The organism is Methylomonas stagni (assembly GCF_050154735.1).
Lineage (GTDB): Bacteria > Pseudomonadota > Gammaproteobacteria > Methylococcales > Methylomonadaceae > Methylomonas > Methylomonas koyamae_A.
The window spans coordinates 1,261,516-1,317,713 of sequence record NZ_CP189557.1 but is presented as its reverse complement, the minus strand read 5'-3'; the positions used below and the strand labels follow the sequence as shown (position 1 = coordinate 1,317,713).

55 protein-coding genes and 2 pseudogenes (2 of these 57 only partly in view) are annotated in these 56,198 nt (G+C 57.7%); 28 read left to right on the top strand and 29 right to left on the bottom strand.

Annotated elements, in window-relative coordinates; all coding sequences use genetic code 11:
* The 4 genes from ACP4CD_RS06195 to ACP4CD_RS06180 form a co-directional block, all read right to left on the bottom strand.
* Positions 1-414, bottom strand: the 5' portion of a protein-coding gene (locus ACP4CD_RS06195) for a peroxiredoxin (protein ID WP_313728064.1). It extends 66 nt beyond the left edge of the window; only the first 414 of its 480 coding nucleotides appear in the window; the start codon lies at positions 412-414; the stop codon falls past the left edge of the window.
* Between the two features lie 224 nt (positions 415-638).
* Entirely contained in the window at positions 639-1,316 is a 678-nt protein-coding gene (gene rpiA, locus ACP4CD_RS06190) for a ribose-5-phosphate isomerase RpiA (RefSeq protein WP_064029840.1), read from the bottom strand.
* A 68-nt stretch (positions 1,317-1,384) separates the two neighbouring features.
* Positions 1,385-2,413 carry a UDP-3-O-(3-hydroxymyristoyl)glucosamine N-acyltransferase gene (gene lpxD / locus ACP4CD_RS06185; RefSeq protein WP_064029837.1) on the bottom strand — a complete coding sequence of 343 codons (1,029 nt, stop codon included), beginning with the start codon at positions 2,411-2,413 and terminating at the stop codon, positions 1,385-1,387.
* Between the two features lie 8 nt (positions 2,414-2,421).
* Positions 2,422-4,650: a spermidine synthase gene (locus ACP4CD_RS06180; protein ID WP_426993943.1), complete on the bottom strand. Its 2,229-nt coding sequence runs from the start codon at positions 4,648-4,650 to the stop codon at positions 2,422-2,424.
* 237 nt (positions 4,651-4,887) lie between these two features.
* Between ACP4CD_RS06180 and ACP4CD_RS06175 the strand changes: the two genes are divergently transcribed.
* The gene (locus ACP4CD_RS06175) at positions 4,888-6,357 is read left to right on the top strand and encodes a hypothetical protein (protein ID WP_426993942.1); all 1,470 of its coding nucleotides are present in this window, start codon (positions 4,888-4,890) and stop codon (positions 6,355-6,357) included.
* Here ACP4CD_RS06175 and ACP4CD_RS06170 read toward each other — a convergent pair.
* Together ACP4CD_RS06170 and ACP4CD_RS06165 are read right to left on the bottom strand one after the other, a co-directional pair.
* Positions 6,354-6,989 (bottom strand): NUDIX domain-containing protein, encoded by a 636-nt coding sequence (locus ACP4CD_RS06170; protein WP_281023136.1) that lies wholly within the window; start codon positions 6,987-6,989, stop codon positions 6,354-6,356. The two genes, ACP4CD_RS06175 and ACP4CD_RS06170, sit on opposite strands and share 4 nt — an antisense overlap.
* Positions 6,986-8,095 carry a PQQ-dependent sugar dehydrogenase gene (locus ACP4CD_RS06165; protein ID WP_071160621.1) on the bottom strand — a complete coding sequence of 370 codons (1,110 nt, stop codon included), beginning with the start codon at positions 8,093-8,095 and terminating at the stop codon, positions 6,986-6,988. Before ACP4CD_RS06165 ends, ACP4CD_RS06170 begins: the two co-directional genes overlap by 4 nt.
* 113 nt (positions 8,096-8,208) lie before the next feature.
* On the opposite strand from ACP4CD_RS06165, the gene htpX reads away from it, so the two are divergent.
* Complete coding sequence (gene htpX, locus ACP4CD_RS06160) at positions 8,209-9,084, top strand: protease HtpX (protein ID WP_064027048.1); 876 nt, start codon at positions 8,209-8,211, stop codon at positions 9,082-9,084.
* Between the two features lie 40 nt (positions 9,085-9,124).
* Positions 9,125-9,355, top strand: a complete 231-nt coding sequence (locus ACP4CD_RS06155) for a DUF2835 domain-containing protein (RefSeq protein ID WP_064027046.1) — start codon at positions 9,125-9,127, stop codon at positions 9,353-9,355.
* Between the two features lie 154 nt (positions 9,356-9,509).
* Here ACP4CD_RS06155 and ACP4CD_RS06150 read toward each other — a convergent pair whose 3' ends face one another.
* From ACP4CD_RS06150 to ACP4CD_RS06135, 4 genes are all read right to left on the bottom strand, one after another.
* The gene (locus tag ACP4CD_RS06150) at positions 9,510-10,355 is read right to left on the bottom strand and encodes a hypothetical protein (protein WP_426993941.1); all 846 of its coding nucleotides are present in this window, start codon (positions 10,353-10,355) and stop codon (positions 9,510-9,512) included.
* Positions 10,356-10,686: 331 nt separating this feature from the next.
* On the bottom strand, positions 10,687-11,907 hold the full coding sequence (gene glcF / locus ACP4CD_RS06145) for a glycolate oxidase subunit GlcF (protein ID WP_426993940.1): 1,221 nt from the start codon (positions 11,905-11,907) through the stop codon (positions 10,687-10,689).
* A 3-nt stretch (positions 11,908-11,910) separates the two neighbouring features.
* Complete coding sequence (glcE, locus tag ACP4CD_RS06140) at positions 11,911-12,966, bottom strand: glycolate oxidase subunit GlcE (RefSeq protein WP_426993939.1); 1,056 nt, start codon at positions 12,964-12,966, stop codon at positions 11,911-11,913.
* Entirely contained in the window at positions 12,966-14,423 is a 1,458-nt protein-coding gene (locus tag ACP4CD_RS06135) for an FAD-linked oxidase C-terminal domain-containing protein (protein ID WP_426993938.1), read from the bottom strand. The genes glcE and ACP4CD_RS06135 overlap by 1 nt, the downstream gene beginning before the upstream one ends.
* Before the next feature lie 440 nt (positions 14,424-14,863).
* Between ACP4CD_RS06135 and ACP4CD_RS06130 the strand changes: the two genes are divergently transcribed.
* Positions 14,864-16,123 (top strand): FkbM family methyltransferase, encoded by a 1,260-nt coding sequence (locus ACP4CD_RS06130; protein ID WP_426993937.1) that lies wholly within the window; start codon positions 14,864-14,866, stop codon positions 16,121-16,123.
* Positions 16,124-16,617: 494 nt separating this feature from the next.
* Here the strand turns inward: ACP4CD_RS06130 and ACP4CD_RS06125 are convergent, their stop codons facing one another.
* Complete coding sequence (locus ACP4CD_RS06125) at positions 16,618-16,800, bottom strand: hypothetical protein (protein ID WP_426993936.1); 183 nt, start codon at positions 16,798-16,800, stop codon at positions 16,618-16,620.
* A gap of 172 nt (positions 16,801-16,972) precedes the next feature.
* On the opposite strand from ACP4CD_RS06125, the gene hflK reads away from it, so the two are divergent.
* Both hflK and hflC read left to right on the top strand, forming a co-directional pair.
* Positions 16,973-17,971, top strand: a complete 999-nt coding sequence (hflK, locus tag ACP4CD_RS06120; RefSeq protein ID WP_426993935.1) for an FtsH protease activity modulator HflK — start codon at positions 16,973-16,975, stop codon at positions 17,969-17,971.
* Positions 17,968-18,921: a protease modulator HflC gene (gene hflC / locus ACP4CD_RS06115; RefSeq protein ID WP_426993934.1), complete on the top strand. Its 954-nt coding sequence runs from the start codon at positions 17,968-17,970 to the stop codon at positions 18,919-18,921. Before hflK ends, hflC begins: the two co-directional genes overlap by 4 nt.
* 206 nt (positions 18,922-19,127) lie before the next feature.
* Here the strand turns inward: hflC and ACP4CD_RS06110 are convergent, their stop codons facing one another.
* Positions 19,128-19,622 carry a YchJ family protein gene (locus ACP4CD_RS06110; protein ID WP_426993933.1) on the bottom strand — a complete coding sequence of 165 codons (495 nt, stop codon included), beginning with the start codon at positions 19,620-19,622 and terminating at the stop codon, positions 19,128-19,130.
* Between the two features lie 174 nt (positions 19,623-19,796).
* Positions 19,797-20,177, bottom strand: coding sequence for a metallophosphoesterase family protein (locus ACP4CD_RS06105; RefSeq protein WP_426993932.1), 381 nt, complete (start codon positions 20,175-20,177; stop codon positions 19,797-19,799).
* A gap of 160 nt (positions 20,178-20,337) precedes the next feature.
* On the opposite strand from ACP4CD_RS06105, the pseudogene tnpA reads away from it, so the two are divergent.
* A pseudogene (tnpA, locus tag ACP4CD_RS06100) lies at positions 20,338-20,776 on the top strand (IS200/IS605 family transposase).
* A 50-nt stretch (positions 20,777-20,826) separates the two neighbouring features.
* Here tnpA and ACP4CD_RS06095 read toward each other — a convergent pair.
* Positions 20,827-21,090 carry a hypothetical protein gene (locus ACP4CD_RS06095; protein ID WP_426993931.1) on the bottom strand — a complete coding sequence of 88 codons (264 nt, stop codon included), beginning with the start codon at positions 21,088-21,090 and terminating at the stop codon, positions 20,827-20,829.
* A 143-nt stretch (positions 21,091-21,233) separates the two neighbouring features.
* On the opposite strand from ACP4CD_RS06095, the gene ACP4CD_RS06090 reads away from it, so the two are divergent.
* Positions 21,234-22,457 (top strand): M20 aminoacylase family protein, encoded by a 1,224-nt coding sequence (locus ACP4CD_RS06090; protein ID WP_426993930.1) that lies wholly within the window; start codon positions 21,234-21,236, stop codon positions 22,455-22,457.
* Between the two features lie 29 nt (positions 22,458-22,486).
* The gene (locus tag ACP4CD_RS06085; RefSeq protein WP_426993929.1) at positions 22,487-23,185 is read left to right on the top strand and encodes an SDR family oxidoreductase; all 699 of its coding nucleotides are present in this window, start codon (positions 22,487-22,489) and stop codon (positions 23,183-23,185) included.
* A 75-nt stretch (positions 23,186-23,260) separates the two neighbouring features.
* Here ACP4CD_RS06085 and ACP4CD_RS06080 read toward each other — a convergent pair whose 3' ends face one another.
* Entirely contained in the window at positions 23,261-23,824 is a 564-nt protein-coding gene (locus tag ACP4CD_RS06080) for a hypothetical protein (protein WP_426993928.1), read from the bottom strand.
* Positions 23,825-24,275: 451 nt separating this feature from the next.
* Here ACP4CD_RS06080 and ACP4CD_RS06075 point away from each other — a divergent pair, with 451 nt between their 5' ends.
* The 4 genes from ACP4CD_RS06075 (at position 24,276) to ACP4CD_RS06060 (ending at position 30,934) form a co-directional block, all read left to right on the top strand.
* Positions 24,276-26,177 carry an SEFIR domain-containing protein gene (locus ACP4CD_RS06075; protein WP_426993927.1) on the top strand — a complete coding sequence of 634 codons (1,902 nt, stop codon included), beginning with the start codon at positions 24,276-24,278 and terminating at the stop codon, positions 26,175-26,177.
* A gap of 6 nt (positions 26,178-26,183) precedes the next feature.
* Positions 26,184-27,188 carry an AAA family ATPase gene (locus ACP4CD_RS06070; protein WP_426993926.1) on the top strand — a complete coding sequence of 335 codons (1,005 nt, stop codon included), beginning with the start codon at positions 26,184-26,186 and terminating at the stop codon, positions 27,186-27,188.
* A 193-nt stretch (positions 27,189-27,381) separates the two neighbouring features.
* Positions 27,382-30,063, top strand: coding sequence for an SUMF1/EgtB/PvdO family nonheme iron enzyme (locus ACP4CD_RS06065; RefSeq protein ID WP_426993925.1), 2,682 nt, complete (start codon positions 27,382-27,384; stop codon positions 30,061-30,063).
* A gap of 49 nt (positions 30,064-30,112) precedes the next feature.
* Positions 30,113-30,934 carry a formylglycine-generating enzyme family protein gene (locus ACP4CD_RS06060; RefSeq protein WP_426993924.1) on the top strand — a complete coding sequence of 274 codons (822 nt, stop codon included), beginning with the start codon at positions 30,113-30,115 and terminating at the stop codon, positions 30,932-30,934.
* Between the two features lie 47 nt (positions 30,935-30,981).
* On the opposite strand, the gene dtd is transcribed toward ACP4CD_RS06060, so the two are convergent.
* From dtd to greB, 4 genes are read right to left on the bottom strand one after another with little or no spacing between them, the layout of a single operon-like run.
* The gene (dtd, locus tag ACP4CD_RS06055; RefSeq protein ID WP_426993923.1) at positions 30,982-31,437 is read right to left on the bottom strand and encodes a D-aminoacyl-tRNA deacylase; all 456 of its coding nucleotides are present in this window, start codon (positions 31,435-31,437) and stop codon (positions 30,982-30,984) included.
* Positions 31,434-31,847 carry a gamma-glutamylcyclotransferase family protein gene (locus ACP4CD_RS06050; RefSeq protein ID WP_426993922.1) on the bottom strand — a complete coding sequence of 138 codons (414 nt, stop codon included), beginning with the start codon at positions 31,845-31,847 and terminating at the stop codon, positions 31,434-31,436. The genes dtd and ACP4CD_RS06050 overlap by 4 nt, the downstream gene beginning before the upstream one ends.
* A 3-nt stretch (positions 31,848-31,850) precedes the next feature.
* A complete protein-coding gene (locus tag ACP4CD_RS06045) occupies positions 31,851-32,018 on the bottom strand; it encodes a hypothetical protein (RefSeq protein WP_426993921.1) in 168 nt (55 codons plus the stop codon).
* A gap of 5 nt (positions 32,019-32,023) precedes the next feature.
* A complete protein-coding gene (gene greB / locus ACP4CD_RS06040) occupies positions 32,024-32,515 on the bottom strand; it encodes a transcription elongation factor GreB (RefSeq protein WP_168030642.1) in 492 nt (163 codons plus the stop codon).
* Positions 32,516-32,576: 61 nt separating this feature from the next.
* Here greB and ACP4CD_RS06035 point away from each other — a divergent pair, with 61 nt between their 5' ends.
* The 5 genes from ACP4CD_RS06035 to ACP4CD_RS06015 all read left to right on the top strand — a co-directional run bounded on the left by ACP4CD_RS06035 (position 32,577) and on the right by ACP4CD_RS06015 (position 37,821).
* Positions 32,577-33,053: an FKBP-type peptidyl-prolyl cis-trans isomerase gene (locus ACP4CD_RS06035; RefSeq protein WP_313728028.1), complete on the top strand. Its 477-nt coding sequence runs from the start codon at positions 32,577-32,579 to the stop codon at positions 33,051-33,053.
* 247 nt (positions 33,054-33,300) lie between these two features.
* Entirely contained in the window at positions 33,301-34,932 is a 1,632-nt protein-coding gene (locus tag ACP4CD_RS06030) for a methyl-accepting chemotaxis protein (RefSeq protein ID WP_064031793.1), read from the top strand.
* Positions 34,933-35,048: 116 nt separating this feature from the next.
* Entirely contained in the window at positions 35,049-35,852 is an 804-nt protein-coding gene (locus ACP4CD_RS06025) for a ferritin-like domain-containing protein (RefSeq protein ID WP_426993920.1), read from the top strand.
* Positions 35,845-37,020: an NnrS family protein gene (locus ACP4CD_RS06020; RefSeq protein WP_426993919.1), complete on the top strand. Its 1,176-nt coding sequence runs from the start codon at positions 35,845-35,847 to the stop codon at positions 37,018-37,020. Before ACP4CD_RS06025 ends, ACP4CD_RS06020 begins: the two co-directional genes overlap by 8 nt.
* Before the next feature lie 75 nt (positions 37,021-37,095).
* Positions 37,096-37,821 carry a pseudouridine synthase gene (locus ACP4CD_RS06015; RefSeq protein ID WP_426993918.1) on the top strand — a complete coding sequence of 242 codons (726 nt, stop codon included), beginning with the start codon at positions 37,096-37,098 and terminating at the stop codon, positions 37,819-37,821.
* A gap of 239 nt (positions 37,822-38,060) precedes the next feature.
* Here ACP4CD_RS06015 and ACP4CD_RS06010 read toward each other — a convergent pair whose 3' ends face one another.
* The 4 genes and pseudogenes from ACP4CD_RS06010 to ACP4CD_RS05995 form a co-directional block, all read right to left on the bottom strand.
* Positions 38,061-38,447: a RidA family protein gene (locus ACP4CD_RS06010; protein ID WP_064031790.1), complete on the bottom strand. Its 387-nt coding sequence runs from the start codon at positions 38,445-38,447 to the stop codon at positions 38,061-38,063.
* 1 nt (position 38,448) lies between these two features.
* Positions 38,449-40,631 (bottom strand): annotated as a pseudogene (locus ACP4CD_RS06005) (RelA/SpoT family protein).
* A 5-nt stretch (positions 40,632-40,636) separates the two neighbouring features.
* Positions 40,637-40,876 carry a DNA-directed RNA polymerase subunit omega gene (gene rpoZ, locus ACP4CD_RS06000; protein WP_064031788.1) on the bottom strand — a complete coding sequence of 80 codons (240 nt, stop codon included), beginning with the start codon at positions 40,874-40,876 and terminating at the stop codon, positions 40,637-40,639.
* Between the two features lie 473 nt (positions 40,877-41,349).
* On the bottom strand, positions 41,350-42,801 hold the full coding sequence (locus ACP4CD_RS05995; protein WP_426993917.1) for a M48 family metalloprotease: 1,452 nt from the start codon (positions 42,799-42,801) through the stop codon (positions 41,350-41,352).
* Positions 42,802-42,922: 121 nt separating this feature from the next.
* On the opposite strand from ACP4CD_RS05995, the gene tusD reads away from it, so the two are divergent.
* From tusD to ACP4CD_RS05960, 7 genes are all read left to right on the top strand, one after another.
* Positions 42,923-43,309, top strand: coding sequence for a sulfurtransferase complex subunit TusD (tusD, locus tag ACP4CD_RS05990; RefSeq protein ID WP_071160706.1), 387 nt, complete (start codon positions 42,923-42,925; stop codon positions 43,307-43,309).
* A 5-nt stretch (positions 43,310-43,314) separates the two neighbouring features.
* Positions 43,315-43,680 carry a sulfurtransferase complex subunit TusC gene (tusC, locus tag ACP4CD_RS05985; RefSeq protein ID WP_426993916.1) on the top strand — a complete coding sequence of 122 codons (366 nt, stop codon included), beginning with the start codon at positions 43,315-43,317 and terminating at the stop codon, positions 43,678-43,680.
* Positions 43,681-43,763: 83 nt separating this feature from the next.
* A complete protein-coding gene (locus ACP4CD_RS05980; RefSeq protein ID WP_064031785.1) occupies positions 43,764-44,348 on the top strand; it encodes a PilZ domain-containing protein in 585 nt (194 codons plus the stop codon).
* A gap of 18 nt (positions 44,349-44,366) precedes the next feature.
* Positions 44,367-45,371: a bifunctional biotin--[acetyl-CoA-carboxylase] ligase/biotin operon repressor BirA gene (birA, locus tag ACP4CD_RS05975; protein WP_368086618.1), complete on the top strand. Its 1,005-nt coding sequence runs from the start codon at positions 44,367-44,369 to the stop codon at positions 45,369-45,371.
* On the top strand, positions 45,368-46,102 hold the full coding sequence (locus ACP4CD_RS05970) for a type III pantothenate kinase (RefSeq protein WP_426993915.1): 735 nt from the start codon (positions 45,368-45,370) through the stop codon (positions 46,100-46,102). Before birA ends, ACP4CD_RS05970 begins: the two co-directional genes overlap by 4 nt.
* Positions 46,103-46,136: 34 nt before the next feature.
* The gene (locus tag ACP4CD_RS05965) at positions 46,137-46,850 is read left to right on the top strand and encodes a hypothetical protein (RefSeq protein ID WP_157198017.1); all 714 of its coding nucleotides are present in this window, start codon (positions 46,137-46,139) and stop codon (positions 46,848-46,850) included.
* 255 nt (positions 46,851-47,105) lie between these two features.
* Positions 47,106-47,678 (top strand): hypothetical protein, encoded by a 573-nt coding sequence (locus ACP4CD_RS05960; protein WP_064031782.1) that lies wholly within the window; start codon positions 47,106-47,108, stop codon positions 47,676-47,678.
* A gap of 11 nt (positions 47,679-47,689) precedes the next feature.
* On the opposite strand, the gene ACP4CD_RS05955 is transcribed toward ACP4CD_RS05960, so the two are convergent.
* From ACP4CD_RS05955 to dksA, 4 genes are read right to left on the bottom strand one after another with little or no spacing between them, the layout of a single operon-like run.
* Complete coding sequence (locus ACP4CD_RS05955) at positions 47,690-48,649, bottom strand: DMT family transporter (protein ID WP_426993914.1); 960 nt, start codon at positions 48,647-48,649, stop codon at positions 47,690-47,692.
* Positions 48,646-50,586 carry an acetate--CoA ligase gene (gene acs / locus ACP4CD_RS05950; RefSeq protein WP_426993913.1) on the bottom strand — a complete coding sequence of 647 codons (1,941 nt, stop codon included), beginning with the start codon at positions 50,584-50,586 and terminating at the stop codon, positions 48,646-48,648. Before acs ends, ACP4CD_RS05955 begins: the two co-directional genes overlap by 4 nt.
* A 14-nt stretch (positions 50,587-50,600) precedes the next feature.
* Entirely contained in the window at positions 50,601-51,509 is a 909-nt protein-coding gene (gluQRS, locus tag ACP4CD_RS05945; protein WP_426993912.1) for a tRNA glutamyl-Q(34) synthetase GluQRS, read from the bottom strand.
* The gene (gene dksA, locus ACP4CD_RS05940; protein ID WP_064031780.1) at positions 51,506-51,937 is read right to left on the bottom strand and encodes an RNA polymerase-binding protein DksA; all 432 of its coding nucleotides are present in this window, start codon (positions 51,935-51,937) and stop codon (positions 51,506-51,508) included. The genes gluQRS and dksA overlap by 4 nt, the downstream gene beginning before the upstream one ends.
* Before the next feature lie 108 nt (positions 51,938-52,045).
* Here dksA and ACP4CD_RS05935 point away from each other — a divergent pair, with 108 nt between their 5' ends.
* The 3 genes from ACP4CD_RS05935 (at position 52,046) to ACP4CD_RS05925 (ending at position 54,402) form a co-directional block, all read left to right on the top strand.
* The gene (locus ACP4CD_RS05935) at positions 52,046-53,230 is read left to right on the top strand and encodes an aminotransferase class I/II-fold pyridoxal phosphate-dependent enzyme (protein ID WP_426993911.1); all 1,185 of its coding nucleotides are present in this window, start codon (positions 52,046-52,048) and stop codon (positions 53,228-53,230) included.
* Positions 53,196-53,519, top strand: coding sequence for a rhodanese-like domain-containing protein (locus ACP4CD_RS05930; RefSeq protein ID WP_071160583.1), 324 nt, complete (start codon positions 53,196-53,198; stop codon positions 53,517-53,519). Before ACP4CD_RS05935 ends, ACP4CD_RS05930 begins: the two co-directional genes overlap by 35 nt.
* Before the next feature lie 148 nt (positions 53,520-53,667).
* Positions 53,668-54,402 carry a DUF3581 domain-containing protein gene (locus ACP4CD_RS05925; RefSeq protein ID WP_426993910.1) on the top strand — a complete coding sequence of 245 codons (735 nt, stop codon included), beginning with the start codon at positions 53,668-53,670 and terminating at the stop codon, positions 54,400-54,402.
* A 56-nt stretch (positions 54,403-54,458) separates the two neighbouring features.
* Here ACP4CD_RS05925 and ACP4CD_RS05920 read toward each other — a convergent pair whose 3' ends face one another.
* A complete protein-coding gene (locus tag ACP4CD_RS05920; RefSeq protein ID WP_231883781.1) occupies positions 54,459-55,733 on the bottom strand; it encodes a sensor histidine kinase in 1,275 nt (424 codons plus the stop codon).
* Between the two features lie 47 nt (positions 55,734-55,780).
* Positions 55,781-56,198: the 3' portion of a response regulator transcription factor gene (locus ACP4CD_RS05915; RefSeq protein ID WP_064031775.1), read on the bottom strand. It continues 248 nt past the right edge of the window; 418 of the gene's 666 nt are visible here — the last part of the coding sequence; its start codon lies beyond the right edge, outside the window; it ends in the stop codon at positions 55,781-55,783.

Sequence of the window (56,198 nt, the reverse complement as noted above, 5' to 3'; positions counted from 1 at the left end):
CATGGCTTCGAGCAACTTGCCGTCCTTGCCGATAATGAAGGTCGAGCGGACGATCTTCCACTTCTTGACGCCGTCTTTTTCGACTTCCTGCCAGGTACCGTAACTGTCGCACAGCGCACCGTCGGTATCGGCCAATAATTGCACGTTCAGCCCGTATTTGGCGATGAAGGCCCGGTGGCTCTCGCAGTCGTCCTTGCTGACGCCGACGATGACGGTATTAGCCGCCGCAAACTCGGCGGCAAGCGCGGTGAAGTCGTTGGCTTCTATCGTGCAGCCTGGCGTATCGTCCTTGGGGTAAAAATACAGCACCACAGTCTTTTCGCCCTGGTAATCCGACAGATAGATCATTTTATTGTCTTGATTCACGGCACGGAAAAACGGCGCTTCCTGGTTTTTTTCTAATAATTGCGACATGGGTTTTCTCCTGTTGTACGGGGCGAATTCGAACTGGCGGATTGGATTGGTCTGGCTATCGGGACCAACGCCGGCCGCGCCGGCCGGAAAGCCAATCCCGGCGACCCGCGGCTGGCGGCGATTATGGACCAAGCGCCGGACGAGCTTCTACCACAAAATTGCTGGGACTAAGTGCCGCGGCTGCTTGCCGGCCAAAGGCTAAGCCGCGCCGAGCACGCCGGCCGCTAAGCCCAAAGTTCGTCCACTTGTCCGTCGTGGCCGCAAAATACCGCACCAGTCAAGCCGTTGAATATGCCGTGTTCGACGATACCGGGAATGCCGTTCAGCCGTTCGTTCAGGGTTTTGGCGTCCAGCGTGGAATCGAACACCACATCCAACACCAGGCTGCCGTATGAGGTGACGACCAAGCCGTCGCCGTTGGCGGTTTGCCGCAAGCTACCGTGCCCGCCGATCGCCGCCACGCTGCGTTGTACCAGCTTCCAGGCGAACGGCATCACTTCGATGGGAATCGGAAAGTTCTCGCCGATGCGTTTGACGCGCTTGCTGGCGTCGATCAATACCAGAAACGAATCGCAGGCCTTGGCCAGTAACTTTTCGCGTACCAAATCGTAGCCGCGGCCTTTCAGCAGCGTCAGATCGGGCGCGACTTCGTCGGCGCCATCCACGTACAAGTCCAGGTGTTCCAGATGGTCGATCGCGATCAGCGGCAAATCGAGTTGACGGGCCTTGATCGTGCTGACCGTCGAACTGGCCACGGCGCTGAATTTCAGGCCTTCCTGGGTGCGGCGCCGCGCGAGTTCCTCGATGAACAGATTGGCGGTGGAGCCGGTGCCCAGGCCGACGATCATGCCGTTTTGCACGTGTTGAGCAGCATGTTGGGCGACGCGTTGTTTGTCGTTCATGGTTCTGCCTTTGCGATGGTCGAAAAACGGGGTGACGCGAAAACCGGCCGTCAAGTTCCGGGGCCGAATTATTCTTCCAGCTTATGGACTCGGGCTTCCAGCGCTTTGAATTTTTGCAGCAATTCCGGCAGTTTGGCCAGGGCCGCCAATTCCTTCCAGGCGACCTTGCGATCCTTGGCCGGACTGCCGAATACTTGGGCGCCCGGCTCGATGTCGCCGGAGATGCCGCTACGGGCCATCACGACGGCGCGGGCGCCGATTTTGACGTGATCGGCGACGCCGGTGCTGCCGGCCAGGATCGCGCCGTCTTCTATCGTGCAGGAACCGGAAATGCCGGATTGTCCGCAGATGATGACGTTGCGGCCGACGATGTTGTTATGGCCGAGCTGGACCAAGTTGTCGATTTTGCTGCCGGCGCCGATTCGGGTCGGCCCCAAGGCGCCCCGGTCGATACAGGTGTTGGCGCCGATTTCGACGTGGTCCTCGATTTCGACGTGACCTACATGAGGCACCTTGACGTGTTGGTTGTCGCGGAATTTATAGCCGAATCCGTCGGCGCCGATCACCGCGCCGGCGTGAATAATCACGTGATTGCCGATGACGCTGTTGTCGTAAATCACCGCGTTGGGGTGGATATGGCAGTGTTTGCCGATCGCCACGTGATTGCCGATGCGGGCGCCGGCTTCGACGGTACTGCTGTCGCCGACGCTGCTGTTTTGGCCTATCGTCGCAAACGGACCGACGTGGACGTTGTAACCCAGGGTCGCGGTGTCGGCCAGCACGGCGTGTTCGGACACCTGGCGTTTGAATACCGGCTCGGGATGCAGCAGCTTGACGGCGTTCAGAAAGCTGATTTCCGGGTCCTGGCAAACCAGCAGGGTCAAGCCGGCCGGCATTTCGGCGTCGATCAGGGCTTCGGCGATGAAGCAGGCCGAGGCCTGGGTGTCCTTTAAATGTTTCTTGTATTTGCCGTCGCTGAGGACGGTGACTTGGTGAGCTTGAGCCGACATGATGTCGGCGGCGGAATGGATGGATTGAGTGGCATCGCCGCCTTGCGCTCGAGCGTCGCAACGACTGGCCAGTTCCGTGATAAGCATGCGTTTTCCTATTTCCAAATGCCAATGATATGAGTGAAGTCGTCGGTCCAGGGTTGCAAGCCGAACGACAGCGGCAATTTCTGCCAATGCCCGAGCCGGCTTTGTTGCAGTTTTGCCAAGCGCTCGGGATGTTTCGCGATCACCACCCAGTCGGTGGCAATCACCAGAGGGACATCGGTTTCCGGCTGAAATTCCTGGAGCAGGCCGGCCAGATGCAGTTGGTTAACGTGATCGGCCAGGACTTTCTTCAGGGCCAAATGACGGTTGGTGATGTGAAATGCCAGCAAACCGTCGTCCTTCAGCTTGCTGAAGTATAGCTGTAAAGCCTCGCGGGTCAGCAAGTGGGTAGGTACCGCGTCGGAACTGAAGGCGTCCATGATCAGCAGGTCGAAGCTGGCGTCGGCTTCCTTGGCCAGCGACAAACGGGCGTCGCCGACAACCATCGCCGCCTGCTTGGCGCAACGTTCCAAGTAATGAAACCAGGTCGAGTCTTGTGCGACCGAAACCACCAGCGGGTCGATTTCGTAGAACGACCAACTTTGGCCTTCCTTGGCGTAGCAGGCCAGCGCGCCGGCGCCCAGGCCGACCGCGCCGATCCGCCAGCGCGGATTTTCGGCGTCGAATTCGGCGAATACCTGGCCGATCGGGCCGGGCCGGCTGTAGTAGGTCAGCGGCGTGGTAATTTGCGCCGGAATCAAGCGTTCGGCGCCGTGTTTGGTGGTGCCGTGGTAAAGTTCGCGGACTTTTTCCGGCTTTTGGTTTTCGTCGGGGATCACGGTATCGCGCACCGACAGCACGCCGAAAAACGTCCGTTCCTGATACAACACGTTCGATGCCATGCCGTGCAGGCCCAGCGTGAACAGCAGCAGTACCGCCGTCAGCGTGCCCAGCGCCAACGGGCTGTGGCGCAACGCGTAACTGATGCCGGCCAGCAGAATCAGCGCGCCGCCGATCAGGTCCAGATAGTCGAACAATTGTTCGGTCGAAAAATAGACGGCCAGCCCGGCAACCAGAATCAGTACCGGGAACAGCAGTTGCAAGGGCCAGCGGCCGTTCAACAAGCCGGGCCGCAATAGTAGCGCCGCGACGATCATGATCGGGTATTCGTAAACCGCATCGAACAAAAACGGCGCGACGAAGGTGTTGAACAAGCCGCCCAGCATGCCGGCGAAGGACATCACCAGATAAAATCGGGTCAGGAATTGGGGGTGGGGCCGGCTGCGCGCCAATTCGCCGTGGCAGACCATCACCGCCAGGAAGAATGCGATCAGGTGCAGAATCAAATCCAGCCAATAAGGCAGCGTGGCCGGATTGATAAACGAATAGGCGATGAACACCGTCAACACCGCCGGTTGCGCGGCCAGCATCCACGGCCGGATGCGCTCCGCCCAGCTACCGAATACCAGGATGAAGGACAGCAAATACAGGGTTAGCGGGACGATCCACAGCAACGGCACCGCGGCGATGTCGGTACTGATGAACTGAGTCAGACCCAGCAATAGGCTGGAAGGCACCAAGGCCAGGGCGGCCCAATGCAGTTGTTGCCAGCGGCTAGGCGGCGTCAGGGTTTCGTCGATGCTGGGCGCTTCCAGTTGGTCTTCGGATTGGTTGCGCCAATAGCCGGCCGCGCAGAACAGGATGCAGGCGCACAGCAGCAGATAGCCGCCGCTCCAAACCAGGCGTTGGTTGGCCAGGCCGATGTTGGGTTCGATTAAAAACGGATAGCTCAGCAAGGCCAACAAACTGCCGGCGTTGCTGGCGGCGTAAAGATAATACGGATCGCCGCTGCTGCGATGACCGCAGCGGGAAAACCAACTTTGCAGCAACGGCGCGGTCGCCGAGATCACGAAAAACGGCAGGCCGATCGCCAGAAACAAGGTCCAGACCAACCACCAGGCCGGATTGCCGGCGGTGGGCGGGCTGGGGTTGTCCGGCAGCGCCACCGGCAGCGCGAACGCGCTGAAGATCATCAAGGCGGTATGGATCTGAATCTGGCGCTGCGCGCCTTGCCGGGCCGTCAGCCAATGCGCGTAGAGGTAGCCGCAGAACAGCAGGGTTTGGTAAAACACCATGCAGGTGTTCCACACCGCAGGCGTGCCGCCGAGCAAGGGCAACAACAGTTTGCCGAACATCGGCTGCAGCACGAACATCAGCAATGCGCTGATAAATAGCGTCGCGGCGAAGGCGATAACCGGCGAAATGAGGGTGGGGCGGGTGGTTTGAGGCGCTGAGTTCATCGTTATTATTGTCGGGGTTGGCCGAACCGGGCGGGGCAATGATAAAGCATTTGCGCCGGCTTGTGGCTCGCGCTTGGACTCCGCTCGACAGGAGACGCCGAGCCTGCGCGCGGCTTTTTACCCGAATTTACATTATATTGACTGGGATTTACCGATGCCGTCGGCATACTGTTGTTTACCCGTATTTAAATTTTGGCTGTTGTATGTTGCTATCAAATGAATAGGAAATTCGCTGCGATGAAACCAAATTCACGGCGGTCGATAGGCTGGTTCGAACCCTCCGCGACCGGTTTACGAATCGCGGTTTGCCTGCTGTTGTGTGTGTTACTGGTCGCCTGCGGTTCGCGGCCGTTGCCGCCCAGCCAGATCGAGCAAGCCGAAAAACTGGAAAAAGTTTTGCTGGACGGCGGCTACCGGCCGGCGCGACGGTTCGAGATCGAAACCGGCCGCGAAGTCTGGCATCACGATGGCCGCGATTTGGACGTATCGATTACGGTACCCACCGCGCCGGGCCGTTACCCGCTGATCGTGTACCTGCCGGCCTTGGGCGAGTATGCCGGCGGCGGCCGCTTATGGCGCGAATTCTGGGCCAAAGCTGGTTACGCGGTATTTTGCATGCAGCCGGTGGCGATAGGGCAAGCCTTGCGCGAATTGAACCGGCCGCGCGGCGGACCGCGTCCCGGCACCGCCAACGATATGGGCCCGCCGGATGACGAGGACGGCGAGGCAGCGGGGATGTTCGGCGGCTGGTTTGGCGGCGGACCCGATCCGGAAGATGGTACCCAGCCCGACGACGAGGACGACAGCGATCGGCCGGAGGACAAACGCCGTCCGTCCAAGGCGGCTCGCAGCAGCGAATTACGTTATCTCGGCCACGAGTATTTCGCCGCCGAACATTTGCCCGGTCGAGTCGCCGACTTGGCCTGGGCTTACCAGCAGCTACGGACCCGGGCCGGTTTGGGGCAGCGTCTGTACGCGGCCGCCGACGTCGATAAACTGGTGTTGGCCGGATACGATTTGGGCGCGCAAACCGTCAGCGCGGTACTCGGCGAAAATTTCGGCGTCGAGTTGCCGGGTAGGCAAGAGTTACGGCCCGTGGCCGGGATACTCTTGAGTCCTTCGGTGGATTTGGCGACCGGCAATGTCCGTAGCCGTTTTCAACCAATTTCCTCGCCGTTGCTGGCAGTCACCGGCAGCGAGGATGACGACTCCTATGCCATCGGCGCGGCCGGTGCTCGGCTATCGGTGTGGGAGCACGCGCCGCCGGGCGGCAAGTACTTGTTAGTGTTGACCGAGGCTAGCCATCAATTGCTGGCCGGCGCCGGCATAGGCACCGGCCGGGGCCAGCGCGGCGGTTCGGGCGGCGGACCCGAAATGGGGATGGGTGGCGGCGGGCCGGGCGGTCGGTTGTTGCTGAATCCGGTCAATCGCGTCGGCGGCGGTGGGGGCGGCATGGGCGGAGGCGGCGGACCGCCGATGGGCGGCGGCCCCGGCTACGGCTTGCGCGGCGAAGACCTGGAAAAAATGCGGATAGAACGCGCGTACAAACAAGTTGCGGCGGTGCAAAGCGCGAGCACCGCTTTTTGGATTTGCTCGTCAAAAACGACGAATTCGCCAAAGCCTGGTTGTTGGAGAAATTCAATCCCTGGTTGGGCAAGGCCGGTGTGTTCAAAGGACGTTAGCGCCAGCCAGGGTGGGCGGGCCTAGGCTGGTTCTGGCTGCTCCCGCTCGGCCGGACTCGCCGCCCAGCGCGCCCGCAAGCGGTCGCGGTGCATATACAGCCACTGCAAGGCCAGAATTGGAATTCCGGATTCTATAGAGCCGTCTTCCAGCATATCGAAAGCTTGTTCGGTCTTGACCGCGAAGACGCGGATGTCTTCGTCCTCGTGGTCCAGGCCGTGAACGCCGCCGATGCCGCGGCTATCGACTCGGCCGCAGAACAGGGTGATCAATTCCGACGAGCCGCCCGGCGTCGTGTAGAAACGTTTGACTTCGATCAGATCCAGAATTTCGCAGCCGGCTTCTTCGAGCGCTTCGCGGTAGGCGACGTCCTCGGCGGTCTCGCCGTCCTCGATCGCGCCGGCGACGATTTCGATTTGCCAAGCATGGTTCGGCCTCAGGATGGCGCCGACCCGAAATTGCTCGATCAACACCACTTCATCCCGGTCCGGGTCGTAAAGCAAAACCGCCACGCAGTTGCCGCGCCGAAACAACTCGCGTTGCAAGGGCCGGCTCCAGCCGCCCTGATACAGCGTGTGCCTTACGCGGTATTGTTCCAGCCGAAAAAATCCCTCGTAGACGGTTTTGACGTCCAGCACTTCGAATTGATGTTTGCTCATCGGCCGTAGCTCACCCGGTAGATGACGCCCAGCTTGTCGTCGCTAATCAGCAAGCTGCCGTCGCGGCCGACGATAACGTCGTTCGGCCGGCCCAGCACTTCGCCCGACGCGGTCAGCCAACCACTAATAAAGGCTTGTTCGTTATAAGGATGACCGCCGCTGAATTTGACGACGTCGATCTGGTAGCCTTGCGGTTGAGTTCGGTTCCATGAACCGTGTTGGGCGACGAACAATTGCCGGAAATACTGGTCGGGGAACTGTTTGCCGGTGTAAAAGCGCATGCCCAGCGGCGCGATATGGGCTTTGTATTTCCAGGCCGGCGCGATAAAACTGTTGCATTTTTTGTCGCCGGCCAGTTGCGGATCCGGGATGGTGCCGGCGTGGCAGTAAGGGTAGCCGAAGTGTTCGCCGGGCCGGCTCCATTCGTTGAGTTCGTCGGGCGGCAGGTCGTCGCCCAAATAGTCGCGGCCGTTATCGTTAAAGAACAAATGATTGGTGCGGGTTTCCCAGTCGAAGCCGACCGTGTTGCGAATGCCGCGCGCCAGGATTTCGAAGTCGCTGCCGTCCGGGTTCAAGCGAACCAGCGAGCCGTAGATCGGCTTGCCGGGATCGCAGATATTGCACGGCGCGCCGACGGCGGTGTACAACTTGCCGTCCGGGCCGAAGCGCAAATACTTCCAGCCGTGGTGGCGGTCTTCCGGGAAATCGTTGTAGACCACTTCGGGTTTGGGCGGGTTGCTCAAGCGCTGTTCGATATTGTCGAAGCGGATGATGCGTTGTATCTCCGCGACGTATAACGAGCCGTTTTTAAACGCCACGCCGTTCGGCAGGTTTAATTGTTGGGCAATTTGGAATTTTTGCTCGGCCACTCCGTCGCCGTCTCGGTCTTGCACCGCGAATACATTGCCGTCGCGGCTGCCGACGAACACCGTGCCGTTGTCGCCGAGCGCCAATTGCCGGGCATTGGGTACGCCGTCGGCAAAAATGCTAATCTTGAAGCCGGCCGGCAACTTGAGCTGGCTGAGTACCGACTCGTAGCCGCGATCGGCGGCGTGGGCGGCGCCGATCGTCGCCAAAACCAGCCATAGCGCTTGGATTATTTTCATTTTTATACCCCAAAATAAACTTTTCGCAGATGGTAACACTCTATAAGCTTGAATTTAATTTTTAGGCGCCCCACATTAATCACCACTCAACAACGATAAAGGAAAGTCACACCATGACGAGAATACTGCTGTTTTTGGCCACCAACGTGGCCATCATGATCGCGATCAGTATCATTTTTAGCGTCCTCGGCCTGAAGGGCGCGTTGGATGCCCAAGGCGTCGACCTGAATCTGGAAGGCTTGCTGGCGATGTCGGCGGTGTTTGGCATGACCGGTTCCGTTATTTCGTTGTTCATGTCCAAATGGTCGGCTAAAAACGCGATGGGCGTGCATGTGATCGATCGTCCGCAAAACCAGACCGAACAATGGCTGCTGGAGGTCGTTTCCCGCCAAGCGCAAAAGGCCGGTATCGGCATGCCCGAAGTGGGTATTTTCGACGCGCCTGAACCCAACGCCTTCGCGACCGGCGCCAACCGCAACGACGCGTTGGTGGCGGTCAGCACCGGCTTGCTGAGAGCGATGAGCGCGGACGAGGTGGAAGCCGTGGTCGGCCACGAGATCAGTCACGTCGCCAACGGCGATATGGTGACGATGGCCTTGATGCAAGGCGTGGTCAACACCTTCGTGTACTTTTTCGCGACCATCATCGGCTACGTCGTCGACCGGGCCGTGTTCAAGACCGAACGCGGCTACGGTCCGGCCTATTACATCACCCAGATGATCGCGCAGATTGCGTTGTCTATCCTGGCGTCGATGCTGGTGATGTGGTTCTCGCGTTACCGCGAATTCCGGGCCGATGCCGGCGGCGCCAATTTGGCCGGACGGCAGAAGATGATAGGCGCGTTGCGAGCCTTGCAACGTTCGCACGAGCCGGCGCAGTTGCCGGGCGAACTGGCCGCGTTCGGCATTAACGGCGGCGGGGTGCAGCGCTTGTTCATGAGCCATCCGCCGCTCGAAGAGCGCATCGAAGCCTTGCAAAACATGCGTTAACCGAAGGGAGGCCGCGCCGGCTAGCCGGCGCGGCTTTTTAATGTCCAATCGCCGCTATATCCGCTTCCGTTTAAACCTGAGTTACGATCAATACTTGGCGGTTTACCAGGGCCACGCCAAAACCGTCACCACCTTGAGCGACGACGGCCGCCGGGTGGTATTTCCGGCCGGCAATGTGCAACGCTATCTAACCAAATCCGGCATTCAGGGCCATTTCGAAATGGAACTGACCGAGGCCAATAAGTTCGTTTCAATCAAAAAACTCGCTTAATTCTACTTTGTCAAAATTTAAGCAACGCCGTCATGCCCGCCGGGAAGCGGGCATCCAGTGTCATGGATGGCAAGCTTCGATCCGTCCGTGGGGGCTGGATTTCGGCAATCCCTGCCGAAATGACGAGCACTACCGAGAATCTGACAAGGTCGAATTAAGCCGAGCGGGCGTAAACCGGTGCCGGCACGTCCGTTGCCTCGAAATGTTCGCCCTGCACCAGACCGAAGCCGGTTTGACGGGCCAGTGCGGCGTTCTGTTTGTCGGCGATGTCGAGCAAAATGCCGCGACCGCCTATCGACTCGACCAAGCCGTTCAATTGGCGCAGTTTTTCCAATAGGCGGTTGTCGCGAATCCGTTCCAGTTCGCCGGCCGACAAGCACACGAAGTCGGCGGCGGCCCGGGCCAGTAAATCCAGCGCCGCCTGATCCAGGGTTGGATAATCGAATTTCAACGCCACCCGATAACCGCGCGTTTGATAGTTTTGCAAGCCTTTCAGCAGGGTTTGGTAATAGCGGGCGTATATCCGGTTCACGGTCATCACGATAGCGACATTGCGGGTTTGCAGGCCGCATTTGGCGATGACTTCCTCGAAATACGCGCCGTGGTCGGTTTTGACGCCGAGGATGTGGCGGGGATCGACATCCAGAAACAGAATCTCGTCCAAATGCGCTTCGGGCAAATAATTCAGCATGTGTACCGCGCGCGACAGCCGGTCGAAATTGACGATGCTTTGCGGCGGCGGCTCCGGATTCAGTAGCGCGTCGACCGCGGCCGGCGGCGGGCTTGAAGCCGGATTGGCGCTGATTTGCAGTTGGGCCATGTGGCCGACGCGTCGCGCGCTACGCAAGGTTTCCCGAATTGGTTTTAATCGGCTTGCCAGTCGAATCGGTCCGAACGAGGCTTCCACCCGGCCGTCCCGCAGCACAAACGGCCGAAACCCGCTGTTGTGTTCCTGTTCCAGCCGGTCGTTGAAATATTCCACCAGTTGCTGTAATGGCATGGTTGTCTCCTGACTATGGGGGCAAAATGGCGTACTCGATGGGTTTTGTTCGGTGAGAACGGTTAGCGCGACCGGCGATGCCGATCCGCATTAACGGCGTCCGAATCTCCGACGCATCGGTTGAAATGGCGTTTAGCGACACGCCACGGAACCGACAGCGGCCAAGCGTCCATCGAATAGGTGGCTTAGCGTAGCGGCGGTTTTGAATTAAATAAAACGATATGTTTTGATGAGTTCATCTGTATATTCGATAAACTTGGGCGGGCTACCGGGGCCGGTGCGGGAGGCGACCGTGCAATATCCAATATCGATGCCGAGACCGGCCGTGGCGTCAGCGGCGCTGGCCCGGCGCGCCGGGGTCCAGCAATTCGATCCAGTGGCGAACCGGAAGCGTCGCCCGCTCGCGCAAGTGCAGCCAGCAGCCGATGTTGGCGGTGACGATGACGTCCGCCGCGCCGGCTTGCAAGGTCGTTAGCTTGGCGTCGCGCAAGCGTTCGGCGATGGCCGGTTGTAGCAGACTGTAGCTGCCGGCCGAGCCGCAGCACAGATCGGCGTCGGCGACCGTCGCCAATTCGAAGCCCAGGCCGTTCAGCAAGGACTCGACGATACCGGGCAGGCCTTGGCCGTGTTGCAGCGTGCAGGGTGAATGCACCGCTACCCGGCAAGTCCGGATCGCCAAGCGGCTCAGGTCTTCTCCGCTGAGCAGCTCGGCGATGTCGCGGGTCTTGGCCGCGACCGCCGCCGCCTTCGCGGCGTAATCCGGGTCGTCGCCCAACAGGCGGCCGTAATCCTTGAGCGTGACACCGCAACCGCTGGCCGTGGAGACCACGGCTTCGGCACCGGCTTGCAATTCGCACCAACAGCGTTCCACGGTTTCAAGCATCATGGTCAGACCCTCGGCCTGGCGGTCCAGATGATAGGGTAGGGCACCGCAGCAACCGGCCGGCAACGAAACGGCGCTGATGCCGAGACTATCCAGCACCCGAGCCGTCGCGGCGTCGATGCGCGGCGCCAAGGCCGGTTGCAGGCAACCTTGCGGGATCAACACCCGCCGTTGATGGCGCGGTGCCGGCCACGTTTCGGCGGCTTGCCGGTCCGGCAGTTTCGCGCGCAGAAATCCGGGTAACCACGGCTTGAGCCGCCGCGCCGCGCCGATTAACCAAGCCGCCCGGCGCGGATAGGCCAGCGCCGCGACCAGCCAGCGTCTTAGCCAGCGCTGGCGCCGTGAACGTATGCCTGGTTTAGCCATCAGCTCGCGGCCAATGTCCAACAATTGGCCGTATTCCACACCGGAGGGACAGGCGGTTTCGCAAGACCGGCAAGTCAGGCAACGGTCAAGATGGGTCAGACCGGCGGCGTCCGCGTCGCCGGTTTCCAGCGTTTGCTTGATCAGATAAATCCGGCCGCGCGGCCCGTCCAATTCGTCGCCCAGCAGGCGGTAAGTCGGACAAACCGCGTTGCAAAATCCGCAATGCACGCAAGCGCGCAGCAGTTGTTCGGCGACGGCGCCTTGCGGCGTGTATTTCAGCGGTTCGGCGATAACGGTTTGCATGGGCTAAAACGGCATTCGGCCGGGGTTGAACAGGCTAAGGGGATCGAATGCGGCGCGCAAGCGGGATTGCAAGCCGGCCAATGCCGGTTCGGCGTTCAGCCAGGCGGTTTTGTCGGCACCGCGCCAAAGGATGGCGTGCCCGCCGACCGCTCGGGCGGCCGCATGTACCGCGTCGGCGGACGCATCGGTTTTTAGCCAGCGCAACGCGCCGCCCCATTCCAGCAATTGCCGGCCGGGCGCGGCGGACAACGGTGCCGCCGGCGTGACGCTTAGCCGCCACAGGTCGCCGGTTTCGGCGAAGAATGCCAGTGTCTGTTCACGCAACGCGTGCCAATAGTCGCGACCGTCGCCAACGATTTCGCCGCCGATTCGGGCGGCCGCCGCCGCGACGGCTGCTTCTGCGCCGCTCAAGCGCACGCGCAACAGTCCGTCGTGATGACTGAGCGCCGATAGCGGCAGGGACTGGCCTTGCAGTCGGTTCATCGCGGCCAAGGCTTGGTCCTCGGCGAGGCTTTGCGCTAACGTGAGTTCGGCTTCCGGCATCGGCAAGACTCTCAACGACGCCTCCAGTAACACCCCCAGCGTGCCCAAGGCGCCGACCATCAGCCGGGAGACGTCGAAGCCGGCCACGTTTTTGATGACCTGGCCGCCGAAGTTTAGGGTTTCGGCGCGGCCGTTGACGATGCGACAGCCCAGCATAAAGTCGCGGGCGCTGCCGGTGAACGGGCGACGCGGCCCGGAAAAACCGCAAGCCATCGTACCGCCCACCGTCGCGCGCGTGCCGAATGCCGGCGGCTCGAAGCCGAGTATTTGCCGGCGTTCGGCCAGAAGGTGATTGATTTCGGCCAACGGCGTGCCGGCGCGGGCGGTGATGACCAACTCGCTGGGTTCGTAGGCGATGATGCCGCGATGTTCGGCGAGCGATAACACGGTGTCGGCCGTATCGGCGCCGCCGTAGAAGGCTTTGCTATTCCCACCGACAATGCGTAACGGCCGCCGCTCGGCACCGGCTTGCCGGATGTGCCCGACGACGACATCGCTCATATCCGCGTTCGTCATCAAAACCGCTCCAGTTCCGGATGCGGTAAGCGGCCGCCGTGGACGTGCATCTTGCCCAGCTCCGCGCAACGGTGCAGGGTCGGCACCGCCTTGCCAGGATTCAACAAGCCGTTCGGATCGAAAGCCTGTTTCAGCGCGTGAAATTGCTCAAGCTCGGCGGCCTGAAACTGCACGCACATCTGCGGCAATTTTTCGCGGCCGACGCCGTGTTCGCCGGTGATGGTGCCGCCGACCCGCACGCACAATTCCAGAATGTCACCGCCCAGCGCCTCGGCTTTGTCGAAGTCGCCGGGCCGGCCGGCGTCGTACAAAATCAACGGATGCAGATTGCCGTCGCCGGCGTGGAATACATTGACCACGCTCAAGCCGTAACGCTCGGCCACCGCGGCGATTTCGGCGAGTACGGCCGCTAGATGCCGGCGCGGAATGGTGCCGTCCATGCAGTAATAATCGCTGGCGATGCGGCCGACCGCCGGAAACGCGGCCTTGCGGCCGGCCCAGAAGCGCTGGCGCTGGGCGGCGTCGGCGGCCACCCGAATTTCGCTGGCGCCGGCTGCCCTTAGAAGCGCCTCGGCGCGGGCCAAATCGGCATCGACCTGCTCCGGCTGGCCGTCCAGTTCGCATAGCAAGATCGCCGCCGCCTCCACCGGATAGCCGGCGTGGACGAAGGCCTCGGTGGCGCGGATCGCGGCGTTGTCCATCAATTCCAGGCCGGCGGGAATCAGGCCGGCGCCGATAATATCGGCCACCGCCGCGCCGGCCTGTTCGATGGTCGCGAACCCGGCCAACAATACTTGCACCCGCGGCGGCGTCGGCAACAGCCGCAGCGTGGCCTCGACAACCACGCCCAACAAGCCTTCCGAGCCGATCGCCAAGGCCAGCAGATCGTAACCGGCGCCATCCAAGCCGCTGCCGCCCAGGGTCAGCAATTCGCCGGTGATCGTCGCCAATTTGATTTGCAGTACGTTATGCACGGTCAGGCCGTATTTCAGGCAATGCACGCCGCCGGCGTTTTCGGCGATATTGCCGCCGATGCTGCAAGCGATTTGCGAGGAGGGGTCCGGCGGGTAATACAAACCGTGCGGACGGGCCGCTTCGGAAATAGCCAGATTACGCACGCCGGGTTGCACGGTCGCGGTGCGGTTGATGGGATCGACGCCTAAGATGCGATTGAGTTTGGCCAGCCCCAGCACGATACCTCCGGGCACCGGCAGCGCGCCGCCCGACAGACCGGTGCCGGCGCCGCGCGCGACGACCGGAATTCGGTGGGTGTGGCACAATCGCAGCAGTGCCGGTATCTGTTCGACGCTGTCCGGCAGCACCACCAAGTCGGGCAATTGCGTGTAGGCCGCCAGGGCGTCGCACTCGTATACCCTCAGCAAGGCCGGATCGGCGATGACGTTGGCGTCGCCGACGATTTGTCGGCAAAGCCGGATAAACGACGATGCGATAGTCACGAGGCGGCCTCGGGGATAAAGCGGCTATCGTACAACAATTGCCCGATCGGCCGTTTCGTTTCTCTCGCGCTTTCGAGTGCCGGCGCAGGCGGCTCGTTGAAATTTCCGCCTTGCTCCGCGCTGTTGCCCGCCAAACTGCCAAGTGCCTGGAGCGACATCACGGCGAATAAACCGTCCCGTTGGTATGGGCTAGAATAAACCGCCAACGAAGTACTCTCTAAAAACCGCGTAAGAGGCGCGAACGATTTTCTGATTTTTCAGCGAACGGATGCGCTTTTACCAATATACTCACGGCGATATGAAAAATACCTAGGGCCAATGCGAGTCACGATTTTACGGGTCGCGGCTCTGTGACAGTAGCTGAATGCTTGTGGGCGTTTTAGTTTTTATACCTGGTTTAGAACAGAGTTTTCGACAACGCTAATAGGAATTAAATTAATATGAAAGAATCGCCTTATATTATACAAATCCATCATGTTGGGGGGCGGGATGGAGAACTCGGCGAGTTTCCTAGAAACCCGAATTTCAACGAAGACATTGTCTATCATATTTACGATCCGGATGAATCTTGCCTACCGCAGATTTCCGTAATCAGTCAAAAGCGCGGTCTGAACTTTAAGTTACATCCTTATGTGGTGGATAAGGAAGAGGGAAATATTGAATTTCAATTAAATCATTGTCCCTGCACGAGTTCGCTATTACCACCCGCCGATTATCGACCGGAGCAATATTCGCCATCGGCATTAATGGGCGATTATGTTTATAAAGAGGCATTTCGACCGGTGGCGTCGATTTCGGCACCAAGCGTGACATTGGATCAGTTGGCGAAACGGGAGCAATTTACCGTCGATTTTCTGTCAGTCGATACGCAGGGCGGAGAGGAGCGTGTATTTTTAGGTGCCGAGGAACAATTATCGAATAATACAATAGGTGTGTTATGCGAGGTTGAGTTTCATGAGTTATATAAAGACCAACCATTGTTCGGCGATATTCATGCCAGAATGCGTGCAATGGGATTTCACTTTATTCGGTTTTTCGGGCGAGAAGCGCAGGTTAACTTTTTCCGAGCAGGTATCGGTTTTCGAGGCGAAGGCATGCAGATGGCTGCGGACGCTTTGTTTCTCAAGGACCCGGAAAGCTTGGAAAAAACAGCACGGAATCCCAAGATAAGCTTGATTAAGTTGGCGTTTATTGCTTTATCGTTCGGCTATTTGGAATATGCGCTCGATTGTTTGCGGCGGGTTGTAGACAGTTCTGGAAGTTTCGGTATCGATTCTGAAAAGTCGCCAGTTTATGTTGGATTTTTAGAAAACCTATGGAAAATATATCAGTCAACGCCGTATATTCCGCAACCTTCGTTTGCCGAGCTATACAACGTTGAAGAAGCGCAACGTCGATTCCATCCGTCAAATCCGCATGCCTGGACTACATTCGACCGGGACCGCGTTATTAAAAATTATTTAGCTAAGTTGGATGTGGCGGCGTTCGAACTTTATATTTCAAATATGTTGAAACCCGATGACACGGAAATCGAAGCGTTATTTCGCGTTTATGGCATAGTGAGTGTGTTAAATACTGTCAAGGAGAAAAGAATCAAGCATGCGACCATGGTAGTTGAAAGTCTAAAACTCGGAAGCAAAGTGGATGGTGAATTTCAGCTAAGAATTAATGAAGAACTGAAAAGACTGAAGATTGTTTAGTTTCATAGGTATTTGTTTCTCGGCGCTGAAAGCGCTTTTGCAACCCTCTTTCATCAGCTAAATACAGGTAATAAAGCCCATCCTTTCAGCGCATTCCAGCTTACCGTCGCTAGTTTTTGGCATTGATATAGTTGCTCTGGCTGATGACCTATGCCTGCTGCTTGCGGATTCCGAGGGGTACAGCAAGTTCTCGCGGCATTACCAAATCGTGGTTCGCGGGGCGGCCGAATTTACGCTGGTGGTCTTGTTCAACTAAGGTGTTCGAAGCCTGGCCTTCGAATCGCCGGCATGGGCCTGCGGGGAATGGCGAGCGGCGGCGTTGCTAATCCGACGGGGTTTCGATTGCCCCGTTCGACCGGGATTTGCGCAAACCAGGCATGGGTAGGTTCTAACACTGATCAGTGTCATGGCACCGGTGGGTGGCGCATCGGTGTAGCGTACGCCGAAGTCCGCGCCACGGTAGAGGAACGTTGGTATCGCCGGCCGCTGACTCGCTAGCGATCCGATGCCAGCCAATAAAGGTAGGTTAGCTCCGCTATCAAGGTGGTGTCAGCGGGGTCTGATTGATCGGGTTGGTCGTGGAAGGCGTCGGCCAATCGGTATTCGGCGCCGGGCCGGCGGTTCGATGCGCTCGGTAAGTAAGGCGGTTTGGAGCGGGTTTCAGTTTCGCGGAACATGGGCGACCTCTGGAGTGGGTGAGCGTGCCGACATTATGCGGCGCTATCCGGTAAAGGAATGCCAAGCAAGGTAAATCCGGGTAAAGCGTAGTCAGCATTTTAGTTATTGCATAAGGGTCGGCTATCGGCCAAACTCCTTTGAGAATCGTAGCCGAGACTATGGAGGTCCGCCGTGAACGATGCCAAAGTGATATTCGAGCGTTTTCCCAGCGAATGGCCGGTGCCGCCGTTGGTGTTGGCTGTAGCGGCCGTGCTGCTGATCGGGGCAATGATGTCGTTCTATACGATACCGGCCGAATCCGAAGGCATCGTGCTGCGCTTTGGGCAGTATATCGATAAAGTCCCGTCCGGTTTGCACGCCAAACTGCCGTTCGGCGTCGATCAAGTGATTACGGTACCGACCCAGCGCCAACAAAAACTGGAGTTCGGTTTCGCGACGCCGGGCTATTCCAACCCCGATCAGGCTGGCGATCAGCCGGCGCTGGAAAAATCGATGGTGACCGGCGATCTGAATTCGGCGTTGGTCGAGTGGATTGTCCAATATCGGATTACCGATCCGGTGAAATATTTGTTCGACGTGCGCGATCCCGGTCAAACCTTGCGCGATTTGTCCGAAGCGGTGATGCGCGAGGTGGTGGGCGACCGTACCGTCGACGAAATCATCACAATCGGTCGCCAGGAAATCGAGGAAACGGTGCTGAACCGCACTCGGGAATTGGCCGACCGCTATCAACTCGGCGTGTCGATCAATCAGGTGCAACTGAAAAACGTCAACCCGCCGGTGCCGGTGCAACCGTCGTTCAACGAGGTCAATCGCGCTCAACAGGACCGGGAAAACGCGATCAATCTGGCCAACGGCGAGTACAACAAGGCCGTGCCGAGGGCGCGCGGCGAGGCGGACCAAGCGATACGCGCCGCCGAGGGTTACCGCTTCAAGCGGATCAACGAGGCGGAAGGCGACGTTGCCGCGTTTAACCAAGTGCTGGAACAGTATCTTAAGGCGCCGGAGGTGACGCGCACCCGGATTTACCTGGAAACCTTGGGCGACGTACTGCCCCAGTCGCGCCAGCAGATCATCGTCGATGACAGCGTCCAGCAAATCCTGCCGATGCTGCCGTTCGCCGAGGCCAAGGCGGCGCCGGCCGCCGCCACGGGCGAGGTGGCGCCATGATGTCGCGCGTGCTGGCGATACTGTTGGCGGTGCTGGGTTTTGTGTCGACCTTTCGGGTCGATCAGACCGAGCAAGTCATACTGACCCAATTCGGCAGCCCGGTCGGCGAGCCCATCGCCAAGCCCGGACTGCACTTCAAATTGCCGTTCGTGCAGCAAGTCAACAGCTTCGATAAACGCTATCTGGGTTGGGACGGGCCGATGGTGGAAATGTCCACCAAGGACAAGACCTATGTGCAGGTGCATACTTTCGCACGTTGGCGTATCGCCGACCCGTTGCGCTACTACTTGCGGCTACGCGACGAACGTAGCGCGCAGTCGCGGCTGGAGGACATTCTTGGCGGCGAAACCCGCACCGCGATCGCCCGTCACGAGTTGATCGAAGTGGTGCGTTCGGACAAGGACCGCAAGCCCTTGCAGGACGAGTCCTTCACCGGGCCGTTGACCGGCGAGGGCACGTTGGGCGTGCTGCGTCCGATTCGGGTCGGCCGGGCGGCGATCGAGAAGGATGTGTTCGAGGCCGCCGCGCCGAAACTGGCCGAATTCGGCATCGAGTTACTGGACGTGCGCTTCAAGCGCATTAACTACAACCAGCAAGTGCTGGAACGGATTCATCAACGCATGATCAGCGAGCGTTTACAAATTGCTCAGCGTTTCCGTTCGGAAGGCGAGGGTGAGGCGGCGCGGATCAAGGGTAACAAGGAACGCGACATCAACGAAATTCAGTCCGCCGCCTATAAGCTGGTGCAGCAAATTCAAGGCGAGGCGGACGCCAAGGCCACCGAAATCTATGCGAAAGCTTACGGCCAACGCCCGGAAGCGGCCGAGTTTTACAAGTTCTCGAAAACGATGGAAACCTACCGCAAGGTCATCGACGGCGATGCCAGCCTAGTGCTATCGACCGGCGGCGATTTGTACGGGCTACTGAAACGGCCGGATAAGGGGCGTTAGATTACTCGGGCAGTCCATTGTCGATATGCCCTCTATACCATCTGCTGGGTTTGCCGCTCGACCCGGCCTTTAAAAAAGCCGTTCGTCTGTCGAAGGGCGCGCCAGCCTGAGCTTGGCCGAACTCGGCCGAACGAAATACCCGTGGTCGATTGGGCTGGGCTGATAGACAAAATCCCTCGGCTGAACCCTGCGTGCGGACCGCGGATTTAGCGGCCGCAGCAACGCTTGAATTTTTTGCCGCTGCCGCAAGCGCAGGGCGCGTTACGGCCGGTGTCGGTCGTGATGCCGACTCGGCCGGCCGCCTTGATTTTGCCGTCCAGGTAATACCAGCGGCCGCCGGTTTTCACGAAGCGGCTGATTTCGTGCATGAAATGGTCGTTATCGTCCTGGCGGTAAAACGCCTTGAATTCGACGATGCCCTTGGCGTCGAGTTCGCCGCCTTTCTTGGTGTCCACTATCGTCAGACTTTGCCAATGGGCGCTTTCCTTGGAGAAGTCGATGTCGGGCGGCCGAGTTTCGGCGGCCCAGGTGTCCAGCAAATAGGCGGCGTTTTGGCCGGCGTAGGCGGTAAAGCGGGAGCGCATCAGCGCGGCGGCGGTTTTGGGCATTTGCCGGCCGTCGTGGAAGGGCTGGCAACAGTCGGCATAGCTCAAGCCGGAGCCGCACAGGCAAGTGGAATTCTCGGTGTTCAATGTGATCATGGCCTGATTTTACCCGAGTTTACCGGCGCCGGCCGATGCTCGATGCGCGACGCGCGGTGGATCAGCCGTTGGCGCGCAGCGCGTTGCGCAATGCGTAATAGGCCTCCTGCCCCCTGCGTCAGAATAGTTGTCGCCTCAAATTTTTAGATCCCTTTAAATTTGAGATAAAACATGCTAGGGCACGATTAACGCATCCAGATCAATTTCGCCTGCGCCATTACGTCCCGTTTGGCCCACCACCGTGGTGTCGAATAAATCCAATAACGGAGAAGACGCTTCCAAGCGACCGGGCGAATCATGATTGCCGGCAATCATTACCACCCGCAAGTGAGGCGCCGCTTCGCGTGCCACCTGCAGAAACCGGTATAACTGCTTCTGTGCCGCCGCCGACGGGTTGGCGTTATCGAAAATGTCGCCAGTCACCAGCAACGCATCGACGTCTTGCTCGCGCAGTTGCACGAGTAGCCAATCGAGAAAGCATTGGTGTTCAAAATGTCGGTCAAAGCCTTTGAGCGAATGGCCTAAATGCCAATCGGAGGTGTGGAGAATTTTCATAGAGGGCCTAGCAATCAAGCAAAACCAGGCTTGATATATTTAACCAAAAATGAGAAATCCCCCGGCTTAGCCGAGGAGACAGCAGGAGTTTGACATTTAGAGGAGTCCATCAGGAAACTCGAGAGCGTGAGCCGCCAAGCAAACGCAAGAGGAGAACCTGATGGACGAGAACGAAAGCTTAAGCCACTCGAAATGGGAGTGCAAATATCACGTTGTGTTTATTCCGAAATGCCGTCGCCGAACGCTGTATAGGGCGTTGCGCAAGCATTTGGGCGAGGTGTTTCGAAGGTTAGCGAGCCAGAAAGAAAGCCGAATATTGGAAGGGCATTTGATGCCGGATCATGTGCATATGTCCGATGTTGATATCGATTCCACCGAAATATGCGGTGTCGCAGGTGATTGGCTACGTCAAAGGGAAGAGTGCGATTCACTTGGCCCGTGTTTATGGTGAAAAGAAGCGGAACTTTGTCGGTCAACATTTCTGGGCGCGAGGGTATTTTGTTTCGACGGTGGGCCGGGACGAAAGGATGATACGGGAGTATATCCGTCATCAAGAACAGGAAGACCAACGAATCGAACAAATGAACCTTTGGCAATGAGTCGCCGCCTATTGGCGGCTAAAGTTAAAGGGCCGCGTTAGCGACCCTATTTACCGCTTTGAGCGGTTCACAACATAAAGCCCCCGGCTTTGCCGGGGGATATTTACTGTTTTGCCGAAGATTGCCTGGTGCAGCACCGTTTCGTTCAGCCAATAATTTCGGATCTTTACACCGACTGGCGCCGCCAATTCCACCAAGTCACGTTTCGCGGCTTGCTCCGGGTTGGGATTGCCGTAAACTACTTCGAGCTTGACGCTTTCCCGCGCCAGGTTTTCCGCCAACAGTTCGAATAACCTGAGCCGGTAGTGCGGCATCGTCGGGACGGCGATAACCACGTGGTAGCGGTGCGAGTCGGGCATGATCGGTAATCCGTGGCGGAGAAGCATGGGGTTCGTCGAACTGATCGGTCGAACCAATTCGACCGCAATAATAGTGCTGTTCAATAGAGTCGTAAAATATGAGCGAAAATCTTCCGCCGTTAGCCAGCACCGTTCCGGAAGGGGCGATTCCCGAGATCGTCGCTGCGTTGGACCGGATTCAGAGTTGGCGCCGCGACATTCACGCCCACCCGGAATTGTGTTTCGAGGAGAGGCGTACCGCCGAGCTGGTGGCGGCCAAGTTGAGTGAATGGGGCATTCCGGTGTATCGGGGTTTGGGTAAGACCGGTGTGGTCGGCGTTATCCAATCGGGCAGCGGCGATAGTGCGATCGGCCTGCGGGCCGACATGGATGCTCTGCCGATGCAAGAGCTCAATGGCTTTGCCCACGCCTCGCAATATCCAGGCAAGATGCACGCCTGCGGCCACGACGGCCATACTGCGATGTTGCTGGCCGCCGCGGAATATCTGGCGCGGCACCGCGATTTCGACGGCACCGTCTATCTGATTTTTCAGCCCGCCGAAGAAGGCGGCGGCGGTGCCGATGCGATGATCAAGGACGGCGTGTTCGAGCGCTTTCCGATGCGGGCGGTGTTCGGCATGCACAATTGGCCGGGCTTGGCGGTCGGCGAGTTCGCGGTCGGCGCGGGTCCGGTAATGGCGTCGATGAGCCGCTTTAAAATCGTCGTGCACGGCAAGGGCTGCCACGCGGCAATGCCGCATTTGGGGCTGGACCCGGTTCCGGTCGCGGCCCAGTTGATTACCGCCTTCCAGACCATACTGACCCGCAACGCCAACCCGCTCGACAGCGGCGTGATTTCGGTGACGATGTTGAACGCCGGCGAGGCTACCAACATCATTGCCGACCGTTGCGAACTGGCCGGTACGGTCAGGACTTTTTCCGCCGACTTGCTGGACTTGATCGAGGCGCGGATGGCGCAATTGGTCGAGCATACTTGTTTGGCCCACGGAATGACCGGCGACTTCGAATTTCAGCGGCTATATCCGGCCACGGTCAACGAACCGGAGGCGGTCGAGCAAGTCAGGCAAGTCATGATTGATATGGTCGGCGAGCGGCGGGTATTGCCGCAGGTGCCGACGATGGGCGCCGAAGATTTCGCCTTCATGTTGCAAGTCTTGCCCGGTTGTTATTGCTTTCTGGGTAACGGCGACGGCAATCATCGCAGCGCCGGTCACGGCGCGGGACCTTGCACGCTGCACAACGCCAGTTACGATTTCAACGACGACATACTTGCGCTTGGCGCCAGTTATTGGGTTAGGCTGGCGCAGGCGCAATTGGGCTGACTCTATCGCTTTTAAATTTGGGAGATTTTATGCAAACCGTGTTGATTACCGGCGCCAATCGCGGCTTGGGATTGGAGTTTTGTAAACAGTATTCGGCGGCCGGTTGGCGGGTGCTCGCGGTTTGCCGATGCCCTGACGATGCCGAGGCATTATTGACGCTGGCAGCCGATTCGGATCGAGTGAAAGTGCTGGCGGCGGACATCGCGGACTTTGGGCAAATCGACGCGTTGGCCGCCGAACTACGTGGCACGCCGATCGATGTATTGTTGAACAATGCCGGCGTCTACGGCGACCGAAGCGGCCATGGATTCGGCAATCTGGATTATTCCACCTGGCTCGATACGTTGACGATCAACACGCTGGCACCGGTCAAATTGGCCGAGGCGCTGTTGCCCAATCTGCAAGAGGGACAGCGCAAACTGATCGTCACGGTCAGTAGTCTGATGGGCAGCATGACGGACAACACCAGCGGCGGCAGTATTTTGTACCGCTCCAGCAAGGCCGGCGTCAACGCGGCGATGAAAAGCCTGTCGATCGACTTGGCGCCGCAAGGTATCGGTGTGTTGATTCTACATCCGGGATGGGTCAGAACCGATATGGGCGGACCAAACGCATTGATCGATGCCGACGAAAGCGTTTCCGGCATGATCAACGTTATCGACGGATACACGCCGGCCCAATCCGGTAGCTTTCTGCGTTTTGGCGACGGTAAGGTCATGCCTTGGTAAGGCCGGATCAACGCCCCACAAAAAAGCCGGCTTTCGCCGGCTTTTTTGTGGGTGCGGGTGGTTTGTCGGCTGGCGTTACATGTCGCACTTGTGAGCGTCGCCGCAGCAATCCGCCATGTTACCGCCGTGGGCCGCGCAATGCTCCGTGCCGCATTGATGAGCGGCGGCGCCCTTGTGATGCGCGCAGTGCCCGGTATCGCAGGTTTTCGCGGCGGCCGAGGCGTGGTGGTCGCAATGTTCGGTATGGCATTGGTGGGCCGGGGCGTTTGCGTCTTGGGCGCAGTGTTCGGCGCAGGCTTTGTCTTTTTCAGCGGGATGATCGGCGCAATGTTTGGCGCAATCGTGATGAGGCGCTACATGGCTTTTGCAATGTTTGATGCAGGCTTTGTTTTTCTTGCCCTTGCTTTTGGCGCAATGAGCGATGCAGTCGTGTTCGTCGGTTGCGGCGTGGTGTTTATCGCAATGTTTGGGTTCGACGGCGGGCGTCGGTGTTGCGACCGGCGCCGCCTCGGTGGCCGCGGCGGGCGCTGCGACAACGGGTTGAGCGTTGGCTTCGGTGGCCGGTTTGCTGGCTTCGCAACCGGTCAATAACGTGGCCGCGGCCAAATTAACCAGCAATACGACATGGCTTATTTTCATTATTTTTTCCCTTTGGTGTGGTGTTAAAAGTGGCGACATTGTAGGCAGGGGAGGCAGAGTTGGCAAATTAAAGTATGTTATTTAACACAGTTTTATTTATGGCGGCGAAATTCCCAGTTGCGGCTACACGGTGCGGGGCGGGAGAGTGGGGGCAGTTTCGTATTGAGGTTATAGGTCTATGCGACTTTCATCCTTTTGCATGTTGTCCAACGCGGCTAAAGCCGCTCACACGCCGATCGGCGATATTCGCCGGGGCAAAAGTGGTCTCTGGCATTGGCTTGCCAATTGGCGCTATTGTCTGAGGATATGGTCGTTTGACGGGCTTTGGGTGGCCGCGAGTCTGGCGGACCAGGACCGATTTTGCTAGCATTCGATCCGAGTCCGCATTAACCGTCAACTCATCCGGCATCGCCGTCGGACCAAGCAAACACAACCGACAAAGGATTGGTACTTGGATCAACAAACCGCGCCCAAGGTATTCATCAGTTACAGCCATGATTCGCCCGGTCATGCGGCGGATGTGCTGGCTCTGGCTAACCAGCTATGCGAAGAGGGTATCGATTGCGAAATCGACCAATACCTAAACGGTGCGCCAGCCGAGGGCTGGATACGCTGGATGGAGCGGCAAATCGCATGGGCGGATTTTGTTTTGGTGATTTGTACCGAGACTTATCTGAAACGTTTCAAAGGCGACGACAGATTAGGTGGCAGGGGCGTGAATTTCGAAGGTTTGCTGATCAGCCAAACGCTGTACGATCAATTTCTGGAAAACACCAAGTTTTTGCCGCTGATACCGGACAACGGCAGCATCGATCACGTGCCGCTGATACTCAAAGGCGGCACGACTTATAGAATCCCGGCGGATTATCAAAAGCTCTATCGGGTATTGACCAATCAACCGGCGAACGTGAAGCCGGCCATTGGCCCGCGCATTGTATTAGCCCCTCAAAATGATCTTCCAAACGATTCTGTAAGGATGATCGCCCCGGATAACGAAACCACTCGGCGGAGCGGCTTCGGCCGCGATTCGGACAACTCCGATACCGGTAGTGCCGACGACTCTCAAAGTCAAAACGGCCAGCCGCCGAAAGCCGATCGAATTCGCGAAGCCGCGCAAGCAAACAATCACGACGTTCCACACCAGCGGCAAGCGCTCATCGACTTGCTGGCCGAGCAATTGCGGCGCCACGATTTGCAATCGTTGGTTGCCGATTACGCGGCTCGCATCAATGCAGGATTCAAAACATCCTTTTTCGATGCTAACACATCACGGGACTGCAAAGACTTCGCGGCCTATTTGGTCAACCAAGCGGACGACGAAGGCCGTCGGCGGCAAGTGTTGCATCTGCTGGACGCCCTACAAGATAGGACCGATCGCCAGGATGCGGAAGAGTTATTGGCCTATCTGCTACACACGTTGGTGCGCAAAGACGAGGCCAACGCCGACGCGATCAACCGCGTACCGTTCAAATTTACCCAAACCCTGGATTTGTTGGCCGCCAGCCGTCACAACCAAGCGACGATTCCCGATTATGCGCATGGCGAATTCAGCAACGGCTGTCGGAAATCCGATATTTTCGATCACAGCCATTATCAACCGCCGAGCGGCACCTGGAACATAGAACGCGAATGCCGGGAAATCGCCAAGGCTTTGTTGCGTAAACTGGCCGATCCGGCCGCGGAAAGCGAAGATGCCATGGGTTTGTTGCTTGGACGCTTGCGCCGGTATGACACATCCCCCAAGGACCGTCCTCTGAAAGGCATTTGCATCGATCAACAGTACTTGGACAAACACCCTTTCAGTAACGCCGATGTCGCCGAATATTTTCTGAAGCAGTTTGGTCGATACCTGCCGGTTTTTGTTTACGGCGACGGCAGGTCCGGCGACGAAAAAGAGTACCTGCACGTCAGCGAAAACGATATTCGCGGCATGTTGTTCGACCATGCAAAAGCCCATCAAAACAGTCAGGCCCCTGAACCAACCCCGCCACGGGAAACCAACATGAGCAATCCAGCGAATCCGATTAACGTCACGGTAGTCAACGCCAGCCCCGGAACGATTGTCGGCGACCATAACAGCCAAGTGATCGATAACAGTACCAAGCAAGCATTGACTGATGAGCTAGCCAATCTCAAAACGATAGCCGACCAGGACGATAGTATCGGCAAAAAACACTATGCCGAAATCGCCGCCGCCGCCGATGCGGTCAAATCCGAAATCGCCAAACCGCAAGGCGCCAATAAGACAGTGCTGGCCGCCGCCGCAAAAACCTTGGAGGGCTTTAAAAATATCGCCAGCATTACCGGCAGCATCGAAAAAATCAGTCAAATCCTTATTCCCCTGCTCAGTTAACAACTCATGACCGACATCAAGCGCCCCGACCCCGTCACCTATTATCTCCCGGCCGTCGGGACATGGCCCGAAAGCCATTATCTGCTGGACGGTCGCTGCCAGGACGCCATCCGCCTGGCCGAGGCCAGCGGCCGGCCATTGCTGGTGCGCGGTTTGCCGGGTACCGGCAAAAGCGATCTGGCGCGGGCGGCGGCGCAAATGTTCGAGCGCGCCTTCGTCTACGAAGTCGTTACCGCCCGTAGCGAGCCGCAGGAATTGTTGTGGCGCTTCGATGCGGTCGCGCGCTTGGCCGATGCCCAGGCCCAAGAACCCCGCGCCAAGGTCATCAGCCATTACATAGCCCCCGGCCCGCTATGGTGGTCTATCGATTGGCGGGGCGCTGAACAATGGCTAAGCGAACATGAAGTCCATGCGCAGCGGCCGGATGCGGAACTGACCGATCAATCAGGCCAAGTGTCTCAGCAAGCTCAACGCGCCCAAACGAAGGGCTGCGTGTTGCTGTTGGATGAAATTGATAAAGCCGACAGCGAATTGCCCAACAGTCTTTTAGAAGTGCTGGCCAACAGCGGATTCCGCTTGCCGTGTGCAGACGGTTACGAGGTCAAAGCCCGTCAGCACAAACCATTGATCATCATCACCACCAACGAAGACCGGGAATTGCCGGCGGCCTTCGTGCGCCGTTGCCTGGTGTTGCCGTTGGCGGCGGATGCCGATTTCAAGCAATGGCTCATCGCTAGGGCGCGCAGCCATTACCGCGATCCCGACGATACGTCCCAGGCCGGCGACGGCCGGCCGGCGATGGCACAAACCCTCCTCGAGCAAGCCGCGCAACGACTGATGGACGACAGAGCGCAATTGCGCGGCGAAGCCCATTTGCCGGGATTGGCGGAGTACCTGGATTTGTTGCGCGGTCTGGATAGCCTGGCGCGCAATGATCCCGCGCAACAACAACAGTGGTTGGATCGGGTCTGCGACTTTGCCTACCGCAAGAGCGCCTCGCTAAGCGCTTAGGATGTGGTTATAAATAACTCCCCTGTTTCGGGTTACAAGGATTTTCCCGTTCGTCCTGAGCTTGTCGAAGGATGGACGGGAAAATCCAGGCATCCACCGCGCCAAACCGTTCATGCTTCGACTAGGCTCAGCACGAACGGTTTGGCGGGAAAATTCATTTCGGGAAGTTATTTTTAGCGGAATCCTTAGCACCATGCGGATAGACATCGCCAACCAATCCGCGCTCGGCCGCGCCGATTTGCTGCAAATGCTGGCGGACCATAAGCACGCGGATAACGAACGTTTGCTGGCGCTGGCGGAGGTGCTGGGTTTCGAGTTTTCGCCGAAAAGCGTCAATGTAGATCCCGGTGTTGGGACTCTGACCGGAACCGGCTTTGAGAGTCACTTAATCTCAGACGGCGGGACGGCCCGATTACCGCGCGGCCTGTTCCGGCCCATGCATGCGCAACGCTTGGAACTCGTCGCCAGTTCCGAAGACTGGCAAAAGCCGGCGGCGGCCACCGACTACGGCGTATTGAGCGATGCCGACCAAGCGCCCTGGAACGCGGACGCGACCGCGCCGCCGTTTCAGCCCTTGGTGCCGTGGACCCGGCTGTGGCCGCGTCTGCATCAAACCGTCAGCTGGCGCCATTCGGCCGGCTTGGACGTGGTCAGCCTGACCCGGCAACTGGCGCAAGCCAAACCGGTCAGCCGCTTGCCTAGGCAAATCCGCCAATGCTGGCCGGCCAAACTGCATTTGATTCTGGATTTTTCCGACCGGCTGACGCCCTACTGGGACGACTGGCGCTGGCTGGCCGGCCATCTGCAGCCATTGTTGAGAGGGCGGTTAAGCGTGTCGCTGCTATACCGCGCGGACGCGGAACGGCTACACGCCTGGCCGGCGAGCGGCGGCAGGCAAACCCGGCCCTGGCCGAGCGCCGACAGCGGCGAAACCCTGTTGATCGCCAGCGATCTGGGCATGCTCGACGCTATCCGGCCCTCGGCCCGGTACCACTGGCAGCGGCGCTTGCAAGGCTTGCGCCGTCAAGACATCGCCTGTTTGATCGCCGCGCCGCTGGCGCACGGCCAATTGGTCGCGGAAACCGCCAATCTGATGCCCTTGCTTCGCCTCGGCCCCGATAACAGTCTGCGGCCTATCGCCAAATTGTCGCCGCAGCATCAAGCCGGCGCGCCGGACGACACCGACTCGGCTTACCGGCTATTGCTGATCTGGCTGGCAATGGCGACCCGCGCCGAACCGGCCTTGCTCAGGGCATTGCGGCTCAGTCTGCCGATGCAGGCCGATAACGCCGGCCTGGAAGGCGCGGTCTGGCTGGACGCCCGCTTGAACACCGCCGCCACCGCCTGCGCGGTCAACGAAATCGCGGCGGCCGAGCTGCAACGGCAGTTTTCCGGGCGTGAACCGGCGTTACAGCAACGCTTGCTGGACTGCCTGCGCGATTACCATGCCGGCTTGCCGCAAATGATTCATCATGAAGAAACCCTGTTGTGGTGCGGCCTGGTGAATGCGGAGTCGGCGGTACCCGAAACCGAGCACGCCCAAAATGCCCGGCGGTTTTTTCGTAAACTCACCCAAAGCCTGCAAACGCCGGATGGCGACCAGTACCAGCCGGCCGAACGGCATTTGCTGCTGAACATCGCCGACCATCATTTGCAGCACGCCGCCGCCAGCCTGGCCGGCGAGGATTACCTGAATCACTTATCGGTGGCGGTCAGCCGCCACCGGCCTTTGGATCGCCGGCCCTTGCCGGCTGTTTTGAATGGCGCGGATTGGCTGCAACGTCAACCGCCGATAGCCCCGCTAACCGTCGATCTGCTGTGGCGTCATGACGGCACGCTGGCGATGCTGGAGCGGACGACCGATGCCCCGGCCGAACCGGGCCGGCAACGCCTGTTAACCCTGAAACTGGATAGACCGGTTGTGCTCTGGTCGCTGCAATCGGCCGGCCAAACCCGGCACTATCGGCCGTGGTATTGGTTTGAGCAGCCTGTATTGGCCGATCCGCTGTTACAAGCGGCCGCGATACCATTCAGCGACCCAAGCGACCAACAACTTTGGCTGCATACCGGCCGCCGGGAAATCGCGATCAACCGTTTCGTCGCGCCGGCCTGGGCCAGCGAATGGGGCGTGGACGGCTACGGTTTGTATGCCGATTTACAGTTCGCATGGGTAACGCAGCGTTTCCGCTGGATAGAGCCGGGTAGTCTTTTGATGGGTTCTCCGGCATCCGAGCCGGAACGAGACGATAGTGAAACACAGCATTTGTTGACCTTGAGCCAAGGCTACTGGCTGGCCGACACCGCCTGCACCCAAGCCCTTTGGCAGGCGGTGATGGGCAAGAATCCCAGCCGTTTTAACGATGATCCTATCAAGCCGGTCGAAAGGGTCAGTTGGCACGATGTACAAAGTTTCATCGAACGGTTAAACCGGCAAGTCGGCGGACTGCAAGCACGGCTGCCCAGCGAAGCCGAATGGGAATACGCTTGCCGGGCCGGCACCGAAACCCCGTTCAGTTTCGGTGATAACATTACTCCACTGCAAGTCAACTACAACGGTGGCTACCCGTATGCCGGCGCTGAAAAAGGTGAATTCCGGGCAACCACGGTGGCCGTAAAAAGCCTGCCGGCCAATGCCTGGGGCTTGCATGAAATGCACGGCAATGTCTGGGAATGGTGCCGGGACGGCTGGCGATGGGATTTTGGCAGCGACGATGCCACCGACCCGCAGTTCGATCCGCCTGATCGGTACGATGCCCGAGTGTGGCGCGGCGGCAGTTGGCGCAGCCTAGGCGGGTTCGTGCGATCCTCGCGCCGTAACTGGAGCCAGCCAGACTCCGGTAACTTTGAGCTCGGTTTCCGTCTTGCCCTAGGTTGAAGGCGCTGTCCGGCCGCTACGCTAGCCACCAGTTACTCGAACAGACCGTATGAGCAACGACCACCACTTATTGCCCGCCAACTTTCCGCCGCCTTGGGCCAGCGCCTGGGGCGAAGATGGGTTCGGCTTGTTTGCCGAGTTGCATTATTCAGGCGTCATTCAGCGTTTCCGCTGGCTGTTGCCGGGCAGTTTTTGGATGGGATCGCCGCCGGACGAGCCGGAGCGCGAGCCTTGGGGTGACCGTAAAGAAACCCGGCACCGGGTGGGCTTGAGCCAAGGCTACTGGTTGGCCGACACCGCCTGCACCCAAGCCCTTTGGCAGGCGGTGATGGGCGAGAATCCCAGCATTTTTAACGACGATCTCGTCAAGCCGGTCGAAATGGTTAGTTGGCACGAGGTGCAAAGTTTCATAGAACAGTTAAACCGGCAAATCGGCGGATTGCAAGCACGGCTGCCCAGCGAAGCCGAATGGGAATACGCGTGCCGTGCCGGCACCGAAACCCCGTTCAGTTTCGGCGACGCTATCAGCCCAAGACTAGTCAACTACAACGGCAATTACCCCTTCAATAACGGCGAAAAGGGCGAATATCGGGCAGCCACCGTGGCGGTAAAACGCCTGCCGGCCAACGCCTGGGGCTTGTACGAAATGCATGGCAATGTCTGGGAATGGTGCCGGGACGGCTGGCGGGAGGATTTGGGCTGCGACGATGTTACCGACCCGCTGTTCGATCCGACGGATCGGGACGTTGCGCGCGTGTTGCGCGGTGGTGGTTGGTACGACGACGGAGGGGACGTGCGTTCCGCAGTCCGTAGCGGGGACCAGCCTTTCGATCGTGACCACGGCATTGGTTTCCGGCTTGCCCTAGGTTGAAGGCGCTGCCCGGCCGGGTGGCGGTAACGCTGGAGCGGGCGTGATCGTTATCGGTCGGACTTATCCGCGCTGCGTAATGTAAAGGTCACCGGGCCGTCGTTGGTCAGCGAGACTTGCATGTCGGCGCCGAAGCGGCCAAATTGCGCGCCGGGATGGAGGTCGCGCGCGCGACCTTGCAGATAGGCGAACAAGTCGCGGCCCAGTTCCGGTGGCGCGGCGGCGGTAAAGCTGGGCCGGTTGCCGCTATCGGTGTCGGCCGCCAGCGTGAATTGCGGCACCAGCAGCAGGCCGCCGTCGATGTCGCGCAGGCTCAGGTTCATCTTGCCCTGGGCGTCGGCGAAGATCCGGTAGCTTAAAATGCGTTCCAGCAGCCGGTCGGCGCTTTTTCGGGTGTCGGGCTTTTCGACGCCGACCAAGGCCAGGATGCCTGGGCCGATCCGGCCGATTTCGATGCCGTCCACGACCACTTCGGCGTGGCGGACGCGTTGGATCACGGTAATCATGGATTTAATAGGGTCAAATATTGACGGTAGTCGCCGGATTCGATGCGGGGCAGCCCGTGGGTTGGCCGGTTGTACAAATAGGCCCAGGCCGGGCGGAGGCGATGATGTTGAGCGACTTCGACGATTTCGCGGCGGTACTCGCGCGGTTCTGGAAATTCGGCGGAACATTCCTCGTAGGCATCCAGGCGGGCTAGCAGATCGGTATCGCCGCGCAAATCGTAAAGTTCGCCGTGGATCAGGTATTGGCCGTCGCCGGCGACAGCGGCCGGGTAGCCGCCTACATCGTAAAGCGCGCCAATCAGGCTCGCCGGGCCTAAAGCCGTGGCGGCGCTTAAAAAATCGTGGTGGGCGCGGCCGCAGCCGGCGCGCAGGGTGCCGTAGACGAATAGCGGGAGATCGGTTTTAGGCATGGCTCAGGTCTCGTAAACCCGGTCCAGCAAGGTTTTGAACCAACGCGGCCGAAACGCGATGATCCAGATCATCAATATTCCGAACAGCGGCACCGGGCCGATGTCCAGCACGGTCAATATGGCGGCGGCGAGCAACAACTTGAAACGTAACCAAGCGGCGCGAGCGCTCATGGGCCTTAGTAACGAATTTCGGTAATGTAGTAGCGGGTTTCTTGCTCGGCATGGCGCACCACGACCTCGTCGTCCAGCAGCTTTTTCAGCAGCGCGCGGGCCAGTGGCGAATCCAGGCTGATCAAGCCGCCGGACGTGTCGATTTCGTCGGCGCCGACGATGCGATAAGTCATTTCTTCCCCCTCCATTGTTTCCAAGGTGACCCAGGCGCCGAAAAACACTTGGTCTTGGCGGGCGGGTTTTTCGGCGACCACGGTCAGGCCGGGCAGGCGCTTTTGTAGATAATGTATGCGTCTATCGATTTCACGCAGTTCCTTCTTGCGGTAGATGTACTCCGCGTTCTCCGAGCGATCCCCTTCGGCGGCGGCGGCGGCCAGCGCGGCGGTCACATGCTTGCGCCGTTCCCAAAGCTGTTTGAGTTCCAGTTCCAAGGTTTGATAGCCGGCGGCGGTGATATACGGCGACGATTTAGGGCGAGGAGGTCTCCAGCGCGACATGTATTTTCGGGGAAAAGGTTATATTATGGCGCCTTCAAATTTTTCTCTATCAAGGCGCTTTATGCAGATTACCAATAATACCGCAGTCTCCTTTCATTATACCTTAACCAACCGGGACGGCGAGCAGCTGGACAGTTCGCGCGGCGAAGCACCGTTGGTTTATTTGCACGGCGCCGGCAACATCATTGCCGGCTTGGAAGCGGCGTTGGCCGGCAAGCAAATCGGCGATAAATTCAACGTCACGATAGCACCGGATCAGGCTTACGGCGAAATTCAAGAAGAAATGAAGCAAGTCGTGTCGAAAACCATGTTCGGCGACATGGAGGTCGAAGTGGGCATGCAATTTCACGCCGACGTCAATTACGGTTCCGGCGTCATCACCGTGACCGAAATCAACGGCGACGACGTGACGATAGACGGCAATCACCCGCTGGCGGGCGAGGCCTTGACCTTTGACGTCGAAGTGGTCGATGTGCGTCCGGCCACCGCCGACGAAATGTCTCACGGCCATGTTCACGGTGCCGGTTGCAGTCACTAAGTCCATCTTCCAGATAGGCGCCGAGCGATAACACGGGCTTGGCGCCAGTATCCGAATCCTGCCGATCGGCCGGGGTACTTGGTACAGGCTAATTCCCGGTCTCGTGTTCCCGTAACAGTGTCGGTCGGCGATATTTCCCGGCCGGCTTGATGACCCTCTATTCAGTCAACGCGCTTCACGAAACCACGCTTTCGCTTGTTGTCTATACTTCCCTGACACTCATCGTCTTGATAAGGGAGAAGCAGATATGTTGGCGAATTTGAAAATTGCCACGTTATTGGCCTGGAGTCTCAGCGGAGTCGTGATTTTGAACGTCGCGATGGTCGGCGTGACGCATTTCAAGAGCAGCGAAGTGGGCGACGGCGCCAAGTTTATCTCGGAGACGGTGTATCCGACCACGGCGCATGCCAACAACATTCGCATGAACGTGTTGCGCAACTGGGCCAATACCCTGTTACTGGGTGAAACCAGCGATCCCGGCGAGATCGAAGCGATTACCCACGAGATGACCGCCAATAGCGCGAGTATCACCGCCAGCTTCGAGTTTTTGAACGCTGCCGTCGCCGATCCGGCGGACAAGCAATTGCTGGCCGAGACCCTCGCCGCTCGTAAAACCTATACCGACAATCGCAAACAGTACGTCGAGTTGGTGAAGTCCGGAATGGCGGACGAGGCCAAGCGGTATCTGGTCAACACGCTACGCGGCAACATTAGCGAATACGTTCGATTGATCGGCAAACTCGGCGACGCCCAGACCGACAAGATGGATAGGCAAATCGCGGACATGTTGGCGCAATTTGCCGGGTTGAAATGGACTAACCTGGGCTTGGGTTTGGTGGTGGTGTTGTTCTCCCTGACCACGGCAGTGTTCATTGTACGCGGGGTGCTCGGCAAGCTGGGCGGCGAAGCATTCGAGGTCAGCGACATCGCCAGTCAAATCGCCGCCGGCAATTTAAAGGTCAAGATTCCGGTCAAGCCGGGAGATGCCGCTAGCGTGGTCGCGTCGATGGCCAGCATGCGCGATAAATTGCGCGATATTGTCGGTGCGATCGAGCAAGGTTCGCATCGGGCCGCGCTGGCGGCGCATCGATTGGCGGAGACCGCCGATGAAGTATCGAAGGCTTCTTACGTTCAGAGCGAAGCCGCCAACACGACCGCCGCCGCCGTGCAACAGATGACGGCCAGTATCAGCGAAGTCGCCAACAGCGCCAGTTCCGCCCGCGAAATCAGCCGCCAAACCGAGCAAATTTCCAGCGCGGGCCGCGAGGTGATTTTGCGGGCGGCCTCCGGAATGGCCAACATCGCCGCCGCCGTCGCCGATTCGGCCGCGGCTATCGCCAGCCTGGAACAGCAGTCCAATGAAGTGACTGCCATCGTCAACGTGATTCGCGGCATTGCCGATCAAACCAATTTGCTGGCCTTGAATGCCGCGATTGAAGCGGCTCGGGCCGGCGAGCAGGGGCGGGGGTTCGCGGTGGTCGCCGACGAAGTACGCAAGTTGGCCGAACGCACCTCGCGTTCGACGTTGGAAATCGCCCAAACCATCGCGAAAATCCAAAGCGGCACCCAAAGCGCGGTGACCACGATGTCGGCGGGAGTGGCGCAGGTGGATGCCGGCGCGGACTTGGCTAGACAGGCGGGTTTGTCGATCGACGAGATCGAAAATAGCTCCGCGAACGTTGCGCTACACATTCAACAAATCACCGCCGCAATCCATGAGCAAAACATCGCTTGTTCCGAAATTGCCCGTAACGTCGAGCGCATCGCCCAAATGACGGTAGACAACTCGACGGCCGTCCACAAAACTTCGGATGCCGCTCGGGAGTTGGAGGGTATTTCCGGCGCGCTCGAGAAAACCATTGCCTATTTCCACCTCTAACCGCGATCGTCTGTCCTTAGCGGGCGCCGAGCGCGGCGCTATCCGTTAAAATCTCCGGTTTGACCGCTTTTAGGGCCGATTTCCGGTCTTCGAAAACCGGCGGTACCGGAGAGACATTGGAAAATTTATTCGAGATTGCCGAACGTTGTTTGTTCGACGGCGATATCGCCGCCAAGTTAAACCACACACGGCGCGCAAAGCAGCTTTGCGACGCCGGGGCGCTGGCCTTTGACGATACCGGCCGAGTTCGAGCGATGGCCGATACCGAATTTCCGGCGCGGCCGATATCGGCGATGCCGCGCGACATGCCGCGGCGGCGCTTGGATTCCGATGCGGGCAAGGCGGCATTCTTTCATGCGTTGGCGCATATCGAATTCGTCGCGATTTATCTGGCTTGGGACATGGTCTACCGATTTCGCGGCCTGCCGGCCGATTTTTATCGGGATTGGCTGGCCGTCGCCGCCGAGGAGGCCGAACATTTCGCGATGATTCGCGAGCACATGCGCCGCTATTCGGTGGATTACGGCGATTTGCCCGCCCACCGGGGCTTGTGGACGCATGCGGAGGATACCGTCGGCGATGTGCTGGCCCGTCTAGCCGTGGTGCCGCGTTGCATGGAGGCGCGCGGCCTGGATGTGACGCCGGGCATGATCGCCAAGCTTCAGGCATTGGGCGATGTGGCGGGGGTTGCCGTTCTGACGCGGATTTACCAGGATGAAATCGGCCATGTCGAGCGGGGTTCCTATTGGTTCAAGCGCTTGTCGGCCGAACGCGGACTAAATCCGGAACAGCACTACCAAACCTTGTTATTGACGCATTACCAAGGCAAGCCCAAGGGCCCGTTTAACCGAGAAGTGCGTATAATCGCCGGATTCTCGGATCACGAAATCGATTGGCTGGAGGAGCGCTTGCATGAATAACAAACCGGTTTTTGATTATCCGCTGTTCGCGATGGGCTTTCGGGCGTTTTTCGCGTTGGCGGGTTTATCGGCGCTGGCTTTGATTGGGCTTTGGAACGCGATGTCCAACGGCAATCTGCATGTCGACCACTATTTTCCAGGCACGCTCTGGCATGCTCACGAAATGTTGCTGGGTTACACCTCGGCAGTGATCGCCGGATTTTTGTTGACCGCCGTCGCCAACTGGACCTCGCGGCCGACGGTCAGCCCGGATCAATTGGCATCCTTGAGTTTTCTGTGGTTGTACGGCAGGGTGCTGCCGTTTTATTCCGAATGGCTGCCGGACGTGTTAATCGCGGCGGTCGATTGGAGTTTTCTACCGGCTTTGACTTACTTCGTTGCCCGACCGATTTTGCAAACCGGACAATATAAACACGGGGTGTTCGTCGCGTTGCTGCTGCTGATGGCATTGGCGAATGCCTGGATACACGGCGAAGTGCTGGGCTGGTCTGTCGCCGGAGCCGCGCAGGGTCTGAATTTGATGGCCGGGCTGGTGGTCGTGATGATTTTAGTGATCGCCGGCCGGGTGTTCCCGTTTTTTACCGAACGGGGTTTGTCGGGGGTTATCTGCATTCGTAGCCCGGCCTTGGACATCGCGGCGATCTTGGCCGGCGCGGCGGTATTTTTATTATTGTTAATCGGCGTTTCCGGTCTGTTTCTGGCGGCGGCGGCGTTTGCGGCAGCGGTTTTGAGCCTGTTGCGCATCGCCGGTTGGTACAACCCGCGTATCTGGTATGTACCGCTGCTGTGGGTGCTCTACATCGGCTACGCTTGGGTGATTGTCGGTTTCGTTCTGGTGGCGCTGTCGGCGTTTGAATGGGTGGCCCCGGCCTTGGCCTTGCATGCATTCACGGTTGGCGGGATCGGGATTTTGACCTTGGGCATGATGGCGAGGGTCGCGCTCGGCCATACCGGACGCGCCTTGAAAGCCTCCAACGTGATTGCGATCGCCTTTATCGCCGTCAATCTGGCGGCCTTGTTCCGGGTGCTGGTCCCTGCACTGGTGCCGACCTGGTACGGCGGCCTGGTGATGGCATCAGCCTATTGTTGGCTGGCGGCGTTTTCGCTGTTTGCGTTTTACTATGCGCCAATATTGACCGCGCCGCGCCTGGACGGCCAGCCGGGTTGAGTGTCGGCGCGCAAGGTTCTTCTTAGTTCGCCGCGCTCGAATTAGGCTATATCAACATCGGCCAGCGAATCGTCGATGTCGTTAGAGTGTAATCCGCTAACCGAGCTTTACCGGGACCCGTGGCTGTTGGCCGTACACAAGCCGGCTGGCTTACTGGTGCATCGCAGTCCCATCGATAAGCACGAAACCGAGTTCGCTCTGCAATATGCACGAGCGATGAACGGCGGCGAGCACGTCTACCCGGTGCATCGGCTGGATCGTCCCACTTCCGGTCTATTAGTGTTCGCTCGCGACCCGAGTACCGCGAGTGTCTTAGGCAAAACGCTGATGGCGGGTCAGGTTTCCAAAACCTATCTGGCGATGGTACGCGGCTGGTTGCCGGAACAAGGCTTGATCGATCACCCTTTACGCGACGAGCCGGAAGACCGGCGGCGGAAAGGCGAGTCGCAGCCCGAGCGTGAAGCCCGCACCCGTTACCGGCGCCTGGCGACGACGGAAATCCCGGTTGAGATCGAAGGCCATTCGACGAGTCGCTACAGTCTGGTCGAGTTGTGCCCGGAAACCGGTCGCAAGCATCAATTGCGCCGGCATATGAAACATATCAGTCACCCTATCATCGGCGACGCCAATCACGGCCGAGGCCGCCACAACCGTTATTTCGCCGAGCGTTTCGGTCAAGGGCGATTAATGCTCGCGGCCACCGCGTTGGATTTTCCGCACCCGATTACCGGCGAGCGTCTGCATTTGCAGGCTTCGCCCGAACCGAGCTTTTTGCAAGTGCTGTCGGTGTTTCAAACTTAGGGTACGGATCGGCAGGCCTTTGCTGGAGGCATCGACGGTGGCGATCCGATTCCTTGAAAGAGATCGGTAAAACCGAGGTCTCTCGCACCGAATTGTTTCTGGAGTCCTCGCCTGGATTCCTTTGATAAAGCCTGGTCTTGGATTGGCCTAAGCGGAAAGCGTAAGACCGAGGGGAAGGCCCGCGCCTGCAAGTCGGCACCGAGTTCGCGCGCCGGATGTGGTAGCGCGGCGATGAATGATCAGTTAGCCAAGACCATCACGCCATCCATTTCAACACCGACGCCTCTGGGTAGAGAAGCCACGCCGACAGCGGCGCGGGCGGGGTAGGGTTGGCTGAAATATTCGGCCATGATTTCGTTGACGGTGGCGAAGTTGCCGAGGTCGGTCAAAAAGATGTTGAGTTTGACGATGTCGCCGAGATCGCCGCCGGCGGCTTGGGCGACGGCTTGCAGATTATCGAACACGCGGCGGATTTGGACGGCGACGTCGCCTTCGACCACTTGCATCGTGGCCGGGTCGAGAGCGATCTGGCCGGACAGGTAAACGGTATCGCCGACTTTGACGGCTTGAGAATAGGTGCCGATCGCTTGCGGGGCATTCGGGGTGGAGATGATTTCCTTGCTCATGTTAGGCCTTGATGCGGGTGATTTTTAAAACGATGGAAAGTTTTTTCAGTTTGCGGATGATGTTGGCCAGATGGACCCGGTCGCGCACCGCCAGGATCAGCAGGTCGACCGACACTCGATCGTCCTGGCTGACGACGGTGATGTTTTCGATGTTCGAGTCCATCCCTGATATCGTCGAGGCGATCGTCGCTAGCGAACCGCGTTGGTTCAATAACTCGATGCGGATCTCGGCCGGGAATTCGCCGCTGGCTTCCGGGCTCCATTCCACGTCCAGCCAACTGGTTTGTTTTTTCTGACTTCGTTGCTGTTGCGGCATTCGTGGTGATGAACGACGATGCCCTTGCCAGGATTGAAGAAGCCGATGATCGGATCGCCGGGGATTGGCCGGCAACATTTGGCCAGGCTGACGACAATGCCTTCGGTGCCTTTGATGATCAGCGGCGTACTGGCCTTGGGCACGTTGTCGTGCAGCTTGACCGCGGCGTTGACGTCGGTTTGGGCGATGTGTTTCGCGACCAGGAACGGCATTTTGTTGCCGAGACCGATGTCTTCCAGCAAGTCGTTCAACGAGTGCTTTTTCAAGACTTGCAACACTTGCAGAATTCGGCTGTTATCGACCTGTTCGAGCTGGATGCCGATGCTTTGCAGTTCTTTTTCCAGCAGGCGGCGACCGAGGTTGATCGCTTCCTGTTGTTTGAAGTTCTTCAGATAGGCGCGAATACAACTGCGGGCCTTGGCCGTGGTGACGTAGTTCAGCCACAACGGATTGGGGCGGGCCCAGGCGGCGGTGATGACTTCGATGGTCATGCCGTTTTCCAGCTTGGTTTGCAGCGGTACCAGCTTTTTGTCGATCCGGGCCGAGATGCAGGCATTGCCGACGTCGGTATGCACCATATAGGCGAAATCGACGATGGTTGCGCCGCGCGGCAGTTTGATGATCTTGCCCTTGGGCGTAAACACGAAGACTTCTTGCGGAAACAGATCGACCTTGAGGTTGTCGATGAACTCCAGCGAATCGCCGGCGGACTTTTGAATTTCCAGCAAATCGCGCAACCATTCGTTGGCGCGGGCTTGAATCGTCTCGCTTTTGTCCTTATCCGACTTGTACAGCCAATGCGCGGCGATCCCGGATTCGGACATGCGGTGCATGTCGTGGGTGCGAATCTGAATCTCGATCGGCACACCGTAGGGTCCTATTAAAATCGTGTGCAACGATTGGTAGCCGTTGGCCTTGGGTAGGGCGATATAGTCCTTGAAGCGGCCGGGCACCGGTTTGTAAAGGTTGTGCACGCAGCCCAACGCCCGATAGCAGTCGTCGACTTGGGCGCAATAAATCCGGAAGGCGTAGACATCGAACACATCGGTGAAGGAGATGCGCTTGTTCAGCATTTTTTGGTAAATGCTGGCGATATTTTTTTCGCGGCCCGCCACGGTGGCGCTAAGACTGCTTTCGTTTAAGCGATTTTGGATCGCGTTTTGGATCGTGTCGATGATTTCCTTACGATTGCCGCGCGATTTTTTGACGGCATTGGAAATCACCGAATAACGGTAAGGGTGGAGCGCCTTGAACCCCAGCGATTCAAGCTGATGGCGGATCTCGTTCATCCCGAGTCGGTTGGCGATCGGGGCGTAGATTTCCAGGGTTTCCTTGGCGATCCGGCGTTTCTTGTCGGAGGGCATATTGCCCATGGTCTGCATGTTATGCAGCCGGTCGGCAAGCTTGACGACAATGACGCGCAAATCCTGAGCCATTGCCAGAAACATTTTGCGGACGTTTTCGGCTTGAGCTTCGGCACGCGAGCGGCTATCGATTTTGGACAATTTGGTGACGCCGTCCACCAGTTCGGCGACTTCGACGCCGAATTGTAGACCGAGTTGTTCCTTGCTGATCGGCGTGTCTTCGATGACATCGTGCAGGATCGCCGCCATGATGCCGTGGACATCCATGTGCATGCTCGCCAGCGTGATCGCCACCGAAACCGGATGACAAATATAGGCTTCGCCGCTACGGCGAAATTGTCCGGAATGTGCCGCCGCACCGTAATGGTAGGCGCGGACGACGTCGTTGACTTGGTCGGCATCGAGATAGCCGCGTAGGCCCTCGCAGAGCTGGTGAAGCAGTTTCTCTTCGGGATGCTCTATCGCGGGTAGGGCCGGGGCGGGTTTGGCGGCTGTCTCGGGCATGGACTTTAGATTTCGATATGGGTTTCCGAAACGTAGCCGGCGCGATGCAGACTGTCGACATTGCTTTCGGATACAAAACCGGCTGCGATCTCGCGCAGGGCCACGACGGTATCCTTGTCTTTACCGCGCGGGACGAACTCGTCCGCGCCTTTTTCCAATTGTCTGGCCCGTTTACTGGCCAGTAATACCAGTTTGAAACGGTTTTCGACATTTTCTAAACAATCTTCAACGGTAACGCGTGCCATGTTTTAACCTTGGTGAGTTTTGTGAGGATGCCTGAGCACTGAGGACGGCTCGATCTTAGGGCCGCGGCCCAAGCGGGGCTTCGATTATAAGATAAAAGGCCGACTTAGCCAATTGTCGAACAGAGTCGCGTAGGCGGGGAAATTCGATAGGCAATAAAAAAGCCCGCTAACGCGGGCCCGTCCTGTTGTTGTAATTATTGTTGTTATGGTTGTGGACGCCTGTCTCGAAGACAGTTTAGTTAAGCAGTTACACTCATTATTATTGTTGTTCAGCCTTTATACAGGCCGCTTCCCTCCCCCTAAAGCTACGACCGCCTTGGGTCGCATGCACTCCGTAAAAGGTGGGCGAAGTGTAGTGAAAAAGTTCCGACTGTCCAACAAAAAATGCGCGATTTCGGGACGGTTGTTTTGCCTCGAAATTATTTGAGAATTACAAGGGTTTGCGATAGATAAGTGCCTGTTAACATTGCTGTTTAGCGTTCTGCTTTGCGAGACTCCTCCTCGCTGATGAAGAAATTCAGGCGTTCGTTGAGGATGGCTTGTAGTTGAAAGCTGAGATCGGTTTCTTGTCTGGCGAGTTTGATTTGGGTCATCGCGGCTTCAGTATCGCCGCTGGCGAAATAATATTCGGCCATGTAGCGGTGGGATTCGGCCGGTTGTTTTAAATCGGCATGGATTTGCGCCAGTAGCTCGTAATAGAAGGGTTGCTGTTTTTGATAATCCGACATTGATTGCAAGACTTGTCGCGCTCTCTCGGGCTGGCTGTTTTTGATCAACGCCCGGGTGAGTTCGATTTTGATCGCGTCGTTGCTGGGAAAGCGCTCGCTGGTTTTGCTTAATAGGTTGCTGGCTTTTTGATAGTCGTGGCTGTCCATTGCGGTTCTAGCCAGCGCGAACGGGTATTGCGGTTGATTCGGGTATTGATCGGTCAATTGCTGAAAGATCTCTGAGGCCTGGGCGAATTCTTGAGCGCCCTGGTGGATCAAGCCGATGCCATAGCGCGCTACCGCCCGCTGTTCCGTCGTGCCCTGCAGTTCCAAGGTCGCGAAGTGCTTTAGCGCCGATTTTTTATCGCTCGCGGTGGAGACCATCAGCTTGGCTTTCGTCAATAGGTAGCCGAGCGAGTCGGGGATTTGCCGATAGGCATAGGTTTCAGCCCGGCCGCGGGTGTCGGCGATCCGGCTTTCGGAGACCGGGTGGGTACGTAAAAACTCAGGTACGCCCTTGCCGTAATAGCGGGTCGATTGCATTAGTTTTTCGAAGAATACCGGCATTGCGCGCGGATCGAAATTGGAATCGGCCAACGTCTGCATGCCGACCCGATCGGCTTCTTTTTCGTGTTCGCGGGTAAAATCGATCTGAAACTGAATATTACCGGCCTGGACCGCCATCAGGGCCGCCTGGCCCATGTTCGGCGATTGAGTGGCGACCAGAATGGCCGCTAACGTCGCGGCGACGGTCGGTATCGACATTTTGCTGGCTTTCTCGATCGAGCGGTATAAATGACGTTGAGTGACGTGGCCGATCTCGTGAGCCATGACCGACGCCAATTCGCTTTCGGATTCGGTCAAAAGTATCAAGCCGGAATTGACGCCGATGTAGCCGCCGGGACCGGCAAAGGCGTTGATATCCGGTTCCATGACCACGAAAAAATGGAACGGCGTTGCCGGATTGTCGCTGTGCGCCGCCAATTGCCTGCCGATGTTTTGAATGTACTGCTCGATTTCCAGGTCTTGACTGATTTCGGCCTGAGTGTGCAGATTGCGGAAAAATGCCTCGCCGAATTCCCGTTCCTGGACCGGCGAGATCAGCGCGCCCGCGGAATCACCCATGTCCGGTAGTTGCATTTTTTCGATTTCGATGGCTCCGCCAGAGGCGGTGAACAAAGTCAGGCTTAAGCCGAGAATTAGGGCAGTCAATTTCATGAAGGCTGGGACAGCAAACGGCGGTCAAGGGTTCAATCGCGTAAGGATTCGCGGCAAAGTCGTTAGAGCCGTATTAAAATGCGGCTTATGGTTGAATTTGCCCGGTACATTTTACAGCGTGATGAAATTTGCAGTACAGGTTAATGGTAGTCCTTATTTGACCAATGCCGGTTTGCACGCATTTCGGTTTGTGGAAGCGGCATTGGCCCAAGGTCACGAGGTCGTTCGGGTATTTTTTTATCGGGATGGTGTCTACCACGCGTTCCGCTACGCCAGTCCGCCCGATGATGAGCGAGCACCGGTCGCGGACTGGAGTCGATTGGCGGAACTGAATGGCATCGATTTGGTGGTTTGCATATCGGCGGCGCAACGGCGTGGCCTGTTGTGCGCGGACGAGGCGCGGCGCCAGGGTAAAAACGACGATGATGTGGCGCCCGGTTTTCGGATTGCCGGCTTGGGGCAATGGCTGGAAGCGACTTTGGTCGCGGACCGTTATTTGACGTTCTAATCGCGATGAAAAAACGTTACTTGTTTATGTTGTCCCAGGCCCCGCATTGCGGTAACGGTGTCCAGGAAGCCTTGGACTTGATCTTAACGACCGCCGCATTCGATCAGACCGTTGGTGTGTTGTTCGTCGATGATGGCGTCTGGCAGGTGGTCGAGGGGCAGCGAGCGAGTGGGCTAGGGCTAGGGCTAAAAGATACGGCGGGAATGTTCGAAGCGCTGGCTTTTTATGGGGTCTCCGACGTGTTTGTCGAACATGAGTCCCTGATCGAGCGCGGTGTGGAGGTCTTTGTGTCGATAATACCTCTGAAGCCGCTTGGGCGCCGCGATTTGCCCGCGCTTTTCAGCGGCTACGATGTGGTCGTGGGCGGCTAAGGTTCACGTTTCCGATCGTGGATACGCTAGAATTGCTGGAATATCGATTGAATCCTATCTAAAAATTTGAGGACAGAGCGGCCATGGCGGACGAAATTACAGAAAAAAGGCGATATTTTCGGGTCAACGACACGATTAACTTGTTGCACAAAGTCATCGACAAAAATCACGTCAAGGTATTGAGCCATGTGTCCGACGATGTGCTCAGCAACTGTTCGCTCGCGTCCGCGTTGGAAGTGCTTAATCAAGAGGCCAGATTATTGGCGCCGAGATTGGAACGGCGCGATCCGGATCTGTTCGAATATTTGAAGTTGCTGGATACCAAAATCAATTTGATCGCCCAGGTGTTGACCAGCCAGTCCGAGCAATTTTCGGAACACGATACCCGGGAAGTCAGCCTGAGCGCCACCGGTTTGGCGTTTAGCAACGAAACGCCGGTGTCGGAAGGTGAAGTTCTGGAACTGAGAATGTTGCTGACGTCCTGCATGGCGGTCATTGTCGCTTACGCCAGAGTCGTGCACTGCAAGGATATTTCGGCGGATAATCCCGAGCGGCCGTACGCGGTTTGCGTGGAATACATCAACATGAAAGAAGACGACAGGGAGTTATTGATCAAGCATGTGGTTAAAAAACAGCTGCAACAACTACGCGATAAAAACGAAACTTGAAACGGCCTGGGCCCTTAGTTGCGGGACGGTTCATTGATTTCTCCGGTCGATAGACAACTCATTGCCCTTTTGGTCGACGGGCGATTTCATTCAGGTACCGAATTGGCGGGAGCGCTCGGCGTCAGTCGCTCGGCGGTCTGGAAGCATTTGCAAGGGTTGAGCGAGCTGGGTATTGAAATATTGGCCGTGTCGGGTAAGGGTTACCGTTTGGCTACACCTATGGATCTGTTGGACAGTGAGCGAATTTTCGCTTATTTGCACCATCGCGCTTCCGGTCTCTTGACTGGATTGGAGGTCCACGGCCTTATTGCTTCCACCAATACCTACTTACACGAACTTGCCGAACAAGGTGTGCCTGGCGGCCTGGTTTGCCTCGCCGAACGCCAAACAGCCGGCAAGGGGCGGCGTGGTCGGCAATGGGTTTCGCCGTTTGGGCGGAATATTTATTTGTCGATACTATGGCGTTTTCAAGGCGGTCCCGCCGCCATCGCCGGACTGAGTCTGGCGCTGGGCGTAGCGACAATCCAAGCGTTGCGTCAGTTGGGCGCTCACGACGTCGGATTGAAATGGCCTAACGACATCTATTGGCGACAGCGGAAATTGGGCGGTATTTTGATTGAAGTTTCCGGTGAAAGCGATGGACCCTGCCATGCGGTGGCCGGACTAGGATTGAATGTCGATATGTCGGCCAAGCAAGGTGAGGCTATCGATCAGGACTGGGCGGATTTGGTGGCGGTCTTGGGCGGCTCCGCTCGTCCCGATCGCAATCGGGTCAGCGGCGTGTTACTAAATCATTGGCTTCCGGTGTTGGCGGAGTTCGAGCAGCGTACCCTGGTCGATTACATCGAAGACTGGCGTGAGGTCGATTGCATGGTGGGAAAAACGGTGGATATTTCAATAGGGAGCCTTGCGCATCGCGGAACTGTGGCCGGCATCGACGACCAAGGTTTTCTGTTGCTAACGGATGCGAACGGTGAGCTACGCCGCTTCGCGTCCGGCGAGGTGAGTTTTAGCAAATCGTGATTTTATTGGTCGACCTGGGTAACAGCCGTTTGAAATGGGCATTGGCGGTCGACGGTAAAGTCGGCGACCTCCACGCGGTCGATTATCGACAAGCCGGATTCGCAGCTTGGTTACGGCGGCAATGGCAAACATATGCCACACCCGAGTGTATCGGCGTCGCTGCGGTCGGTGCGCCGGCAGTCCTCGACGATGTCCTGAGGGTGGCGCAATCGTTGTGGCCGGGGGTGGCGATTGTGAAGCCGTTATCGACGGCGAGCTCAGCGGGAGTCGTTAATGCTTACCGCTTTCCCGATAAGCTTGGAATTGATCGATGGCTGGCTTTGCTGGCGGCTCGCCGCGATTATCCGGGGCAATGGTGTATCGTTGACTGCGGGACCGCAATCACGTTGGACTTGCTTTCCGAAGATGGTCGGCACCAGGGTGGTCTGATAGCTCCTGGCGTTAGCCTGATGAAGGGGATGTTGGCGTCTGGTACGGAGGTGCTGCCGCTGGTCGAACGGCAAGCGGACTTTGGGCTTGGAATGACTACCGAAGCGGCCATCGATAGTGGTGTGTTGTCCGCTGCAATCGGGTTGATAGAGGCGACTTTGATCAGGCATCCGCATTACCGATTATTAATGTGCGGCGGCGATGCTGAGCTGTTACAGGGGCTGTTGACGGTGGAGGCCGTCGTCGATGTCAAATTAGTATTAAAGGGTTTGCTGATCTGTTGCGAGGCGGGCCGGAGATGAGGTTTTTTTTCTGCTATTGTGCTTAGCAAATGCTGTGTGGTTTTTTTGGGAGCTGCACTCCGGTGTTTTCAATGCGCCAACGTCCGGCGATTCGACCGCGCCGCCGATACTACTGGTTTCCGAACGCGAGAATGCCCGGCGGGGAGCGGCGATTTCGGCAATCGTCGACCGCTATTCGCAGCGCTCGCTTGCTTCCGCCACCCAAGAGGTTTCAGCGTTTTTCAGCCAACCGCACGATTTGCAAATCACGCAGCGTGATCCCCAAGCGGAGGACAGCAAGGCTCGAGAAAACCGCGACCGTTCCGGCTGTCTGCGAATCGGACCCTTTGCCGATCGCCTGGAGATGAGGCGTTGGCTGGCTGCGAAATCCTTGACAGCGGTCGATTCCTACAGTGACGAATTCACCGTTCCCGGCGATTTTCAAGTGTACTTTCCGCCTGCTAGGGACGCCGAGCAATTACGCATCAACAAAATGATGCTTAGAGCTAAAGGCTTGACGGATTTTTGGCCGATTCCATCCGGCGATTTGAAAAGCGCATTGTCTCTGGGCGTATTCACCGAAAAATCGCGGGCGATTCTTTACCGCGACCAGCTTGTCAAACTGGGTATTGTGGCGGCCGTACGTCAGCGCAACCGCATTCGGCCGGTTTGGTACGCTCTGATCCGGCAAGGTGTTGTCGATAGGCTTCAAGACGATGCCGTTACCGTTACTGATGCGGATTGCCGTTCGCACCGGATTGGTGAATAAACGGCCTGTTGAACACTAACGTGCGAAATTCTGTTGGTTTTTTTACATAATCGAATCCTAATGTTTTTAAGTTTTTGATTTTTAACATGTTGAATACATGGTATGCATATTGCAGTAATAAAATTGACATGAGCATTTGGCACGAAGTCACTTGCGCATGTCTCTCTTATGATCGGCATTGTGGATCAATATCGGTTCTAGGAAAGGTTGGCTATTAGGATGGCCTTTTGTTAACGTTAACTATGGGGAAAATCAATGAAGATGATTTTATCTTTCAAAAAATGTTTGGCGGTGTGCCTGTTGATGGTTGCCAACGCTGCTTCTGCAAGCGTTGTGTGGGAACCTACCGACGGTGACATCAATTTTATTACCCTTGCTTCTGTGTTGGGTTTTTCGGGTGCAGAATTCGGCATTTTCGAAGATTCCGCCACATCAAGCAGTGCAATGCCTGTTTTGACATTCACTGGCGGCGCTACTGTTAGCTTTGCGGCTGCTAGCGGTTCCGATTGGACCGTGAGCTTGCTCAGCGATCCTAGCGTTACCGGCACATTGAAAGGCTCAAGTCATTTTCAATTTGGTATGAAAACCAGCGGTGGTACTTGGACCAATGTTAAGAAAGGCTTGGAATTGGTTGACAATTCCTACTTGCTGGCGTTCGGTAGCAAACTGCTGACCGACATCGCATTGGTTACCGACATCGCTCCGTCAACCGTCGTTGACGACAATCCAGTCTCTCAAGTTCCGCTGCCGGCTTCCATTTGGATGCTGACCAGCGCATTGTTGGGCTTGTTGTACACTGGCCGCCGTAAATCGGTCGTGAATGCCTAATTAGCTAATTTTTAGGTAGGATTGGAAACCGGGGCCGCGTTAGCGGCCCCGGTTTTTTTCGCGCGTCGGTTTTTGGATTTTGCAATTCGAACGGGTAGACTGGCACGGTCAGCCCTTTGATGCAGTGCTAATGCCGCCATGATCAGGCTGGTGCCGACGACGGTTTTCATCGTGATCGGTTCGCGGTTGGCCAGATAACCCAGTAATAGCGACAATACCGGTGTCATCAGGTTCATCATGGCCACGTCGGTGGCCGGCAGTTGTCCAAGCACGTAGTAATACAACGCAAATCCCAGCGTCGTTGCCACGACACCGAGATAGACGATCGCATATAGAGTTTGCGGCTGAATTTGTGTCGGTAGGGCGCCGTCGTCCAATATTAGCCAGGTCAACCAGTATAAAGGCACCGAAATCAGCAATCCGCCGGTGATCTGCTGCACCGACGGTAGTTTGGCGTCGATTTGCTTAACCCAGACCGCGCTAGCCGCGTGAATAAAGGTTGCCAGCAATATGCCGAGCGTGCCTTGAATGGCCATTGGATGCAATTCCCTGGCCGAGCTGAACATCACGGCCAAACCAAAAGCGCCTAGGCTGTAAGCCGCTAGTTTTCGCCAACCTAGGCTGCGCTCCTTTAGGTAAGCGGCAGCCATGAACGCCGTCATGAATGGGCCGAGGCCGAAAATGACCGAGATCCAGCCTGACGGTACGAAACGCGCCGACCAATAGGTGATCAACATACTGGCATAAATCTGCATCGAAACGGCTAAATAGGTGCGTAGCGCTAGCCGGTGACAAGGCAAGCCTTTCCGACGCAGTAATAGCAGAACCAGCAGGCAGGCCAAACCAATGGACATCCGGCCGGTCGCGCCAAACACGTAGCTGACACCAATGCTGCTCCATTTTATCGCCAGTGGTGTCGTGGTCCAGATCAGGACGACCCCGAAATAGGCTAGCGCGAGCTGTGGCTTCAACTCGGATGCTGTCGGTTGGCGACCAGCTGCTCAACGACAGCCGGATCGGCTAGCGTGGAGGTGTCGCCCAAATCGCTGAACTCGTTGGCGGCAATCTTGCGCAATATGCGCCGCATGATCTTTCCGGAGCGCGTTTTGGGCAGTCCCGGCGACCATTGAATCGCATCGGGTAGTGCAATCGCGCTGACTTCTTCGCGGACCAAATTCTTCAGTTCCGCTTTCAGGGTCTCGTTGCCTTCGACGCCGACATTCAACGTCACGTAAGCGTATATGCCTTGACCCTTGATTGGATGCGGAAAACCGACGACCGCCGCTTCGGCGACCTGGTCGTGCAGGACCAGCGCGCTTTCGATTTCGGCAGTGCCCAGGCGGTGGCCGGAAACGTTTAATACGTCGTCGATACGGCCGGTAATCCAGTAATAGCCGTCGGCGTCGCGGCGGGCGCCGTCGCCGGCGAAATAGTAACCGGGAAATTTGCTGAAATAGGTATCGACGAAGCGTTGATGGTCGCCGTAGACGCTACGGGCTTGACCCGGCCATGGAAAGGTCAATACCAGTATGCCTTCCGCTTCGCCGTCCAGCGGATGGCCTTCGGGATCCAAGATGGCTGGTTGAATACCAAAGAACGGGAGGGTTGCCGAACCGGGTTTCAATGCGGTCGCGCCGGGCAGAGGCGTAATCAGAATGCCGCCCGTCTCGGTTTGCCACCAAGTGTCGACGACGGGGCAGCGTTGATCGCCGACTACGCGGTAATACCATTCCCAGGCTTCGGGGTTGATGGGTTCGCCGACGCTGCCCAGTACACGCAAGGAGTCGCGGCCAGTACGCTGAACGTAGGCATCGCCTTGCGCCATCAGTGCGCGTATCGCGGTCGGCGCGGTATAAAAAATGTTGACCCGGTGCTTATCGATGACTTGCCAGAAGCGATCGGGTTCGGGGTAGGTCGGGACCCCCTCGAACATCAACGTGGTCGCGCCGTTGCAAAGTGGGCCGTACAGTACGTAGGAATGCCCGGTGATCCAGCCTATGTCGGCCGTACACCAATAAACGTCGCCTTCCCGATAGTCGAACACATACTTGTGGGTCATCGCGGCATACAGTAAATAACCGCCGGTTGTGTGCAAAACGCCCTTGGGCAGGCCGGTCGATCCAGACGTATAGAGAATAAACAACGGATCCTCGGCGTCCATTAACTCCGGCTCGCAGGTCTCGTCGGCGCTCTGCATCGCTTCGTGGTAGCAGATGTCGCGGCCGTCGCTCCACGGAATATCGTGACCGGTATGCTTGATGACGACGACGGTTTGCAGGTTCGGGCACTGCTTGGCGGCCTTGTCGACGTTCAGTTTGGAATGGACTATTTTGCCGCCCCGGTAGCTCTCGTCGGCACAGACCAAAAACCGGCAGTCGGCGTCGAGTATGCGGTCGCGCAGGGCGTCGGCGGAGAAGCCGCCGAACACAATGGAATGAATCGCGCCGATCCGGGCGCAGGCCAAAATCACGACTGCGGCCTCGGCGATCATCGGCAGGTAAATACAAACCCGGTCGCCTTTACCGACCCCCTGTGATTTCATTACGTTTGCAAATTTGCAGACCTGGCGGTGCAGTTCCCGATAGGTCAGCGTCGTGTCGTGGGTCGGATCGTCGCCTTCCCAGATGATGGCGATTTGGTCGCCGCGAGTGGCTAGATGCCGATCCAGGCAATTGACGGTGACATTCAGCTTGCCGCCGATGAACCACTGAATTTCGCCGCGCGGGTAATCGTGAGCCAGTACCCTATCCCAACGGCGCTCCCAGTCCAAAAATTGTTCCGCCTGCTCGGACCAGAAAGCTTCCGGATCGTCTATCGACCGACGATACATTTCATGGTAGCGGTCGGTGTCGATATGGGCGCCGGCGGCGATGGCCGGGATCACCGGATACAGTTTCTGGTCGGACATCTTCATCTCCTTTTTTAATAATCGTGGGCGACAGGTTGGCTAATTCGGGCGACGCCGCTGAGTTGCGCCGGTTGCCAATGGCGGATTCCCCAGTCGAGTAAATCCGCGATCGAAGCATTACGCAACGACGGGGGTGGTGCTTGGTTCAGCAAGCATAGCAAGCGATATAAGGTGCGAGCGGCCGAATGGACGCTGACGGCGGCGGCACGGCTTTGCTTACTGAGTTTTTGGCCGTTATCGTCGACGATGACGGGGATGTGCGCGTACGTTGGCGGAGCTTGCCCGAATAGCTGGTACAAATAACACTGCCTGGGCGTGGAGTCCAATAAATCGTAACCCCGCACGACATGGTTGACCCCTTGCCGACAATCATCGACGATCACCGCCAATTGATAGGCGAAAATCCGGTCCTTACGTAGGACGACGAAATCGCCGACCTGTTCGACCAGATTTTGCCGCATCGGCCCTTGCAAGCGATCGATAAAGCGGACGTCTTGGTTCGGGCAGGCGAGCCTCAACGCATGAGCTTGGCTGGGATCGGGATTCTGATTTCGACAATAGCCTGGATAGCGATCCGGCGAGTCGGCCAATTTGGCGCGACTGCAAATGCAGCGATAAATCAGGCCTCGCTCGCGGAGCCGTTCGATCGCGGCGGCGTATTCGTCCAGATGTTGGCTCTGGAAGTCGATATCGTCGTCCCATTGCAGCCCGAACCCGAATAATGTGTCGATGATACGTTCGGCGGCACCGGCGACGTTACGCGGTGTATCGAGATCGTCGATTCGCAGCAACCAGCGACCGCCGTGGCTGCGGGCATCCAGAAAGCTGGCCAGCGCGGTGTAGAGCGAGCCGAGATGAAGTGGGCCGGTGGGCGAGGGCGCGAACCGGCCGATGTAGCGTACCGAATCGGGTTGTGCAATCAACCCAGTTGTTTCTCGCGGATTTCGTCCAGGGTTTTGCAATCGATGCACAGTGTCGCGGTCGGGCGGGCTTCCAGACGGCGGATGCCGATCTCAATGCCGCAGGTTTCGCAATAACCGTAATTGCCGGATTCGATTTCCTTCAAGGCTTCATCGATCTTCTTAATTAATTTGCGCTCTCGGTCGCGGGTGCGCAATTCCAGGCTGAATTCGGATTCCTGGGTCGCTCTATCGTTGGGATCGGGGAAATTGGCGGCTTCGTCCTGCATATGCGTGACCGTGCGGTCAACTTCCTTCATCAGGTCGGATTTCCATTTGTTCAAAATCGCAGCAAAGTGCTTGAGCTGCGCTTCGTTCATGTACTCTTCGCCATCTTTTTCCTCGTAAGGTTTAAAAGAATATTCTGACGTAGCAGGTTGAGAATTGTTCATCCAATGACTCCTGGCGGACTGAAAAAATCGGGGCTTTTTATCAGAATAGCCAGGGGCAAGCAAGAAGTTTGTTATGATGCGGCTCTTTTGGTTTCTGGGTCGGCGGGAATGAAGCAACATATTGCGGAACGGATGCACGGGATCAGCGCGTTTTACGTGATGGAACTTTTGCAGCGCGCCAAGCAATTGGAAGCTCGGGGGCGCGACGTGATTCACATGGAAATCGGCGAGCCCGATTTTCCGACGCCGCCGGCGGTGATCGCTGCCGGGAACCGGTTTCTGCGGACCGGCGAAGTTAAATACACCCCAGCAGCAGGATTACCGGCGCTGCGCGAGGCTATCGCCGATTATTATCATGCGGCCGGTATCAACGTCGATGCCCGGCGAATTTTCGTGACACCAGGTGCTTCCGGTGCGTTTTTGTTGGCTTTCGGTATCAGCATCAATCCTGGCGAGCGGATTCTGATGGCCGATCCTTGCTACCCCTGTAACGACAACTTTGTTCGTCTGTTCGGCGGTCGTAGCGGATTAATTCCGGTCGGCGCGGACGACGATTACCAGCTCAATGCCGACCTGATCGCCGAACACTGGCGAAGGGAATGCAAAGGCGCGCTGATTGCGTCGCCGTCGAATCCGACCGGTACCGTGATTGGCCGGGAGGCGCTACGTCAAGCCATCGCCAAGGTTGCCGAGTTGGGCGGTTGCTTTTATTCGGACGAAATCTATCACGGCCTTGTCTACGACGATGCGGTGTCCAGCGCATTGGCCTTTAGCGACAAAGTCTTCGTTATCAACAGTTTCTCCAAATTTTTCGGCATGACCGGTTGGCGGGTCGGCTGGTTGGTGGTGCCCGAAGAATTTATCGATGCGGCGGAGCGCTTGGCGCAAAACATCTTTATAGCCACCTCGACCCAATCGCAGTATGCCGCGCTGGCGAGCTTTACCCCGGAAAACTTGGCGGAACTCGAAGCGCGGCGGCAGGAGTTTCAGCGGCGCCGCGACTTTCTGTGCGAAAATTTGCCGAAACTGGGGTTTCGCATTGCCCGCAAACCGCAAGGCGCTTTTTACGTCTACGCAGACAGCAGCGATTTGGCGGACGATAGTTTCGAATTCGCCAAAGAGTTGTTGGAAACCCAGGCCGTGGCCGTGACGCCTGGCAGGGATTTTGGCGTTTATCGCGCCGATCGGCACATTCGTTTTGCATATACCGCTTCTGTCGATAGAATGGCCGCCGCGCTGACCCGATTGGAAACCTTTTATGCCGATAACCCAATATACCCCACAACAACTTAAACAACGCCTGGAAGCCGAGCCGGCGCCGCTACTGCTGGATGTTCGCGAACCCCACGAGTTCGCCTATGCCCGTATCGAAGGCAGCCAGTTGATTCCGTTGCAACAGATTTCGCAACGACTGGACGAGCTGGATACCGAGCGCGATATTGTCGTGATTTGCCATCACGGCATGCGTAGCCAGCAAGCCTGTTTCTTTTTACAACACCATGGCTATAGTCGTCTATACAACTTGCAGGGCGGTATAGACGCTTGGTCGCTGGCATGCGATTCCGGCGTTCCGCGATACTAATAGACACAGAGCGTTATCGGCCGCTGTTGTTTGCGAATGGCTACGATCGCGGCGTTGCTAAGATCTCCGCGATGGGGGCTGTATCCGGACGCCGCGGCGTCCGGACTCGCAAGATTTTGATCCGCAATATTAAAAATAAAAAATCGCCATGTTTTTGAAAGAGTTTTATGAAGTTCGCGACGGTGGTATCGCCATCAGCGCCGAGCAGGCCAGCATGTTTGCCAAGGAAGTGGCGCACGACTTTAATCCTTTGCACGATGCCGATGCCAAGCGCTTTTGCGTACCCGGCGATTTATTGTTTTCGCTTGTATTGGAAAAGTACGGGCTCAGCCAGAACATGCACTTTATCTTTTCCGGCATGGTGGGTCACAACGTCCTGTTGAATTTCCCGGAGACCGATGCCGAGCGCTTCGATGTGACCGACAGTCAACAAGATAAGACCTATCTACAAATCGAGCGCTCCGGCGATGTGATCCGCGATCCGAACCTGATCGAGGCCCTGATCCGCGATTACGTGGCGTTTTCCGGGCAGAATTTTCCGTACGTGCTAGTGCCGCTGCTAGCCAAGGAAAATGTGATGTTCAACATCGACCGGCCGTTGGTCATCTACGAAAGCATGACGCTACATCTGGATTGCATGCAATTCAGCGAGCCGCGTCTGGAAATGTTGGAACCCAAGATGGAGGTCAACGGCAAACGTGCGACGGCTTATCTGCACTTTCAGATTTGCTGCGGTGACGCGGTGGTCGGTTCCGGCTTCAAGAAGCTGGCCGTCAGCGGCTTGCGGGATTACGAAGTCGAGCCGATGCAAGCCTTCGTCGAAGAGTATCTGGCGCGCAAGCACGGATATCTGAGCAATCTGGCGGTCGCCGAGGTTGGCTGAGGTCTGATTACTGGTAGCCGCGAACACGTGCCGCCCAAACCGCAGCGGTTAAGGATTCAAGTGGGTGGCAGCCTAACCGTGGCCGCCAAACCACCCAGTTCGGCGGATCGGCTCAAGGCTAGGCTGCCGCCGTAGTAGCCGGCAATGTCGTGGACGATGGCTAGTCCCAGCCCGTGGCCGGGTGTGGCTTCGTCCAGACGCAACCCTCGCTGCACCATTTGCCGCAGTTGCTGCTTGTCGCAACCGGGGCCGTCGTCCGCGATTCGTAACGTCAAACCTTCCCGTTCCGCGACGTCGATGACAATTCGCGATTTGGCCCACTTGCAGGCGTTATCGAGCAGGTTGCCTATCATTTCCAGCATGTCCTCGCGGTCCAGATGCAATAACTGATCGGGCGCTCGTATCTCGAAAGACAAGGCCTTTTCCGCGTAAATGACCTGCATCAGCTCGCACAGCGCCGTTAATTCCACATGGGGATTGAAGGTCGCGCCGGGTTGGGCGTTTCCGGAAATCCGCGCTCGTTTCAATTCACGGTCTATCCGTTTCAATATCGTTTGGTTCTGTTGTTCCAACTGTCGTTTCAATTCCGGCAAGTCGCGTAGCGCCGGATTTTCGGCCAGCCGAAACAGCATCGCCAACGGCGTTTTCAAGGCGTGCGCCAGATTGCCGATCGCGGTCCGCGATTGGTGAAGGCGGCGTTCAACCAACATCAATAGCCGGTTGACTTCCTTGACCAGCGGTCGGATTTCGAACGGAACCTCGGCTTCGATCTGACGCTGCTGACCGTGGGCGATGGCCGCCAGTTCGCCGGTAACCGCGCGTAGCGGTCGTAACGATCGTTTAACGTCGGCGGTTTGCAGCGCGATCGCCGCGACCAGCACCGTCAGACTCAATGCCAGATAGCCGATTCGGATCGCGGTGATGTCTCGACCGATGTCGGTCAAGTCCTCGGCGGTACTGATGCTGATGGTGTGGCCGGCTTTGGCGAATCCGCGGCTTAAGACTAATAACAGTTGGTCGTGGGGACCGGACTTGAAATGGAATTGTCTGGTAGTATCGACGGCCATGGCCTCGAAAGGTAGCGTCGTGCCGGCGAGTGAGCGCGAATAAATCGGCTTGCCGTCGATGTGTAGCACGAAATAGTGGCCCGAATAGGCTTGGCCGTAAACCGAGCCGGCGTGGCTGGTATCGAAGCTGGGCTGGCCGTCGGCGTCGAAGTCGAGGGTGTCCAGTATCGAGTCGCTGTCGTGAGTCAGGCGGGTCAACATCTGTTTTTCGGCAACCGAGCGTATCACCCAGTCGGCCGCCAGCCAATGCAATGCAAATATCACGCATAAGATAGCCGCTAGCCCGCGATTCAAGCGTAAGCGCAATGAAATCACGCGGTTTGCCCAAATACGTAACCTTGGCCGCGCCGAGTAGCGATCAAATCCTTGCCGAGTTTGCGGCGTAAACGGTTGACGTAGACTTCGATGACATTGCTGTCCGGATCGCCGTCCATTTCATAGACATGCTCCATCAAATCGGTTTTCGTCAAAATTTGGCCGGAGTGCAGCATGAAATAGCGTAACAGACGAAACTCCAGCGAGGTTAACTGAGCGGATGGCTGACCTTCCATCGTAACGGTTTGCAATTCTTCATCCAAAGTAACGCCGGCGCAGGTCAGACCGGTGTTGGTGATTCCATGGCAGCGTTTTAACAACGCCCGGATGCGCGCCTGCAATTCTTCGATGTGAAAGGGCTTGCCCAGGTAATCGTCCGCGCCGGCTTTAAAACCGTCGACTTTTTCGTGCCAG

Excerpts from the sequence above, each read along its gene's own strand:
- htpX (WP_064027048.1), top strand. The coding sequence starts at position 8,209 with ATGACGAGAATACTGCTGTTTTTGGCCACCAACGTGGCCATCATGATC.
- ACP4CD_RS06035 (WP_313728028.1), top strand. The coding sequence starts at position 32,577 with ATGCAGATTACCAATAATACCGCAGTCTCCTTTCATTATACCTTAACC.
- ACP4CD_RS05960 (WP_064031782.1), top strand. The coding sequence starts at position 47,106 with ATGAAGATGATTTTATCTTTCAAAAAATGTTTGGCGGTGTGCCTGTTG.
- glcF (WP_426993940.1), bottom strand. The coding sequence starts at position 11,907 with ATGCAAACCGTTATCGCCGAACCGCTGAAATACACGCCGCAAGGCGCC.
- tusD (WP_071160706.1), top strand. The coding sequence starts at position 42,923 with ATGAAATTTGCAGTACAGGTTAATGGTAGTCCTTATTTGACCAATGCC.
- acs (WP_426993913.1), bottom strand. The coding sequence starts at position 50,586 with ATGTCCGACCAGAAACTGTATCCGGTGATCCCGGCCATCGCCGCCGGC.
- ACP4CD_RS06020 (WP_426993919.1), top strand. The coding sequence starts at position 35,845 with ATGAATAACAAACCGGTTTTTGATTATCCGCTGTTCGCGATGGGCTTT.
- dksA (WP_064031780.1), bottom strand. The coding sequence starts at position 51,937 with ATGAACAATTCTCAACCTGCTACGTCAGAATATTCTTTTAAACCTTAC.
- ACP4CD_RS06085 (WP_426993929.1), top strand. The coding sequence starts at position 22,487 with ATGCAAACCGTGTTGATTACCGGCGCCAATCGCGGCTTGGGATTGGAG.
- rpiA (WP_064029840.1), bottom strand. The coding sequence starts at position 1,316 with ATGAACGACAAACAACGCGTCGCCCAACATGCTGCTCAACACGTGCAA.
- ACP4CD_RS05925 (WP_426993910.1), top strand. The coding sequence starts at position 53,668 with ATGTTTTTGAAAGAGTTTTATGAAGTTCGCGACGGTGGTATCGCCATC.
- rpoZ (WP_064031788.1), bottom strand. The coding sequence starts at position 40,876 with ATGGCACGCGTTACCGTTGAAGATTGTTTAGAAAATGTCGAAAACCGT.
- ACP4CD_RS05980 (WP_064031785.1), top strand. The coding sequence starts at position 43,764 with ATGGCGGACGAAATTACAGAAAAAAGGCGATATTTTCGGGTCAACGAC.
- ACP4CD_RS06065 (WP_426993925.1), top strand. The coding sequence starts at position 27,382 with ATGCGGATAGACATCGCCAACCAATCCGCGCTCGGCCGCGCCGATTTG.
- ACP4CD_RS05995 (WP_426993917.1), bottom strand. The coding sequence starts at position 42,801 with ATGAAATTGACTGCCCTAATTCTCGGCTTAAGCCTGACTTTGTTCACC.
- glcE (WP_426993939.1), bottom strand. The coding sequence starts at position 12,966 with ATGACGAACGCGGATATGAGCGATGTCGTCGTCGGGCACATCCGGCAA.
- ACP4CD_RS06150 (WP_426993941.1), bottom strand. The coding sequence starts at position 10,355 with ATGCCATTACAGCAACTGGTGGAATATTTCAACGACCGGCTGGAACAG.
- ACP4CD_RS06060 (WP_426993924.1), top strand. The coding sequence starts at position 30,113 with ATGAGCAACGACCACCACTTATTGCCCGCCAACTTTCCGCCGCCTTGG.
- ACP4CD_RS06180 (WP_426993943.1), bottom strand. The coding sequence starts at position 4,650 with ATGAACTCAGCGCCTCAAACCACCCGCCCCACCCTCATTTCGCCGGTT.
- ACP4CD_RS06125 (WP_426993936.1), bottom strand. The coding sequence starts at position 16,800 with ATGTTCCGCGAAACTGAAACCCGCTCCAAACCGCCTTACTTACCGAGC.
- ACP4CD_RS06080 (WP_426993928.1), bottom strand. The coding sequence starts at position 23,824 with ATGAAAATAAGCCATGTCGTATTGCTGGTTAATTTGGCCGCGGCCACG.
- ACP4CD_RS06110 (WP_426993933.1), bottom strand. The coding sequence starts at position 19,622 with ATGATCACATTGAACACCGAGAATTCCACTTGCCTGTGCGGCTCCGGC.
- ACP4CD_RS06105 (WP_426993932.1), bottom strand. The coding sequence starts at position 20,177 with ATGAAAATTCTCCACACCTCCGATTGGCATTTAGGCCATTCGCTCAAA.
- ACP4CD_RS06045 (WP_426993921.1), bottom strand. The coding sequence starts at position 32,018 with ATGAGCGCTCGCGCCGCTTGGTTACGTTTCAAGTTGTTGCTCGCCGCC.
- greB (WP_168030642.1), bottom strand. The coding sequence starts at position 32,515 with ATGTCGCGCTGGAGACCTCCTCGCCCTAAATCGTCGCCGTATATCACC.
- ACP4CD_RS06155 (WP_064027046.1), top strand. The coding sequence starts at position 9,125 with ATGTCCAATCGCCGCTATATCCGCTTCCGTTTAAACCTGAGTTACGAT.
- ACP4CD_RS06130 (WP_426993937.1), top strand. The coding sequence starts at position 14,864 with ATGAAAGAATCGCCTTATATTATACAAATCCATCATGTTGGGGGGCGG.
- ACP4CD_RS06050 (WP_426993922.1), bottom strand. The coding sequence starts at position 31,847 with ATGCCTAAAACCGATCTCCCGCTATTCGTCTACGGCACCCTGCGCGCC.
- hflC (WP_426993934.1), top strand. The coding sequence starts at position 17,968 with ATGATGTCGCGCGTGCTGGCGATACTGTTGGCGGTGCTGGGTTTTGTG.
- ACP4CD_RS06170 (WP_281023136.1), bottom strand. The coding sequence starts at position 6,989 with ATGAGCAAACATCAATTCGAAGTGCTGGACGTCAAAACCGTCTACGAG.
- ACP4CD_RS06030 (WP_064031793.1), top strand. The coding sequence starts at position 33,301 with ATGTTGGCGAATTTGAAAATTGCCACGTTATTGGCCTGGAGTCTCAGC.
- ACP4CD_RS06015 (WP_426993918.1), top strand. The coding sequence starts at position 37,096 with ATGTCGTTAGAGTGTAATCCGCTAACCGAGCTTTACCGGGACCCGTGG.
- ACP4CD_RS06090 (WP_426993930.1), top strand. The coding sequence starts at position 21,234 with ATGAGCGAAAATCTTCCGCCGTTAGCCAGCACCGTTCCGGAAGGGGCG.
- lpxD (WP_064029837.1), bottom strand. The coding sequence starts at position 2,413 with ATGCTTATCACGGAACTGGCCAGTCGTTGCGACGCTCGAGCGCAAGGC.
- ACP4CD_RS06095 (WP_426993931.1), bottom strand. The coding sequence starts at position 21,090 with ATGCCGCACTACCGGCTCAGGTTATTCGAACTGTTGGCGGAAAACCTG.
- ACP4CD_RS06175 (WP_426993942.1), top strand. The coding sequence starts at position 4,888 with ATGAAACCAAATTCACGGCGGTCGATAGGCTGGTTCGAACCCTCCGCG.
- ACP4CD_RS05935 (WP_426993911.1), top strand. The coding sequence starts at position 52,046 with ATGAAGCAACATATTGCGGAACGGATGCACGGGATCAGCGCGTTTTAC.
- ACP4CD_RS05930 (WP_071160583.1), top strand. The coding sequence starts at position 53,196 with ATGCCGATAACCCAATATACCCCACAACAACTTAAACAACGCCTGGAA.
- tusC (WP_426993916.1), top strand. The coding sequence starts at position 43,315 with ATGAAAAAACGTTACTTGTTTATGTTGTCCCAGGCCCCGCATTGCGGT.
- ACP4CD_RS06010 (WP_064031790.1), bottom strand. The coding sequence starts at position 38,447 with ATGAGCAAGGAAATCATCTCCACCCCGAATGCCCCGCAAGCGATCGGC.
- dtd (WP_426993923.1), bottom strand. The coding sequence starts at position 31,437 with ATGATTACCGTGATCCAACGCGTCCGCCACGCCGAAGTGGTCGTGGAC.
- ACP4CD_RS06070 (WP_426993926.1), top strand. The coding sequence starts at position 26,184 with ATGACCGACATCAAGCGCCCCGACCCCGTCACCTATTATCTCCCGGCC.
- ACP4CD_RS06165 (WP_071160621.1), bottom strand. The coding sequence starts at position 8,095 with ATGAAAATAATCCAAGCGCTATGGCTGGTTTTGGCGACGATCGGCGCC.